The sequence below is a fragment of the Polynucleobacter nymphae genome (genome assembly GCF_018882155.1).
In the GTDB taxonomy this organism is placed as follows: domain Bacteria; phylum Pseudomonadota; class Gammaproteobacteria; order Burkholderiales; family Burkholderiaceae; genus Polynucleobacter; species Polynucleobacter nymphae.
Map to the genome: position 1 here is coordinate 343,092 of NZ_JACVPA010000002.1, position 56,594 is coordinate 399,685.

The window sequence follows — 56,594 nt, forward strand, 5'->3', positions numbered from 1 at the left end:
CCAGTGACTCCAAGTGGCCTGTACTTGCATCAGACTTTACTCAACCGACTCAAGAAAAAAACTGGTATTCAAACCCTAAGCCCTATTCATCGCATTGATCGTGATACTGCTGGGCTCGTGATCTTTTCTATTAAGCCAGACGAGAGAGCTTCATATCAGAATCTGTTTAGAGATAGAGTTGTCACGAAGATTTATGAAGCGATCGCTCCTTATTCCGAGGCACTCAATTCAAAGCTGCCAATGACCTATCAGAGTCGTCTTGAGGAATCAGAGCATTTCTTACAAATGATGGAGGTGGAGGGCGAGCCTAATACCGATACATTCATTGAGATCATTGCTCCAAGCAAGCCTTGGGCTAAATATCGACTCACACCAGGTAGCGGTAAGAAACATCAACTCCGTTGCCACCTCAATACCTTAGGCATACCAATTAAAGATGACCAGATTTATCCAATCCTTACGCCATATCAAGAATATGATTTAGATCTTTCAAAGCCTTTGCAGCTATTAGCAAAGGAAATATCTTTTTTAGATCCCATCACTAATGCTCAAAGAGTATTTGTAAGCAAGCGAGCCTTAGACTTCTAGTCCCTTAATCTTTTAAAGCTGAAAAGCTATTCGCTTGTGCTTTACTCCAGTACAACTCAAATACTCTTGGTAGGTTCAGAGAAGAGTCGATACTTCCTCCCTTGAGAAGAAGTCCAGTAGGCATTTCTGGGAGGAGGTAGGATAAGAGGCGTACTTCATGTGCATTAATCCGTCGAATAATATGGGGCGCATCAATTTCACCAGGGTGATGTAGGCCGGCCGCCTCTACTAATCCTTTGAGTGTTTTAAGAGTTTCATTGTGAAAATTAAAGACGCGCTCAGCCTTATTAGGTACCACTAAGGCTTTTTGGCGAAGTGGATCTTGGGTTGTGACGCCAGTAGGGCAAAAGCCAGTATTGCAGACTTGTGCTTGAATACAACCAATTGAGAACATGAAGCCACGTGCACTATTGCACCAATCAGCACCCAAGGCAAAAGCAACTGCCATATCAAAAGCGCTGATAATCTTTCCGGCACAGCCAATTTTAATTTGATCGCGCAGATTAGCGCCCAGTAAGGTGTTATGAACTAGACGAAGCCCTTCTTGAAGTGGTGTACCAACGTGGTTGGTAAATTCAACTGGGGATGCGCCTGTGCCACCCTCAGAGCCATCCACCACAATAAAGTCTGGGTAGATATTGGTTTCTAACATGGCTTTGACAATCCCAAACCATTCCCAGGGATGTCCGATACAAAGCTTAAATCCAACTGGCTTACCGCCAGAGAGATCACGTAATTTTTTAAGAAAATGCATCATCTCAAGTGGGCTTGAGAAAGCGCTATGGGATGCCGGAGAGATGCAGGCCTCGCCTACATTGACACCGCGTGCCTTGGCAATCTCTACAGTGACTTTGGAGCCCGGCAGAATTCCCCCGTGACCAGGCTTGGCACCTTGACTTAATTTAATCTCGATCATCTTGACTTGAGGATCAAGCGCATTTTCAGCATATTTCTTTTCATTAAAACTGCCATCTTCATTGCGGCAGCCGAAGTAGCCGGAGCCAATCTCCCAAATAAGGTCTCCGCCATGAACGCGGTGGTGGGTGGAGATAGAGCCTTCACCAGTGTCATGGGCAAAACCACCTTTTTTGGCTCCCAAATTTAAGGCCATCACCGCATTGGCGCTTAGTGAGCCAAAACTCATTGCTGAAATATTAAAGATGCTCGCAGAGTATTTTTGTTTACAGTCTTTACCACCAATCTCAATACGAAAATCATGGCTAGGTAAACGGGTAGGGGCTAATGACGGATTGATCCATTGATAGCCTGGCGCCATGACATCAAGACTAGTGCCAAAGGGTATTTGATCTGGTACCGCTTTAGCGCGTGAATAGACTAAAGTGCGTTGCGCTTTAGAGAAGGGAGCTTCATCGTTATCCCCCTCAATAAAGTACTGCCGAATTTCCGGGCGAATATATTCGAGTAAGAAGCGCAGATGACCAATAACAGGGTAGTTGCGTAATATGGCGATCTTTTTTTGGAAAAGATCGTAGAAACCTACGATAGTTAAAGTACCAAACAATATTAGAAAGTGGAGGGCTTGTTTATCTAACCCTAAAGAGACAAAATCTAAAGCGATAAAACTGGCAATACTTCCAATAATGCAAAGGATAAAAGGGGTGTATCGAATTGGAATCAATTTGCTCAAGTTAGCCATATGGAGATCAAATAGAGGAGGTCTTAGTATACGAATTTAATACTATTGTGCTCAGATTGATCTAAATCAAGCTTTAGGGTGTTGTCAGCTAGTGGTGGGAGTATCCTGAAAGAGTAGCTATATCAATCACAGGAAGAACTATGTCATTAAATCATGCAGTTATTTGGATCGATCACAAAGAAGCCCACGTCATGTTCTTAAGTCAGGATGCTAGTGAGGCAGAGATCATTAAAAGCAAATCGACACATTCTCATTTACACCATAAAGGTGGTGAAGTAGGTAGCGGTAAGCTGGCATTAGATTCAAAATATCTCCATTCAGTAATGCAGGCTGTAAATGAATCCAAAGAAATTCTGATTCTTGGCCCAGGTTCTGCCAAATTAGAACTCATCAAACATGCGCATCAGCATGATGCCAAGATTGCTGAAAAGATTGTTGGTGTAGAAACTGTTGACCATCCGACTGATAAAGAGATTCTGGCGCATGCCCGTAAGTTCTTTTATAAAGTAGATCAGATGCTGTAAAACCCAATCAGGAGGTGAGCGAATAATGAATGAAGGCAAAAAAGCTGAAGAAGAATTGGGCCCAGATGGTCTACCTGGTCATGACTATTTCTTGGATGCCGTCAATCATATTGACGAAGCAGTAGCCAATAAATCGATTGCCATTGGTGCAGCAAAAGGAATTGTCTATAGCCTAGTAGAGACACTGGGCACCATGGTGGGTGATCCTGATTTGCCGGCGCATCTCAAATCTGGTTATATGGGCGCTCTTGATCTAGCGGTAGAGTTAGAGGCTAAGCTGTCAAAGTAGGTAAGGCAATTAAAAACCTAGATTTGCTAAATGAATAAGGGTAGCTTGGGCTACCCTTATTCATTCAAAACGCCGATTAAATCTTGATATGAGGGTGCGTAATGCAGGTTGTGTAATTAATTAATATATGTACAATGTACATATGAATTCATTAAAATTTGAATGGGAGCTACGAAAAGCCTCCGCTAATCTAAAAAAACATGGCATTTCCTTTGAAGAAGCGAAATCTGTGTTTTATGATGAAAGCGCTAGATTAATTTCTGATCCCGATCATTCAGATGATGAGGAGCGATTTATTTTATTAGGCGTGAGTCATGCTCTTCGTGTAATTTTGGTTTGTCATTGTTATCGAAGTAAGGGAAATGTCATTCGAATTATTTCAGCTCGTAAGGCAACTCCTCAAGAGTCAAAAGTTTATAAAAGGTGATCAATATGCGTAATGAATACGATTTCTCAAAATCTCGAAAAAATCCATATGCTTCTATGCTAAAGAAGCCAATTACGATTCGCTTGGATGAAGACTCTGTGACCTATTTCAAATCAGTATCTGAAGAAGTAGGTATTCCCTATCAAAGTCTGATTAATCTATATTTGCGAGATTGCGCTGCTTCTCATAAGAAGTTAAATCTTAGCTGGAAGTAAGCTAAGGATAAGGTTTTTCCCTCAGCTTTAATGGATTAAGGCGTGGGCCACCAAGAAAAACAAAAACTACCCTTGGGCTGTTTATAAATAATTGATAAAAGTCTCTGTGGAAAATAAGCAAAATAAAAGATTAGCAGTTGCCCCCATGATGGAGTGGACGGATCGTCATTGCCGCTCTTTTCATCGGACGCTCACTAAGGAAGCGGTTCTCTATACAGAGATGGTGACAACAGGGGCATTGATGCATGGGGATCTCCCGCGCCATTTAGACTATTCCCAAGATCAACATCCAGTGGTATTGCAGTTAGGCGGCTCAGAGCCTAGCGACTTAGCAAAGTCTGCAGAGTTAGGGCAACAGTGGGGCTATAAGGAAGTTGATCTTAATTGTGGCTGCCCGTCTGAGCGTGTGCAGCGCGGTGCTTTTGGTGCTTGCCTGATGGCTGAACCTAATTTGGTGGCCGACTGTGTCAAGGCAATGAAGAGTGCTGTAGATATTCCGATCTCAGTAAAACATCGCTTGGGATTGGATTCGATGGATGCAGCTGCCTCTCCCAAGGATTATCAGTTTGCGCTCGATTTTATTCTTGCTGTTGCTGATGCAGGCGCAAGCCAAGTAACCATTCATGCGCGTAATGCTGTGCTTAAAGGGCTGTCACCAAAAGAGAACCGCAGTAAACCGCCGCTACGTTATGAAGTAGCAGCCAAGCTGAGGCTAGATGCACAAAAACAATTTCCCAATCTCAAAGTATTACTCAATGGTGGTCTAGAAACGAATGAACAGATCGCGGGCCATTGGGATGACTTTGATGGCTTCATGATTGGTAGGGCGGCATATCATTTTCCAGCCATGCTCTTAGGCTGGGATGATTTGATTAATACCAACGGTGATGCGGCTGGCTATCTTTTTAGTGAAACCGAGTGGCATCGAATTCAGATTGGATTAGTTAAGCAAGTAGAAGCTTGGTTTGATGAATGCAAAGCTAAAGGTAAGCCCTTTTATATCGGCGCATTTACAAGACACATACTTGGCTTAGCACATGGTAGGGCAGGATCAAGATATTGGCGCCAGCGCCTCTCAGATCACCATGCTCTCGCTAAGGTACAGAGCAAAGCGGCGATAGTGGATTTTTTCATCGATGCCAGTCTAACCCTTGGGGATTGGGCGGCTTTTGAGTATGAAAGTGCTTAAGCGTGAGGCTAGAAGCACTGGTTTTGACAGGTTTTTGAGCAAAAAGCTATAATGTGAGCTCTACAACGGCGGACGTAGCTCAGTTGGTAGAGTCCCAGATTGTGATTCTGGTTGTCGCGGGTTCGAGCCCCGTCGTTCGCCCCACCAAATTCTGTAAAGCTCCCAAAATTGATTGAGGAGCTTTTTTATTAGGAATTTTTCTTTCTAGTGCTACGAGCGGACTCAGCGGCAGCATATTGCTGGTTTAAGGTGACATAGCCCTGCTGTAAGCTATGAACCTCGGATTCTAGGCTCGTAATTTTTGCGTAAATCTTGTCTATCCCGTTTTTCATAGAGTTTGATGATCTACCTCATATCCCTGAATATCAAGCATTACCCGTAATGTGCCAATTTACTATTTTCTTTAGAATAGAGATTGCTTAATTTAGCCTCTGGAGCTTGCTACATCATGAAAAAGTTTGATTTCACCGCCATTCTGTTTGGTCTATTGCTATCGGCTATTGCAGCGTATTTCATGCTTAGGCCATTGCCTAGCCAAAGCGCTCCTGCATCATCTATCCCAACCGTACAAATCGGTAATCTCATTTGGGATCAAACGGAGATGAATATTGGAGATGTCAAAGGCTTTGCGGCTACTGGTTTTGTAAGTGCTGCTGAAAAGAAGGGCGGCGGCCTCTCGTATGAAGCAGGTTTTGTGCAAAAGCCTGGTTGGACTTGGAAGACACCCTATGGAGTTTCTGCTGGTGATCTAGAACCTGCGGTGCACCTGAATCAAAAAGAAGCAGAATCTATTTGTCGTTATTACGGCAAAAGATTGCCAACAGATATTGAATGGAATTTGGCAGCATTTTTAGAACAAAGATCTAATCCTCCAGCGGGCTTTGTTAAAGGACAGCGTTACCCATTTCCCGGTGGCAGCACTCCAGCCGTTTCGCATTGCTTAAGTGGCTGTGGTGATTACAAGGGTTTAGCTCCAGTTGGAGCTCTCAATCGTGGCACGGGACATGTCACTACAAAAACTACCAAGCCTGGTGTTAATGGCATGTATGACATGGGCGGCAATGTTTGGGAGTGGACGGCTACAGAGCGTAACGGTGGCTACATGACACGAGGTGCTTCATGGTGGTATGGCCCAGAGAGGCAGCAAGAATCGGATTTGGAATCTAAACCTGGAGATATCGCAGTGGTTTATATCGGATTTCGGTGTGTAGCCGATGCCGTGAAACAATAAGGAATGACTAGTTCCGTAATCGATTCAACCGAGATTGAAATCACGCCTGATTACCAGGCTGTCATTGCGGCCATTGAGCGTCATGATCCATATATCTTTGTTAGTGGTAAAGCCGGTACCGGCAAAACAACGCTCATTGGTTACCTTCGAGAAACGATTCCTGGCAATGTCGTTGTTGTCGCACCAACTGGAGTAGCTGCATTGCAAGTGAAGGGCGTCACTATTCACTCTTTCTTCAGATTGCCGCCGCGTTTAATTTTTCCTGAAGAAGATATCAAGCCATTACGTGATAAGCGCCTTTATAAAGATATCCATTTACTTATCATTGATGAGATTTCGATGGTGCGCGCTGACGTAGTCGATGCCATGGATTTATTCTTGCGCGAGAACGGACCACAAAAAGGCAAACCTTTTGGCGGTATACAGGTAATGTTTGTGGGAGACTTATTTCAGTTGCCGCCAGTTGTCTCGAGTAGTGATATGCAGGTACTCGCTGATCGTGGTTACGAAGGCCCATACTTCTTCTGTGCGATAGCCTTGCATCGCAAAGATGTCACTATGGTGGAGCTTTCAAAGATCTTCCGCCAAAAAGATGAGCACTTTGCCGATCTTCTCAATCGCATACGCATCAATCAAGACGTAGATGAAGTAATTGATACCCTCAATGCCCAGTGCTATCAAGCCAATCAAGAAGTTGATGAAGAAACTATTACGCTCACCACTACCAATGCGAGAGCAGACCAAATCAATGGTGCGGGATTGCGAGCCATTACTAATGAAGTGAAGGTCTATGCAGGTAAAACGACTGGTAAGTTCAATATTGATGAGCGTAACCTACCTTCAGCCAATAATCTGGCCTTAAAGGTGGGTGCCAAAGTGATGTTTACAGCAACTGACCCCGGCTTTCCGAAGCGCTGGGTGAATGGCACGATTGGTATCGTTCGTGAATTACTCGCCGATAAAGTAAAAGTAATAGTTAAAAATGGACAGTACTCCAATACTGTTGAAGTTACTGGCCACCAATGGGAATCATATCGATACGACCATGACATGATGTCTGGCAAGATCTCTCCCAGCATTATTGGTACTTATGTGCAAATTCCCCTAATGCTTGCTTGGGCAGTCACTATTCATAAGAGCCAGGGTAAGACGCTGGACAAGGTCAAAGTAGATTTATCCTCTGGCGCATTTGCATCGGGCCAAGTCTATGTAGCCCTCAGCAGATGTAAAACGATTGAAGGCATTTCTTTACAAAGGCCGATCGAAGCAAGAGATGTCAGCTGTGATCCAGAAATCAAAGCCTTCTATTTGAACTGCCTGCCTCATAAGGCTGCGTAACAACAGAGTTATTTAAAGTTTTGCAAATTAATGACTTATTCTTTATATTAGAAGCTCAATAAGCTCACTCAGGAAAGACCTTATGAAGCTCGCCAAATTTATTTTGCTCTTTGCCGCATTCGGTATTTGTATTAACGCTAACGCTCAGGCCGTTAATCCAATTCCGGTGGTAAACGACAACTGGCGTTTTTCTGGAACAATTTCTGCATGGGTACCAGCAAGCTGGGCAACCTCAACAGTAGACAATCTCTCTAAATCAGCAGACTCTTCGATTAGCGATAATTTGAATAGTGCAGGAGCCATTGCTTTTTTTACTGCTGAGGCACATAAAGGTAATTGGGGCGTAATGGCAGATCTTGTGTACTGGCAAATGAGCGGAAGTAGTGATATTAATAAATCAAAAGTGGTCTTAGGTAGAGATCACAATTTATATGCTGGTACCAGCGGGCAACAGACGCAGACTATGCTTACCTTAGCCGGTACCTATACGGCTTACAGATCAAATAATTTATATTTAGATGGATTGGTTGGAGTTCGTTACATCAGCTCAACTGAGACTCTGGTGGCTACTGAGCAGTACACTGTTAATGGAAAAGTAAAGTCAGATGTCACCAGAAACCCTTCGTATACCAATCAAACCACGGATCCAGTAATTGGATTTAAGGGTAGAGCCAGAATTTACGATTCCTCATGGTTTGTTCCATTCTATGTAGATGCGGGTAAAGGACCTGGTTCAAATAATACAACCTGGCAAGCCCTGCTTGGAGTAGGTAATGCATTCTCATGGGGTGATATGACCTTGGCCTATAGAGCCATGGGTTTTGACCTTAAATCAAATATCGGTGTAACTAAATATACCAACGCTGGCCCACAGCTATCGGCAACAGTTAATTTTTAATTTAGTGCACTTTGAAAAATAAAGCCACCTTAAGGGTGGCTTTATTTTGTCCCGTAATTCGAGCTAGATTAAAATCCAGCTGCTAATCCATCTCGGCGATGATCGCTACCAGCAATATAAGCGGAGTCAGTTGTATCAGTAATTTTAGCAATGGCTTGTGCGCTACCAAAATCTAAACTATTCGCGGGCATCACGATTACCTCGTGCCCCATCTTTTTAAGACCCTCAACAATACTTGTTGGCATCGCTGCTTCAACAGTGAGTTTGCCTAAGTCATCAATTCGCCAGCGGGGGGCATCAGAACAGGCTTGAGGATTGAGATACTCATCAATAAAGTGCATTGCAAATTGAATATGACCTTGCGGTTGCATATTGCCACCCATCACACCAAAGGCCATAGTAGGTTTGCCACCCTTTGATAAGAAGGCAGGCAGGATGGTGTGAAAAGGGCGTTTGCCCGGAGCTACTTGATTGGGATGTCCTGCTTTAAGACTAAAGCTCATGCCACGGTTATGCAAAGCAATGCCACCAGGGGCAACCACACCAGAACCAAAGCCTTTAAAGTTTGATTGAATATACGAAATCATCATGCCGGATTCATCTGCGGCACAAAGATAGACTGTGCCACCAGTATGGGGATCACCAGGACCATAAGAGCCCACTTTATGGTGATCAATCAGAGCAGCACGACTCGCTAAATACTCTCTATCAAGTAATGCGCTCACTGGCATTGTCATTGAGCGTGCATCAGATACAAACTCATATGCATCGGCAAAAGCCATCCGCATTGCCTCTACCTGCAAATGAATATGCTGCGTGGAGTTTGCTGGATATTGTTTAACATTTGCAGCTTCCAAAATACCCAAAGCCATTTGTGCAGCAATACCAGAGCCATTCGGAGGAATCTCATGAAGAGTGTAGCCACCATAATCAAAGGCAAGCGGCTCAACCCACTCCGGTTTGTTATCTGCGAAGTCTTGCATGGTGAAGCAACCACCAGAAGTTTTTGCAAAGTCGACCATACTTTTAGCAAGCGGCCCTGTATAAAAAGACTCGCCTTGCGTCGCTGCAATCTCTTTTAAGGTTTTAGCTTGCTCAGGAAATTTCCAGATCTGTCCAGCCTGAGGAGCTTTACCGTCAATCAGGAATGCTTGTGCAAAACCGGGTTGATCTTTCAGAATCGGAATGGCTTCACGCCATTGACGGGCAATGACAGGAGAGACTGGAAAACCATTCTCGGCATAATCAATTGCACGCTTAAATAATTGCGCAAAAGGCAGCTTGCCAAATTTTTTGGATAGCTCAATCCAGCCAGCAACTACACCCGGAACAGTTACGGTCTTCCAGCCGATGGGATCCATTACCGATTTACCAGCAAAATATTCTGGTGTCCAAGCGGCAGGGGCGCGCCCCGAAGCATTTAAGCCATGCAGTTTCTTGCCATCCCATAGAATCGCAAAGCTATCTCCACCAATGCCATTCATAGTTGGTTCTACAACCGTTAAGGTGATGGCAGTAGCCAGTGCGGCATCGACTGCATTACCGCCATTCTGCAGTGCCTCAATACCTGCTTGTGTCGCAAGCGGTTGAGAGCTGGCAACAGTATTTCTGGCTAGTACGGGGGCGCGAGCACCGCCATAGGGTGGGGCAATCAACATAGGAAATTCTTTAAGCAATGAAATACGGTTGTAAATTAGTCAATCTTAATATTGGCAGCTTTGACAGCTTTTGACCACTTGACGTGTTCGGCGGTGGTGATTTCTGTCAATTTTTCTGAGTTAGCAAATTGGGTTTGGAGGCCTTGGTTGGCTAACTTATTTTTGAAGTCAGGATTGGTCAGTATTTTACGAATTTCTTTTTCAAGTCGAGCAATCACGGCAGGAGAGGTTCCCTTTGGCGCATAAATAGCAAAGAAATTCTCAACATCAAACTTCTTCATACCATCTTGCTCAAAGGTTGGAACGTTTGGTATCAAAGGTGAGCGCTCGTTTGAGGCAATTGCAATGGGTCTTAACTTGCCGCTTTGAATGTGGGGAAGAGATGCCGTCAGGCTATCAAACATCATCAAGGTGTTACCAGCAATTAAATCAGGTAAGGCAAAGCTGCTACCTTTATAAGGAATATGAGTTCCAGTAGCGCCAATGCGCTGCATAAATAAAGTAGATTCCAAGTGTGAGAGGCTGCCATTACCCTGAGAAGCGTAATTAAAGTTGCCATTCTTTGACTTAATAAAGGCGATCAGCTCAGTCAAATTTTTTGCTGGGACACTGGGGTTCACTTCTAGAATATGAGGAACAGAGCCTACTAGAGCAACGGAGGCAAAATCTTTTTGGAGATCAACTGGGGGATTATTAAAGAGTGCCTGAGCAATGGCTTGATTCGTGAGAGCACTAAAGTGAATGGTATAGCCATCGGGATTAGCTTTGGCTGCAGCAGTCATGCCAATCATTCCGCCTGCGCCTGGTTTATTTTCAACTACTACTGCTTGACCTAATGCTTCACCTAATGGGACTGCAATACTGCGTGCAAAAACATCAGTTGAGCCTCCTGCAGGAAAGGAGAGAATCATTTGGATTGGTTTTTTTGGCCAATCCGTATCTGGCGCTGCGTAACTGTAGCTTACAGCTCCACATAGAATGACCAGTGTCAAAATTCGTTTAATGTTATTCATATAGACTCTCTTAGAGAAAGATCGTAGCGTTTAATTTGAATGATTTATTTCTCATCTTTAAACCAATACCATTTATAGAGAAAACTTTGCCCCAATCGTCTAAAAGGAGCTAGTTTTTCTGACCGAAACTTGCCGAATGCATTAGGAAACTCGAGTGGCGAGTGATAGATTGGCAACTTTAACACGTCTGAATCAACCTTTTTCCCAGCTACAAGTTCCGCTAAGCGTTTACCAGCCCAGGTAGAAAAAGAAACGCCGTTTCCGCCATAGCCGAGTGCATACCAAACTGCTTGTGCTGGATCTGGTTGGGTGATGCGCGGCATCATATCGTGGCTTACGTCCACCCAGCCCCACCAAGAGTAATCAATCTCAATACCCGCTAAAGGTGGAAACTTTCTAGCAATAGCATCCGTTAATAGCTTCAAATGTTTAGGTGAGCTGGCATCAGCACCGCCAATAGAACTTCGACTGCCCATTTGCAGACGCCCATCTTTTAATAGGCGATAGTAAAAGCGTAGCGTACGAGTGTCAGTTAAAAAGGTATGCGAACGAAAGTTGCAGGCTTTTATTTCACTCGCGGTAAGGGGTCTAGTCACCAGCGAATTAGACAAAATAGGTAGGATCTTATTTTTGATGGGCTTTAATCCCTGTACACCGTAGCCACCGGTGCAAATGGCAATTCGTTTGGCTCGGACAACTCCGCCTGGAGTCTGTATATGGTGCACTCCATCAATCGTCCCCCATCCCAGTGCAGGGCTAGCAGTGTGAATTTTGACTCCTAGGCTCTGGGCTTTCTTGAGAAGACCAAAAGTAAATTTGAGTGGATGAATACCAACACCTTCACGCTCTAGTAGGGCGCCAGATGCATCATGATCATCGCAATATTGCTCGCGAACTTCCTGCGCGCTCAGTAATAGTGGATCGTATCCAAAGATATCTTTGCGGACTTTTGCCTCATTCTCTAGGTAGATCATTTTTTCTGGGCGGTGTGCAATGTAGAGGTGACCGCCATCAAAAGCATCACAGTCAATTTGACTTACTAGCTCTTTGAAATTTTCAAAGCCCGTATAAATTTCTCGATCTAATTTCTTGGCAGTATCTAAGCCCCAACGTTCAATCCATTGAGATCGTGATAGCCTACCGCTGGCATTTTGGCCTTGGCCACCACTGCGACTAGAGCACCCCCAAGCGGTTTGATTGGCCTCCAAGATAGTTGCTTGGATACCATGCTCTTGTGCTAAATAAAGAGCAGTTGACACTCCTGTTGAGCCTGACCCAATAATGACGACATCTGTATCGATATCTTGTGTGACAGGCCCATCTGTTTGCGGCGGGTTATTAGCAGTTGCAGCCCAATAGCTCGGCGCATAATCAGTTCCACTACCTGGATGAAGCGAGGTGAGCGGGTCATAGAGCGGATCGTATGCTACTGGTGGCATGTTCAACATAAGCCTATTGGGTTGCTGGTAAATTAGGGCGATTTTTACGAAAGGCATTTTTCATTTGAATCTTGCCATCCTTAAAAGTAAAAATATCGACACCATCAGTTTCAATCCGACTTCCATCAGCTGCGGTACCGACAAAGGTCCATTCCGATACTCCAAAATCACCGTCAACAAAATGCCGATCATTGATCCACTGCGCATCAGGCACATTTATCCAGGCACTTTCAAAAGCAGCCCTAACTGCATCCATGCCTTCATGACGAGTGCCGCATGCATCAGGGCCTGCTGCAGTCTGAAAAACACAGTCATTACACATCAAGCTCATTAAGCCATCGATGTCATGTCGATTCCATGCCGCGCTAAATTGAGCTAAGTGAGCGATAGTCATTTGTTTTTTACTATTTTGCATTGTGAGGTGAGGGTTTACTTTAACTATCGGAGGGTGAGTGAAAATACTATAGTATTGGATGATTATTTTCAAAAATTTGAGACAGCAATCTAATGTGCTTAATAGCAATAACCTCTATTTTGGCTTGATCCTGAGATTTGTGCCTACTTTCATTTCTTATTTTCCAGATAAGGACTTCAGATGAAGCCATATCATCACTGGCCTTCGCTCCGCGCAATCGCCGCGGAGGTTAAGAGCGGGGTACGCTCTGCGCGTGCCCAGGTTGCGCTTGCTTTAGATTTGGCTAAGAAAGAAACTTTAGATTCGGCTATCTCGCCTACATTTATTAGTCTTCATGCTGAAATTGCTCTGGCCTTGGCGGACCAACTTGACGCCAAGATTGCTAGAGGCGAGGACTGTGGTGATCTATGTGGAATTCCATTTGCAGTTAAAGATAATATCGATTGGCAGGGCTTAAATACTAGCGCTGGAAGTCCGAAGGCATATCTTCAGAAGGCATCATCAACTGCTCCTGTCTTACAAGGGTTAATCGATCGTGGCGCAATTCCGATTGGTAAAACCAATCTGAATGAGTGGGCGGTAGGTTTAACAGGTGAGAATGCTCACTTTGGTAATGTGATGAACCCCCATTTAATCGGTTGCCTTTCAGGAGGTTCATCGAGTGGTAGCGCAAGGGCAGTAGCGATGGGAATTGTGCCAATGGCCCTAGGCTCTGACACTGGGGGCTCTATCCGCATGCCTGCTGCTTGGTGTGGCATCGTAGGCCTTCGACCTTCGAGCGATTCTTTTTCTTTGGATGGCGTGGTACCACGTTCCCGAGCCTTGGATGTTGTTGGCCCTCTTGTAAATTCAATTGAGGATTGCGATTATTTTCTTGGCAGCTCTTTTTTGCCAAAATCTAAACCAAGTGATTTGGTTAATACAACGAGCATCAAAATAGGCTGGGATCCTCATCTCCTAGATGGTGTAGATGCTCCAGTGCGTTTGGCTTTTATGCAGTTTATGCACAATGCTAAACAAAATCACTCAGTCATATTTGTAGAGCAGTCATGGCCCAATTTTGAAAATGCCACTAGCTGCGCACTAACCGTCCTGCAAATGGAGTTTTTCGAGGACTTTACTCGCCTATGTGGGCCAATCGAAAGCTATGCTGACCGATTAGGAAAACCGGTATTAAACGAGCTTCGTCACTCAGCTTCACTGGAGCCCAAAGAGCTGATTAATGCCTATGCTCAATTAGCAGAATTTCGACAGGCTATGGCAACTGCTATTAGCTCTGTAGAGATGCTGGCGCTCCCTTTAACGCCTTGCGGCCCCGTATTAGAGGCTGGTCTTCCCCAGGCTGCTAAGCCATTAAGGGAGCTAAGCCTGCCAATGGGCGCCTCTGGACTACCGATCCTAGGAATGCCCTTGTTAGCTAAAAAAGACCCCTTAGGTTTAGCAGCATCGAGTTTGGCAGGGGTCCAGTTGGTGGGGAAAAAATATCAGGAACACAAACTTTTAAATATGGTACAAACATACTTAGATGCACCAAATTGAGGCTTAAGGCTTGCCACTTTGAACAGCAACCTTATACAGTTCAAGAGTGAAGCATTGATAAAACTAAAAATAGTTATGTAGTGCGTTTCATTACGGAGGCAATATGATTAATACCTTAAGACGTTCAGTATTTTTGGCAATGATTCCCGCGGCTATAGCGCTTGGAGTGACTAGTTTCTCACTGCCGGCTGCCGCTCAGCAACAAAAAACTCTCAGGTTTATTGCGCAGGCTGATCTCAAGATCTTAGATCCGATCACTACTACTGCTTACATTACGCGTAACCATGGCTATATGGTGTATGACACCTTGTTCGCCATGGACAGCAAGTTTGAAATCAAACCACAGATGGTGGATAAGTTCACCGTGAGTCCCGATAAAAAAACGTATACATTTACTCTACGTAATGGCCTCATGTTCCATGATGGCGCACCTGTTCGATCTGCCGACGTCATTGCTTCTATTGATCGCTGGTCAAAGCGTGATGGACTTGGACAAAAATTAGCGGAGTCGACAGATTCATGGACTGCCACTAACGACAAAACCTTTGTTCTGAAGCTTAAAAAGCCTTTTGCTTTCGTATTAGATGCTTTAGGAAAGCCTTCCTCCAACGTGCCATTTATCATGCCTGAGCGCGTTGCGAAGACTGATGCGTTTACGAATATCACAGATCCTACTGGTTCTGGTCCATTCAAAATGATCAAAGACGAATGGGTTCCTGGCAGCAAAGTTATTTACGTCAAAAATAAAGAGTACGTACCCCGCAAGGAAGCGCCATCTTGGGCTTCAGGTGGTAAGGTTGTTAAAGTTGACCGCGTTGAGTGGCTCTATATTCCTGATGCAGCAACTGCAGCCAATGCTCTAGGTAATGGCGAGGCTGATTGGTGGGAGCAGATGCCTCCAGATCTCATTCCACTGCTTGCTAAAAATAGTAGTGTGAAGGTAGAAAATATTGACCCATTAGGTTCAATGGGCCTCATTCGCTTTAACTTCCTATACCCTCCGTTTAATAACGAGAAGATGCGCCGTGCAGTAGCCATGGTTGTTAATCAACAAGATTACGTATTGGGTATTGCTGGTAACGCAGACAATGGTAAGCCTTGTGCTTCCTACTTTACTTGCGGCACACCCTTGGCTAGCAATGTTGGCTCAAGCTTAATAACCGGCAAACGTGATTTTGAGGCTGCCAAAGCATTGATTAAGGAATCGGGCTACAAGGGCGAGAAGATCGTCATTATTTCTGCAGCTGATCAGCCTATCGTTCAGTCTCAATCTCTTTTGACTACCGAGCTATTACGCAAATTAGGTTTGAATGTGGAATTACAAGCGGGTGACTGGGGTAGCTTGATTACTCGCCGCACATCAAAAGAGCCACTTGATAAAGGCGGCTGGTCTATTTTCCATACCTGGTTAGTGGGACCAGACTTGCTTAATCCAGGCGTGAACTTCGCACTGCGTGGCAATGGTGATAAGGCTTGGTTTGGTTGGCCTACTGATCCAAAGTTAGAGTCATTGCGTGAGGCTTATTTTGAGGCACCTAATGCAGCTGGAGCCAAGAAAGCAGCAGAAGCAGTTCAGGGCCGCGCATTTGAGTTCTTGCCTTATATTCCAACTGCTCAGTTTATTTTGCCGACCGCATACCGCACTAATCTTTCTGGGATTATTGTGGCGCCAATGGCATTTCTTTGGAATGTGGAGAAAAAATAATTCCTTTTCTTGTTAAGTCTTTAGGAGTTATTTTTTGCTTTCATACATAGTAAGGCGCTTGGGCGCAACGGTGGTCGTCATGGCCGTCGTTGCGTTTGTTGTTTTCTCCCTCTTGTATCTCACGCCTGGTGATCCTGCTGCAGTTATTGCAGGAGATGTGGCCACTACCGAGGACATAGAGCGCATACGTCAGTCTTTAGGTTTAGATCAGCCATTTTTAGTTCGCTTTGGAACTTGGGTATGGGCTTTACTTCACGGTGATCTGGGAACATCCATCTTCAACAATCTGCCCGTCGCCAAGCTCATTGGTCAAAGAGTTGAGCCCACACTATCGCTGACTATTTGCACTCTCATTATTGCTATTTTGACCTCTGTACCGCTAGGCGCAATTGCAGCAGCCCGTGCTGAAAGCAAGTTAGACCACACCATTATGGGATTTTCTGTACTGGGATTTTCTATCCCAGTCTTTGTTTTAGCTTACTTATTAATACTCCTTTTTTCTTTGCAATTGCATTGGTTGCCAGTTCAGGGTTATCGACCTATTAGCGAAGGTATTTGGCCTTGGTTTAAGCATTTGATTCTGCCTAGCATAGCTTTAGGTACGGTATATGCAGCCTTAATTGCGCGTATTACACGTGCCAGTGTTTTGGATGTCTTGTCGCAAGACTACATTCGGACAGCGCAGGCCAAAGGCTTAAAAGAGCGCGACATCATGATTCACCATGCACTTAAAAATGCTGCTGTGCCGATTATTACTGTTATCGGTATTGGTATCGGGCTGTTGATCTCAGGCGCTGTTGTGACGGAAACGGTTTTTGCAATTCCGGGAATAGGGCGTTTGACAGTAGATGCCATTTTGCGTCGAGACTATCCGATTATTCAAGGGGTGATACTCATTTTTTCAGCGACCTACGTGATGATTAATTTAATGATTGATTTGTCATACGTCTTTTTTGATCCTCGCATCCGTTACTAGGCTCTATGATCAATAGCAACACTCTGAACGCAGTAGATTGGTCAGCACAGATCTCGAAAGCACGCTTATTTATGAGCGTACAGTTGCCCGCTTTATACAAGCGCTATCCATTTGCAGTGATTGGTGCAGCAACATTATTGCTCATGACCTTTATCGCTATTTTCGCGCCACTCTTAGCTACGGTGGATCCGCAGGCAGTCGCGCCATTAAATCGCTTGAAGCCGCCAAGCTGGGAGTATTGGTTTGGTACTGATGCTCTAGGGCGCGATGTGTATAGCCGTGTGATGTACGGCACTCGTGTTTCTCTGACCGTTGGAATTTCAGTAGCTTTGTTAAGCACTGTGATTGGTTTGGCCATCGGTTTGATTACTGGTTTTGTGCGCTGGCTAGATGCGATTGTGATGCGGATTATGGATGGATTGATGTCTATCCCCTCGATCTTGCTAGCGATTGCCTTAATGGCTTTAACTAAGGCCAGTATTGAAAACGTGATTATCGCCATTACCTTGGCAGAAGTGCCGCGAGTAGTGCGCCTGGTCCGTAGCTTAGTCTTAGGCTTACGTGAGCAGCCCTATGTTGAGGCAGCGGCAGCATCTGGTACGCCTTTGGTAAAAACATTGCTACGTCACATTCTGCCCAATATTGCTGCGCCCTTATTGGTTCAAGCGACTTATATCTGTGCTTCTGCAATGATCACAGAAGCCATTTTGTCCTTTATTGGCGCAGGCACTCCACCCAATATTCCTAGCTGGGGCAACATCATGGCGGAATCAAGAAGCCTGTTCCAAATTGCTGGCTACCTGATCTTATTCCCGTCTATTTTTCTATCGGCAACGGTGCTTGCAGTCAATTACCTGGGTGATGGTTTGCGGGATGCCTTAGATCCTCGTCTTTCGAGGAGAATGTAATTCATGAGTCAGGCTACTGGAAAGACGATATTAGAAGTTAAAGATTTACGAACGTATTTCTATACGCGCGATGGCGTGGTTCGTTCTGTAGATGGGGTTTCCTTTTCAGTATCAGAGGGTGAAACCTTAGCGATTGTCGGAGAGTCGGGCTGCGGTAAGAGCGTGACCTCTTTATCATTATTGCGACTCATACCGACTCCCCCAGGAAAAATTGTTTCTGGATCCGTTTTGTATCACGGCAAGGACTTGCTAAAGCTCTCAGAAGATGAAATGCGTGATATTCGTGGAGATAAGATCTCGATGATCTTCCAAGAGCCGATGACTTCCTTAAATCCAGTCATCACAGTCGGCAGACAAATTGGCGAAGTTTTAGAGTTACATCGTCAGTGCAGCAAAGAGGAAGTAAGTGATCGAATTCTAGAACTACTCAAGTTGGTTAACATTCCAGAGCCTGAAAGAAGAATGAATGAGTACCCGCATCAGCTTTCAGGAGGTATGCGACAACGCATTATGATTGCCATGGCTTTGGCTTGTGACCCTGAGATCTTGATTGCTGATGAACCAACAACAGCCTTGGACGTTACTATTCAGGCACAAATATTAAATCTGATGCGTGAGCTAAGGGATCGCACTCGTGCCGCAATTATTTTGATTACGCACGATCTTGGCGTTGTAGCAGAAATGGCGCAACGGGTAGTGGTGATGTATGCCGGACGTAAAGTAGAGGAGGCTAGCGTTTATGATTTATTCGCTAAGCCAATGCACCCTTACACATTGGGCCTCTTAAATTCAATGCCGCGCCTTGACGATACAAGCTCTAAACGTTTGGTGGAAATTCCGGGCATGGTTCCATCTATGAGAACTGAGATTGTTGGTTGCGCATTTGCCCCTCGTTGCCCAGAAGTCAGTGAGCGCTGCTTGCTCGAATCTCCGATTCTGAAGGATTATGGTAACGAACACTCAGTAGCGTGCTGGAATCCAGTAGCGGTATCAAAGGATATTGCATGAGTAAGCAACAAAAACAGCTTTTAGAGCTCAAAAATCTGACGAAGCACTATCCCATTCGCAAGGGCTTGCTCAGCCGGATTGCAGGTTATGTCTATGCTGTTGATGGCGTTAGCTTTTCTATTTATGAAGGCGAAACATTAGGCCTAGTGGGCGAGAGTGGCTGCGGTAAGTCTACCGTTGGCAGAACTATTCTCAGATTGATTGATCCTACTGCCGGTGAAATTCTTTGGCGTGGCGAGAGAATTGACGAGCTGTCTCGGAATGAAATGAGACCCTTTCGTAAAGAAATTCAGGCAGTTTTTCAGGATCCGTATTCTTCACTCAATCCACGCATGCGTGCCGCTGATATTGTCTCCGAGCCTTTACGCAACTTTGAAAAACTTACTCAAGCTGAGGGCCGGGATAGGGTGAGTGAGTTATTTGCATTAGTAGGCTTGCGCCCTGATCAGATGTTGCGCTATCCCCATGAGTTTTCTGGTGGCCAACGCCAACGCTTGGGCATTGCCCGAGCTTTGTCAGTAAAGCCCAAGCTCATCATGTGCGATGAACCTGTCTCAGCATTAGATGTTTCGGTTCAGGCGCAAGTTATTAATTTATTAGGTGATTTACAGCAAGAATTTGGCGTATCTTACTTATTTATCGCGCATGATTTAGCAGTTGTAAAACACATTAGCCATCGAATTGCAGTGATGTACTTAGGACGTGTAGTTGAGCTTGCAGCAACAGACGAGTTATTTAAGCGACCATCTCATCCTTATACCGAAGCATTGCTCTCTGCTGTGCCAATTCCTGACCCAACAAAACAGCGCAAACAAATAGTACTTGGCGGTGATGTTCCAAGCCCCATTAATCGCCCTAGTGGTTGTCACTTCCATACTCGCTGCATCTATGCTCAAGCACGTTGTAAGGTGGAAGAGCCTGTTCTAGAGGAGATTTCTCCAGGACATTTTGTTGCTTGCCACTTCAAGCTCAATACATAAAGTCTAGACGTTGCCACGCTGATTGGTGATGAATCTTCTAATCTAGTGGATAGATTGGGCGTCTAATATGTTTAAAGTCAAACCAATCGTAATTTGAGCTAGTTGGGCCACCTTGATCAGAATCGCATTCAACAAAACCCTTGCTGAGAGGAAAGAAGACTGGTCGACAATACATGCGTGATTTCAGCAGCACATAGGTCTTAGATTTCAGATCAATACCCAGATCCGTCATGACAGCAACATCATAGGGCTCCACACGATTGGAGCTGATGACAATTTGTAGATCCGCAGTTTCAAATAAAACAGTCGGACCCATCGACAATGTAGATCCCTTAAAGATAGGCCCAGTAACCTGAATCTGACCATCGCTAATGGCTCTCACAATTCCTGTGAGTTTCAGTGGAGATTTACTAGTACCACGATAAGTCCAACCTGACTTATTGCCTAATTCAATATTGGCTTTTTCTCCAACGCCTACTTTAATCAGCATTTGGACAGTTTCGGGATCTGTAAATGGCCCACAAGCAATATTGCTTAAGTCAAATTGGAGGGCGGACTCTAAAATATCTGTGGTGTCACATGGTCCGCCTGACATGACATTGTCGCTGTGATCAAGCAGCAGTACAGGACCTATTCCTGGTGATTGCGCAAGTTCGCTGGCTTTTTGTAGTGCTGCACTGATTGGAGAGCTGTCATAAATAAATCCATCAGACTGTGCCAGAATCATGTTTTGCAATTGATCTGCACATTGATTTGCTAATTCATTAGAGGATGAGCTCAGTTCATCAACAATGACAATCACAGACATGCCAGCATCTTTAAAATCTGCCAGACTAAATCCTGCCAAAATGGAAGCTGCTAAGACACCCGGTTTTTTTTCTAATTCAATCGCTGCTTCTACTGCAAGCTTCATGGCACCTTCATTCGTATTGCTGCGAAGAGTGTGCGATAACAGGGGAATTTGACGATAAGCCATCGTAGGGCGTATTTTTCCTTTGAGCATATCGCGCAATAGCCTGCCTGCATGAATACCGGTTTCATACATATCGATGTGAGGGTAGGTTTTAAAGCTCAGCATCACATCACTATGCTCAATCATCATTGATGTCACGTTTGCATGCAAATCTAAGGCTACAGCAATCGGAATATTGGGCGCAATTGATTTAATTCTTTTAAGGAGTGCTCCTTCTCCATCGACCGCATCCTCTGAAACCATGGCACCATGCAGATCTAAGAGTACGGCATCACAGCCTTGCTGGACTGCTTCTACGATGCTATTGCAGATACGTTCGTATGCTTTTGCACAGACCGTACCACTGGGATTGGAAAATGCGCAAACTGGCGTGACGATTTCTACCTGTTCTTGTTTGGCAATCTGAATAAAAGCACCCATCGCTGTCTGGGCATTCTCTTGATCCTGGTAAGCATCTTGATTCCAGAACGGATTAAAGGCTGCTAGTGGCGTGGGAATAGGCGAGAAGGTATTGGTCTCATGTTGAAAACGTGCGATGACCCACTTACCCAAACCTTTTTTCTCAATCATTATTTTTTATAAGCCGGATGGATTGATAAATTATGGATGCTGCCCAGCAAATGCCAGCATAGAATGAAGGAGTACATTAGCACCAGCCTCTAAATGCTCAGCTTTTGCATCCTCAATTTCATTATGACTAACACCATCTTTGCAGGGGATGAAGATCATTCCGGTTGGAGCTAAGCGCTTCATATAAATAGCATCATGGCCAGCTCCCGAGACAACATCCATATTGGAATATCCCAGATCGTTAGCAGCTTTCCGAATAGTTTCAACACACTTCGCGTCAAAATTACATGGTGGAAAGTGCGACACTTCTTTTAAATCAATGGCGATGGACTTTCCTGATGCAACTTGTGCAATATATTCTTTAAGTTTTGATGTCATCAAGTCCAAAGTTGCAGAGTCTGGATGACGAATATCGATCGAAAACTGTACTTGCCCCGGGATGACGTTTCTACTATTGGGAAAGACTTGAACCATTCCTACCGTACCTCTGCCATGTGGGGCATGCTGTCGGGCTAGCTCTACAACGTATTGCATGATGCCTAAGGCATTTTGCAGGGCATCTATGCGAATATCCATTGGCGTTGGTCCAGCATGCGCCTCAAAACCGTGAACCGTGCAGTCAAACCAGCGAAGTCCCATGACTGCTGGTACTACCCCAATCACGATATTTTCCTTTTCAAGGACGGGCCCTTGTTCTATATGTGCTTCAAAGTAAGCACCGCAAGGGTGATCACCTGGTTTCTCGCTTCCCAAGAAACCAATGCGGAGTAATTCTTCTTTGACGTTTTTGCCTTCAATATCTTTGGCTGCATAGGCATGATCAATACTCACTGCGCCAGAGAAAACGCCTGAGCCCATCATGACTGGTGTAAATCGAGAGCCTTCCTCATTGGTCCAGAATACGACCTCAATAGGAGCATCAGTCTTAATCTGATAGTCATTCAGTGTTTCAATGACTTCTAAACCCGCTAGCACACCATAGTTGCCGTCATATTTTCCACCAGTTGGCTGAGTATCAATATGACTACCAGTCATGATGGGTGCTAAGTCGGGATTGCTGCCTGGACGGCGCATAAACGTATTGCCAATTTGGTCGGTAGTAATTGTGAGGCCTAGCGCAAGTGCTTTATTGATGACCCATTGACGACCTTGTTTATCTAGGTCGGTGAGTGCGAGGCGACAGACGCCTCCCTTTGCGGTCTTACCAATCTGAGCCAAACTTAAAAGGGAGTCACAGAGCCTATCGCCGCGTACACGAATATCGCCCACAATTAAAAAGCTTTCTGAAGAACCTTAGCAAAGGTCTCTAAGAACGATTCGAGTTCAGATGGTGTTGCAACAAATGGAGGGCCCATCGCAATCGTATCGCCAGTAATGCGAACTAGAATGCCGTTCTCAATACAGCTCTCCAGAACTTGCATACCGCGTAATCCTGGCTTACCAGCAATTGGCTCTAGATCTATACCTGCTGATACACCACAGTTACGGATATCCATCACGCCATGCATTCCCTTATAGGAGTGAACACCTTCCTCTAGAACCTTTTCTAAAACTTTGGTTTTTTCCATGATGCCATCGGACTCAAAAATATCGAGAGAGGCATGCGCTGCAGCTGCAGCAATCGGGTGTCCGGAGTAAGTGAAGCCGTGGAAGAATTCAATTACCTGCTCTTGGCCGCCAACATTGACGATCGTGTCATAAATATCTTGACGCACAATGACGCCACCCATCGGAATGACGCCATTTGTGATGGCCTTGGCAAAGGTAATCATGTCGGGTTTAACGCCGAAACGATCCGCTCCAAAATTGGCAGCTAAGCGTCCAAAACCAGTAATGACTTCATCAAAAATCAGCAAGATGCCGTGCTTGTCACAAATTTCTCGAATTTTTTGTAAGTAGCCAACAGGAGGAACGATCACGCCAGTTGAACCTTGAACTGGTTCCAGAATAACTGCCGCAATATTGCTAGCATCATGCAACAAAACAATGCGCTCTAAGTCATCAGCTAAGTGAGCTCCCCAAGTTGGCATTCCTTTGGAAAAAGCCATTTGAGATAAATTCAATGTGTGGGGAAGATGATCTACTCCTGGCATCATCATTGAGCCAAATGATTTGCGATTGGTTGGTATTCCGCCTACCGAGATTCCACCCACGCATCCGCCATGATAGGCACGCTCTCTGCCGATAAAACGAATTCGACTCGCTTCGCCTTTTGCACGGTGATAGGCGAGGGCAATCTTCAGTGATGTATCCACCGCTTCGGATCCCGAGTTCACAAAAAATACTTTATTTAATCCAGGGGGAGCGTATTGAACAATTCTTTCTGCGAGACGAAATGTTTCTGGTCCTGCCATCTGAAAGGCTGGAACATAATCCATTTTTTGGTATTGTTTTTGAATCGCCTCAATGATGCGTGGATCACCATGTCCTAACGGGGAAGTCCAGAGCCCAGACGCGCCATCAAACAACTTGCGACCATGGTCATCGGTGTAATAAACCCCTTTGGCGGCAACCATGATTTTGGGTTTATTTTTAAAATAACGGTTAGGTGTATAGGGAAGCCAATAGGCATCCATATTTGCCACATAGCTATCTGGGTCTACTTCTTTAAATGGGGAGCTCTCGATTTTCATCTTGCATGTACCTCTTCATGGGATCCGTTGTTCTGCCAATCTATGATAAGCCTTTCAAACAAGGTCGTCGCCTGTGTAATTTTCTCGGTATAGCAAAATTCATCGGTCTGATGGGCCATTTCAGGTTGCCCCGGTCCCAGCACTACGGTTGGAGGGTCCCCAATCTGGCCCTTCAGTGCAGAGGCATCGGTAAAGTAAGAAATGGATTTGGGGGCAGTCTTCACACCGTTGATTTCTTGGCAATGAGCATAGACAGTTTGTATCCATGGATGATCTGGCGGGGTGTAAATGCCCTCAACATCCATAATCGTTTCAAGCTTAATGTTAGGGCCTAGTGTTTTGCATAGGCAACCATAGATATGACTGTGACTTTGCCCTGGTACAGAGCGAATATCTAAGGTCATCTCAGCTGCATCTGGCACAGAATTAATATTCAAACCTGCTCTAGCAGTTCCTACGTTGAGGGTCCCTTGACCCATTAATGAGTGGGGCGGGGTATCAAATTGAAATTGTTCCAGTAAAAGTGCGCCCTTTGCTATTTTGTAGAAGGCGTTATCGCCTCTTTCAGGCATGGAGCCATGAGCAGTGATGCCTTCAGCTTTAGCGCGTAACCAATATGCCCCTTTATGACCAATGATGGGCTCATTCGCAGTGGGCTCTGCCACTACAAAACAACCTACATTACCAATAAAGTCGATTACTTTTTTCTGTGCGGCAATATAGAAGGCACCTTCACAACCCGTTTCTTCACCGGCAGTAATGATGAGACTAATGCCACCTTGATTCTTGGCAATGTGAGCAGCTTTCATCGCCGCCACAACAAAAGCGGCAATACCACTTTTCATATCACTAGAGCCACGCCCAAATAATTTGCCATCCTGTATCTCGCCAGAGAAGGGTTCATGATCCCACGGACGATCTCCTAATGGAACAACATCGACATGCCCTGTAAAGCAAATATTGGACTTGTTAGCTGCGCCAGATATGCGCGCAATAATACTGCGACGTCTGGGAGCGAAATCTACGTTCATGCATTCAAAGCCTGCTGACTCTAGTAACTCAGTTAAATAGTTACAAAGCTCATCTTCATTACCAGGAGGGTTGATCGTATTAAAACGTATCAAATCTTGCGTTAACTTGATTGGATCTGGAATATTCATGGAGCCCTTCTGCGCTATGGCCTGACATCATAAAGATGTTACCATGGTCGAGTTCTCTAATAGCTTACTTCAGGGTGCTTGGCAATGCCATAGATGCTGTGAAGAAAATGAGTTCATAGTCAATATATATTGTTAGGACAGTGATGACTTCCCACAGAACATTATTTAACCAGCGACTTTCCCAGCCAGGTTTAATTGTTGCTCCTGGCGTATATGAGATGGTGTCATTACGCCTAGCAGATCGCATGAACTTTGATGCCCTCTATATGACTGGTTATGGCACAGTCGCTTCCTTGTTAGGTCTGCCAGATGCTGGTTTAGCAACTTATACCGAGATGATTGGCAGAGTGAGTGCAATGGCCGGCATGGCAAAGACACCCTTGATTGCTGATGGTGATACTGGATATGGTGGCTTACTAAATGTAAGGCACACAGTTCGTGGATATGAAGCTGCGGGAGCTGTTGCAATTCAGCTTGAAGATCAGGAGTTTCCAAAAAAATGTGGGCACACTCCTGGCCGCAGAGTAATTCCAATGAAAGACATGGTTAAAAAAATCGAGGTGGCGGTTGCATCACGCACAGACCCTCATTTCAAGATTATTGCTAGAACGGATGCAAGGACTACTTTAGGATTGGATGAAGCACTTAAGCGCGGAGAAGCCTATGCTCGTGCTGGAGCTGATATTTTATTTATTGAATCTCCAGAGACTCAGGAAGAGATGATGCAGATTGGTAAAGCCTTTCCGAATCATCCTTTGATAGCTAATATGGTTGAAAAAGGTCGCACCCCTGTACTTACAAAAACAGAGCTAGAACAGTTAGGATACAAAATTGCGATCTTTCCTGTGACAGCATTACTGGCTTCTGTTCAGGCGATGACTCAGGTGTATGAGCATTTCAAAAGCTCGGGTTCTTCAGTTCAGAATCCAGTGGAGTTATATGATTTTGGAGAGTTATCTAAATTGATGGGTTTTGAAGATGTATGGGAGTTTGAAAAGCGTTTCGTAGAAACTAATTAAAGGGGTTGATATGAGAGTATTTCATCATGTGTTGCAGAGCCTGCTGATGGGTTTGATCTTATTAGCACCGCTAAGTCATGCGCAAACCAATTACCCCAATCGACCAATTCGTTTAATCATTCCATTTACACCAGGCGGTGTCACTGATACCTCAGGGCGATTTATTGCAGAGCAGTTGACCTTGAAGTTGGGTCAACAGGTGATTTCTGATAACAAGCCAGGAGCTTCTGGAAATATTGGCTCTCAAATGGTTGCTACGGCAGAGCCTGATGGATATACCTTGTTATTAGGTTATGCAGGCACCTTATCCATTAATCCATCACTTTCAGAAAAAGTTCCTTTTGATAGCGTGAAAGACTTTGCGCCTATCGGAAAAATTGGTGATGCTATTTTGATCATCGTAGCCAATAATGATTTTCAAGGTAAGACTCTGGCGGATTTGATTGCGATCTCCAAAAAAGATCCTAATGGCCTGTCTTATGGAACCTCTGGCTCTGGCGGAACGCCTCATATTGCTGGTGAGTTGTTAAAGCAAAAAACGGGCGCCAATCTGGTTCACGTTCCCTATAAAGGGGGAGGCCAAGCCTTGCTTGATTTATTGGGCGGCAATATCCCCTTGGTTTACACAGCAGTTGCTGGAGCAAATCAATATGTGAATTCTGGGCGGATTAAAGCGATTGCGGTATCAAGCGCAAAAAGAAGCTCAAGCATGCCAGACGTCCCAACCTTTATTGAAAGTGGCGTTAAAGACTTTGTGATTGATGATTGGGTTGGTTTGTTGGCTCCAGCAAAAACACCCAAACCGATCATTGCTAAATTAAACCAAGCCTTAAATGAGATTTTGAATTCACCAGAAGGTAAGGCCAAGCTTTTAGCGATGGGTATCACCCCATCTCCTGGCACCCCTGAAAAATTTGGTGAACAAATACAAGGCGACTTGATTCGATTCGCACCGATTGTGAAAGCTGCTATCGGCAAAGCGGAGTAATACCCCTAGTGAATCACTAATTAAATAAGTGATAGATCACTGGTATTGCCACAGCGCTAATGACGCCGTTCATACCCATCGCTAGGCTTGCGTATGTTCCCGCTTCAGGATGAATGCTAAATGCCCGTGAGGTGCCAATTCCGTGAGCGGCAATACCAATCGCAAAACCTCTTTGCCACCAAGCCTTCATACCCAATACGTTTAAAACAAAGGGCGCTAAGATTGCCCCCAGAACTCCAGTGCTGACTGCAAAGATTGCAGTCAGGGTTGGCGATACTCCAATCCGCTCTGCAATTCCCATAGCGATTGGTGCTGTCACAGATTTTGGGTACAGTGCCCCGGTGATGTTAGAGTCGGCGCCGAACAAACTAGCGATGCCAACCGCGCTGACGATGGAAACTAGAATTCCAGTAGCCAAAGAAAAAATCAGCGGAATAGAGCGACCTTTTAAGCTAGCAAGCCCGCGATAGATTGGAATAGCCAAAGAAACGGTTGCTGAGCCCAGTAAAAAGTGAATGAACTGCGCACCTTCAAAGTAGGTTGAGTAGGGCATCTCTATCAATTGAATAGTGCTGGCAACTAGGATGATGGCAATAGCAACCGGATTGGCTAATGGATTTTGCTTGGCATACTTATAAATATTGAGTCCAAGCTGATAGGCGGCCAAAGTAATAAAGAGAGCAAAGAGAGGGCTGCCGGATAAATAGACCCAAATTTCTACAATGGAATGCTTTTCATTCATGAGTATCTTTTTTGCTCAAAAAGCGCACCACTAAAGCGCTAGACCCAATGGTCAAAATAACGCTTCCCACGAGAGCGCTGACGATTGCCAATGCATTGGCCTGGAGTTGTGGAACAAAAAGTACTACACCAACAGCGGCAGGGACAAAGAGCAGGCCTAAGTATTGGCTAAAGCCGTCGGCAACTAGCGCCAGCTCAGCATTAAGCTCCTTACGCAGGACAAGCCATAGAACGAGAAGAACTAGGCCTATCACTGGGCCAGGCAAGGTTGGCAAGAGAAATTTAGAAACAAGTTCACCAATACTTTGGAAGAGCAGTATTTGAACAAGGCCAGAGATCATGGCTTGATCTTACAGGGCAAGTTTTTTGTTGCATAGCAATAAATTGATTCTTGTTTTAATATAGGCACTACATAAACAGGGGCTTTGCAAAAAGCCCTCAATACAAGAAAAACTAGAGGAGAACACTCATGGCTGAGTTAAATGTCAATGGCAAGAAATATCAGGTGGACGTTGATCCAAGTACCCCATTGCTGTGGGTGATTCGTGAACAGATTGGCTTGACCGGCACCAAATATGGTTGCGGTATTGGCGTCTGTGGGGCTTGTACTGTTCTATTTGATGGTCAGGCGATCCGGAGTTGTTCCTTGCCAGTTTCTGCAGCTTTAGGTAAAAAAATTGAGACCATTGAAAGTTTGGAAAAGAACGGCCAACTCTCTAAAGTACAAAAAGCATGGGTTGATAACCAAGTGCCTCAGTGCGGCTACTGCCAATCTGGCATGGTGATGGCAACCACTGCGCTGCTTCGCAATAATCCTAAACCAAGCGATGCACAAATTGATGCGGCTGTTACCAATATCTGCCGCTGTGGCACCTTCCAAGAAGTTCGTGCAGCGATTCATGCTGTAAGCAAGGCATAAGGGGATACAAATGACTACAAATACAAATACTTCCCGTCGCCACTTTATCGTTGGCTCTAGCGCAATTGCTACTGGCCTAGCTATTGGCTTTGATTTTTCACTGATGTCTGAAGCCAAGGCTGCGATGGGCACTGGCACAACAGCAATGACGCCACTTGCCTCACCAGAAATTGGTGTGTGGGTAGTAATTAAACCAAATGATGATGTCGTGGTTCGCATTGTTCGCTCAGAAATGGGTCAAGGGACGATTACTGGTTTGGCACAAATGGTTGCCGAAGAATTAGAGTGTGATTGGACGAAGGTTTCCTATGACTATCCATCGCCAGCAGAAAATCTTAAACGGAATAAAGTTTGGGGAAGTTACTCTACTGGCGGTAGTCGCGGCATTCGGACTTCCGAGCAATATGTTCGTAAGGGCGGTGCAGCTGCACGCATGATGCTAGTACAAGCAGCAGCAAACCAATGGAAGGTGCCAGCTTCTGAGTGTGTAGCAAAAAATAGCATCATTACGCATACACCGTCTGGTCGCAAAACTAGCTTCGGTAAGGTATCTGTTGCCGCATCCCAGTTAGAAGTACCCAAAGATGCTCCGTTGAAAGATCCTAAAGATTGGCAGCTCATTGGAAAATCGGTTAATCGAATTGATGGTGTTGCTGACAAAGTTACTGGTAAGCAGATCTACGCAATTGATCTGAAGTTCCCCGGCATGCTGGTTGCAACTATTAATGAGTCTCCCGTATTTGGTGGCAAGGTGAAGAGTTATGACGCCACCAAAGCCCTCAGCATGAAGGGTGTTAAGAAAGTAGTTCAGGTAGGCGATACGGCAGTAGCTGTAGTAGCAGATACTTTCTGGCAGGCCAAAATGGGAATGGAGCAAGTCAATATCACTTGGGATAACGGCGCAAATATAAATGTTTCAAGCGCTTCTATTAAAAAGATGTTGGAAGAGGGTCTTGAGCATCCAGATTCATTTGTTCACAACACAAGTGGTGATTCTAAAGCTGGTATTTCAGGCGCATCTAAAAAAATTGAGGCTACTTACTTCTATCCATTCTTAAACCACGCTACCTTAGAGCCCCAAACTGCTACTGCAAAGTGGACGGCAGACTCTTGTGATGCATGGGTACCAACTCAAGATGGTGAAGCTTCCTTAGCTGCGGTGATTGCGGCTTCTGGTTTGCCTGCTGAAAAATGCAATGTCTTTAAAGTCAATCTTGGCGGTGGCTTTGGTCGTCGTGGCGCATTCCAGGACTACACCACTCAAGCGGTGAATATTGCTAAGCAGATACCAGGCACTCATATCAAATTGATCTGGACTCGCGAAGAGGATATGACGCAAGGTCGTTACCATCCCGTCATGATGTGTAAGTTAACAGCAGGCATTGATAGCAATAAGAAGATTACTGGCATCAATATGCGTTTATCTGGCCAATCTATTTTGGCTGCAGTTCGCCCTGCGGTAGTTGCAGCAAACAAAGGTAAAGATCCTCTGAGCTTCCAAGGTCTTGAGGACAGCGGTGAGCATGGCTTTACCTATAACTTCCCACATATCACGATAGATCATGCAATGCGGAATACTCATGTCCCACCAGGATTTTGGCGGGGCGTGAACGTGAACCAAAACGCGGTTTTCATCGAAACCTTTATGGATGAGATGGCTGAGGCAACTGGTATGGATGCGGTAGAGTTCCGCCGCCAACATATGGGCAAACACCCACGCGCCATTGCAGTTCTCAATGCGGTAGCGGATGGTATTGGCTGGACTAAGCCTGCTGCACCTGGCGTATTCCGTGGCGTGGCGCAAATGCGCTCTTTCGGTAGCTATGTGGCAGCAGCTTGCGAGCTATCAGTCAAGAATGGCAATGAAGTGAAGATTCATCGCTTTGTTGCAGCTACCGATCCGGGTTATGTTGTCAATCCAGCCCAAGTAGCTCGTCAGGTATCTGGCTCATTTGTTTATGGCCTATCTGCACTATTCGAGGAAGAGATCACCATCGAAAAAGGTGCAGTAGTACAAAAGAACTTTGATACCTTTGGCTCAATTCGCCTGTATCAAATGCCTCCGGTTGAAACCATTGTTATCCAAGGCGGCGGTAAAGAGTGGGGCGGTGTAGGTGAGCCAACGATTGCGGTTGCAGCGCCAGCGGTACTCAATGCGTTTTATCGAGCAACTGGTAAACGTTTGCGCACAGTGCCATTGAAAAACAGTGGCATTAAGCTGGTTTAAAGCGCTTTTGTGAAATTGCACCGATGAGAATGAGGTATGTACTAGCGACTCTATTGCTAGTCTTCCTCAACCTCAGCCTTGCAAGCGCCCAAACGATTGTAGGGGATTCGATTTTTGAATCCCTTTCTTCTACGCCAGGTGATCCAACCCGAGGTAGGGCAATTGTTGCCAGTCGTCAAACGGGTTTGTGCCTCTTGTGCCACAACGGCCCATTTCCAGAAGAGCGGTTTCAGGGAAACCTAGCGCCCGAACTCAGTGTCAGCGTTGCTCGTCTGTCAGCACCGCAGTTAAGGGCGCGGATTGTGGATGCCAGTTACTTTAATCCCAGCACGATCATGCCGGCCTATTACAAAACTGGACATCTCAATCGGGTTGCACCAAAATTTGCAGGACAAACGATACTTAATGGTCAAGAAATCGAAGATGTTGTGGCCTTTCTAGTAAGTTTGAATAAGTAAAATTGATTATGAACATGAAATTTGATAGCCCTCAAAAAATGCGTCGCCGTACATGGATGCAACAACTACAAAAGCTTACCCTGTTAGCCTTGGGCGCTTACTTCATACCTTCAATAGCGCTGGCTAAAAAGGAAGAGGCAGACGAGCTTATTAAACAAATTACTGATGGTGCAAAAATTCAGGAAGGGCGAGTTACTTTAACCATCCCACCTTTGGTCGAAAACGGCAATCTCGTAGTTTTAAAGGTGAGTGTAGACAGCCCTATGACTGCTGCTGATTATGTGAAGGCCATTCATGTGATTGCAGAAGGCAACCCATTGCCGAATATTTTTACTGCTTACCTAACGCCACGTTCTGGTACTGCCAACATCACTACCCGAGTGCGTTTAGCAGATAGTCAGCGAGTTTGGGCTATTGTGCAAATGAGTAATGGCAGCTTTTGGCAAGGCTCAGCAGAAACTTTAGTAACCTTATCTGCTTGTACGGAGATGGTATGAGTAAGACATCACGCACCCAAGTTACAGTACCAGCTACTGCAAAGAAGAATTCCATTATTGAGATCCGAGCGATTGTTCAGCATGATATGGAATCAGGATTTCGTTATACCGAATCCGGTAAATTAATACCAAGGGATATTATTCGTGTCTTTACTTGTAGCTATAACGAAGTTGAGGTATTCAAGGCTGACTTCTATCCTGGTATAGGAGCTAATCCATTAATCATCTTCACTACTATTGCAACGGAATCAGGAACTCTGGAGTTCAAATGGCTTGGTGATGATGGTTATGCAGCTGTTCATCAAGCACGTATTACAGTTTCATAAGAGTTCTGTGCGCAAAGGAACTTCTTTTCATCTTGCAATTTTCTGTTGCTCTATATTATTCGCAGCGTCAACTTCTACGGCTGCTTCTGAAGTAGCTATCAATAAAAAACAATCCAGTTACGAGCTCATGACTTCTGAAAATAAAGCCATGCAGGATGACCCATCTCTCAACCCGGCAATGTTTTGGGTTGCAGAGGGCGAAAGCTTATGGCAAACCAAATCAGGCCCAAAAAATATTGCCTGCGCTAGCTGTCATGGCGAGGCCAAAAAATCAATGCGCGGTGTGGCGACACAATTTCCGAAGATGATCAAAGGCAAGCTGCAAACTCTGGAAGGACAAATTAACCAATGTCGATCTACTACGCAAGGCGAACCAGCACTTGCTTATGAGAGTAAAGAGTTATTGGCGTTAACTGCTTATATTGCCATTCAGTCTAAAGGAATGCCGATTGCCGTTAAAGAAACGCCAGCCAATCAAGGGGAATTGAAGAAGGGCCAACAGTGGTTTCAGGAGCGAATGGGGCACCTCAATTTATCTTGTGCGCAATGCCACGAAGATAGGGCGGGCCTAAAGTTGGGCGGCAGTCTGATACCGCAAGGCCACCCAAATGCTTATCCCATCTATCGCTTGGAATGGCAAACCTTGGGATCTGTGCAGCGTCGCTTACGCAATTGCATGAGTGGAGTAAGAGCGCAGCAGTTTGAGTACGGTTCCCCTGAAATGGCTCAGCTAGAACTCTTTTTAATGTGGCGAGCCAGAGGAATGCCCCTGGAGGCCCCTGGGGTTAGGCCTTAGTCGTTTAATGAGTCTGATATTTACTGCTTGACCACATCAGTGACTTGATCTGCTGGACCTAATAGTGGTGCGCTGTTATCGGTCACAGTCGGGATGGGAATGTCGATGCAGATTGGCTTAGCTAAAAGCGGATTGAAAAAGCTACAATCTTTTTTGGTCGCAGCTGAGGCTGCATGCTCGACAGGTGACTTACCAGTAGCTGCAGTAGATGCCAAGCTCGCAGCAGTAACTGGGTTGGCAACGGCAGCAGTTGCTACAGCGCCACCAGCAGAGCTAGCAGCAGCAGAGCCCGAGGCGCCAACTGCTGCAATTGGGGCAATGCAGCTCTGCAAGCCTAAACAATAGATCATCAAGAATGAATACCCCAGCAGTCCATGATCAAAAACCCAGGGATAGTTCTGCAGCAGTCTATTGGTCTTATTTGTTGCCAAGCTCGAGCTGACGTTTAGTGTTCTCGGGCTTCATCTGCAATGGCAGATATTCGCTCTTGGCCCAGAGAGGATTCATATTGCGATAGAGTTTGCTTTGTACCCAGCCTGACTGGCCAGACTGATAGATAAAGAGAGATTTTTCTAAATCAGATAAGTCATAGATAGTGCGCAGGCTAGGAGCCTGCATCGTCTCATAGGGGTTCTCAGATTTTAGGAGTTCAGATCTTGCCACATTGACGGTATAGCTATCACCTGGAAAGGGTGTTGCAATATTGAAGAGCTTACCGAGTAAAGGAATTTTGCTAAGTGGGCGATGCTCTGATACAGCGATATGGGCTTTACCCCAACTCCAATTTTTTGGATCATTGCCATATTGACTACTCAGATAATCTAAAGCCTTATCAAAAGCATTGTTAGACGACTCTAGGCATGATTCCACTTGTTTTGTTTTAGGGTCATCACACCAAGGGCTATTGGGGTCTTGTAATGCAAGTAGTAATGGGTATCGAAAACTTCGTGCACCGTAGTTGTCCGTAAAAAGATAGCTTAAACGAGAGAACGTGTTACGAGTCAGTTGATCTGCCCAAGCATTAAAGATCAGAGCACCAGCGCTATCAACCTTCATGTCACCATTAAAGTTTTGAATCATTTCTTGGACCTGAGAGGCAAGCTTATGGCTTGGCTTACTCGCTTTAAATAAGCCTAATAGTGGGGTGGATCCTAGTGATAGCGTATCTGCTTGCATGGTTTTCATGTAATCTAGGTCATAGCTATTTCTGGATTTAATGAGCTCAACAATACGGTCGTAGCGCGTTGGCAGATCCCAATCACCAGTTAAAGGATTTGGATCATTGGCAGCAATAATTTTTTGATTAGCAGTAGCAATCCACCCTTGCTCTGGGTTACTGCTTGCTGGTAATTGCTCAAAAGGAACATAGCCGTTCCAGTCAAATTGCTTCTCCCATCCTGGGGCGGGAGCAATACCATATAGGCCTTGATGCAAAATACGTTTAGGTGCAACACCTGCTGCCTGATAAGTAATATTACCCTCAGTATCTGCCATCACAACGTTTTGCATTGGCGCATAGTTTTTGCGTAGCGCTTGTTTGAATGAATCTATATCTTTGGCACGATTCATGTCTAAAAGGCCATCCACAGATTGATTTTCAACATCTAATGCCGTCCAGCGCAGTGCCAAAGCAAATCGTTTGGTATCAAGACTTCGCTGAGCACGTGAGTAAGAGTCGGAGACCACAGGTCCATGGCGGGTTTCTTTTACTAAGAAAGTAATGGATGGCGAGCCTTTGACATCAATAATCTCTTGATGCACTTTAAAAGGTAGGGGGCCATCAGGACCACGATACATCCCAGGATTGCTGGGATCAATCTGCTCAATGTATAAATCTTGGACATCAGGATTGGTATTGGTAAAGCTCCAGGCAAATTTATCTGTCCTTCCAAGGACAACCGCTGGTATGCCCGGCAGGCTACCGCCAATGACATTCATACCTGGTGCTTCGAGATGGGCAAAATACCAAACGGCAGGAGTTGATAGCCCTAAATGGGGGTCGTTCGCTAATAGGGGCTTGCCACTAGAGGTGAGTTTGCCGCTCAAGGCCCAGTTATTTGACCCAATACCCTCTTTTCCACCGGGAAGATCAATCGAGCCTTGTTCAGTAGAGGGAAGATTTTTATAGTTGTCTTCAGTAGGGCCTGCCGCAGGATTAAATACCTTGAGATCTTTATACATCTTGGCAAAATCCATATTACTGACTTGTTTACCGGGTTCATATGGTGGCAAGACTTCCCAAATTTGCTTCGTGGTGAGAAATTGGGATAGCTCAAGCCGTTGTAATTCTTTATCCCAGTTGCCGCCAAGATCGAGCGCCATCATCAGCATCCAAGCAACACTATCTGTTGGAGACCAATGACCAGGTTTAGATCCTGTTAAAAAGTATTCAAGAGGAAGTGCCCATCCTAATTGAGCATTGCCTGTATTCACGCCATCAGCGTAAGCTTGTAGCAAGCGCTTTGTAGCAACCGGGTAGCGATCAAATTGGCGCTCTGCAGCCCGCTTAATACCAAGCGTCCGAAGGAAGCGATCAATTTTGACGCTCTCACTACCTAAAATTTCGGAGAGGCGACCGCTAGCAAGGCGGCGATTGATTTCCATTTGCCATGAGCGCTCTGTAGCGTGTAAATAACCTAAAGCAAATAATGCATCTGCCTGTGAGTTTGTCTTGATATGTGGGATATCAGCCCCATCGAAAGTAATGACTACTGAGTCTCCAATGCCTTTAATAATCCTTTTACCTGAAGGCGAGTTCTGCGTTGAATATAAATAGGCAGTGATGGTGACTAGGCAGAGCACTAGGGCGCCAGTAATAAACCAAAAAATCAGACGGAAGAGCTTGCCAAGTCCGGTTGATTTACTGTTCAATTTCATAGCAATATTTTAGTGGTTTTTGGCTACCCAAGCCCCAAGTCTGCCCAAGGCTTGATTCCTGAGGCTTTCTGGGCTTGCGTGCTAAAATTTCGCTTGTCTTGATTTATTTAGCGCAGCAGTTTCTGTTTGTGCGAGCCCGAGTGGTGAAATCGGTAGACACAGCAGATTTAAAATCTGCCGACTCAAAAAAGTCGTGCCGGTTCGATTCCGGCCTCGGGCACCATCAATTCAATCTCTTCTTCATGTAGATCTTGAGAAAAATTTACTTCATATTCCTGTTATTGCTTTATTACACAATCACTCCAGTGATGGGACAATCTATTTTCTTTGATTGCAAAAGAGCTGAGAAGGATTATGTTGAGGAATACGAGATGCAACTGACGCTTGCATCAAAAACTCAAAAGGCAAAAATGTTTTTAGATGGTCGTGATTTAGATCAATCTGATGCTTATGGAAAACAGGAAGTTAAAAGTGTCACTCTTGCCAGGCCAAATATTTTTATAGTCATAGAGGCAAGCTTTGCGCCTGAGGACATTATGGGTGTTACTTATTCTGCTGGTAGCGTATCTACCCACATTACTCTTGATCCGGTGACGGGTAAGCTAAAGAAAATAGAAAAAATTCAGGGGGGTATTTTGGGAGCATCCTTGGGGAATGGCACTCACGTCAGCGAAGAAAGCTGCTTGCCTGCCAAAATACCTTTTAAACCCCAGTAATATTTGGTATTGCTTAATCAGGCTCAGTTACGAAACCTAACTTAGTCAGCCCAGCGCGCCTAGACGCTGCAAGGACTTGCGCAACATACTCATACTTCACTGATTTATCAGCCCGCAAATTAATTTCTGGCTGAGGCTCTTTTTGAGCTGCTTTCTCTGCATAGCCATCAAAAGTTTTTAAATCAATTGCAGTACTGTTCCAAAAGATTTGTCCTTTGCCATCAATCGTCAGTTGCACTGATTCTGGTTTAATCTCATTGCGCACACTATTCGCTTTGGGGAGTTCAATTTTGACTGCCTGCTGAATGACGGGGAGGGTGATCATGAAGATAATTAATAAGACCAACATGACATCGACCATTGGTGTCATATTGATCTCAGACATGATGCTGTCATCGCTTTGATCGTCTTGGATGTGAAAAGCCATGCTTATTCTCCAGATTTAATACGGGCACCAGTGGCAAAGTAAGCCAGCAAGTCATTACCAAAGCGATTGAGATCAGCGACCATGAGTTTATTCGCCCGATTAATGGCGTTGAAAGCTAGCACCGCAGGAATCGCTACTGCCAAACCTAGGGCGGTCATGATGAGTGCCTCACCAATTGGGCCCGCAACTTGATCTAGCTGCGCGCTACCTGAGCTACTAATGGCGATCAGGGCATGATAGATGCCCCACACTGTGCCAAACAAACCAATAAATGGTGAGATTGCACCGGTAGAGCCAAGGAAGGTAAGCCCTTTCTGAAAGCCTGCAGCAATACCATCAATACTGTTCTTTAAACTTCTAGCCATCCACTCGGAGTAATTGAGTGTTTGCAATAGTTCACGATGATCGTGTGCTTGATTTTGGTGATGTGCAGAAGCGCTAGCTGCCGATTTAGCAAGTTGATAGAAGGGATTGAGACCTTGGTTGCTAAATGACTGCAGACCTTGATCATAAGATGTGGCTCGCCAGAATTGATCTAACTCAGGCTTGAGTTTGCGAAGATTGCGTAACTCCCAAAAGCGAGTAAGTAAAATTACCCAGGTGATGATCGAACAGGTGAGTAGCGCGAGAGCCACAAAGCGGGTAATGAAGTCGCCTTCAAGCCAGAGATTTGCTATGCCAAATGGTGTATTCATAATGATTTTTACTTAAGATTAAATTTAATTAAAAGATTGGTGGAAATTCTTTGTGGTGAACCATTTACTACAAAAGGTTTGAAGCGATAGCGTCTCCCGATTTCACTTGCTGCACGATCAAGCCTTGGGAAGGTGCTTGATTGCAAAAGGGCAACATCTTCAACGTTACCAGTTTGATCAATAATTAAACGCACTACGACCGTACCTTGTTCTCCAGATCGTTTTGAGAATGATGGGTAGTAGGCGTCTGCATCAGGTTGGTAGAGCACTTCCAGTTTACCAATGTCGGTCTGAATCGGCGTGCCACTCATTCCACCAGCGCTTGAGGGTGGTGCCACAGTAGCATTTTGGGCTTGGGCATCACTCTTGGCCTCTGAAGGCTTGGGGGCTGTGTCTGATTGCTTTGGTTGAGGAGTGGGCGGCTTTTCTTCAACCTTCTTTTTGGGTTCTTCTTTTGGTTTGGGTGGTGGCGCTTTAGGAGCGGCAGGTGCCTCTTGGCTTTGGGCGGGTGAAGGGCTCACTAAATTTGCCATGACCCGATCATCATCTATCTTGGTCGGGCGTGCGCTCATATGAATGAATTCCAGAGCTGGCAAGATATGTAAAGCCACAACGATCGCAATAATGATACGTTCTGATTTAGTGAACGGCAGGCGAGAATCTATTCTTTGCAAGAGGGCGCTCATGACACTTCGCCTAAGAATGCGCAATCAATCGAATGTAAATTTAAATCAATAGATAGCAGATCTTTTGCCATCGCTAGAAGTGATGCTTCATCCTTACTGCTGATCAATAGCACAGACCCACGCTCCCCAGAATCAAACCTGTGATCTAAGGCTTCTAATTGTCGCTTGAGTTGTCTCACAACTGCATCACTAGTATCGATTAAGGTGATAGTGTCACCCAACAGCTTGCGGATTGATTTTCTCAAAAAAGGGTAGTGTGTACAACCCAGCACTAAAGTATCTGAACCAGCATCCAAAATCGGTTCAAGATGCTTACTTAATAGATCTAGCGTTTCTTCGCTATCTGCCTTACCAGCTTCAATGAGGGGTACAAGACCTGCGCCAGCTTGTTTAATGAAGCGACATTGATCGGGCAGGGTAGCTAATAGGGCATTGAACTTATCACTCTTCAGGGTTGCCTCTGTAGCCAAGACACCCACGATGCCATTTTGCGATTGCATTGCTGCTGGTTTGATTCCTGGCTCTACTCCAATGATTGGAATGCTGAGCTCAGCACGAATCTGTGCAATGGCTTCAGCTGTAGCAGTATTACAAGCAATCACAATCGCATCACAGCCTTGGGTTGTTAGATGTTTACATAATGCAAGGCTACGGGCGGCAATCCAGTTACTTGATTTTTCTCCATAGGGAGCATTGGCTGAGTCTGCAAGATAAATATAGTCATGCTGGGGAAGCTGGCGCAAAGCTTCATCCAATATGGATAAGCCCCCGACGCCAGAATCAAAAACCCCGATGAGTGCCAATGTGGTGCTAGCTTAGATAATCTTGACTGGAATACCAGCAATTTTGGATTGCCATTCTTTCGGGCCAGTATCGTGCATCGAGATACCCTCAGAGTTCACGGCAACAGTGACCGGCATGTCTTTGACATCAAATTCATAAATCGCTTCCATTCCTAAGTCAGCAAAGCCAACGACTTTGGCAGACTGAATTGCCTTAGATACTAAGTAAGCAGCGCCACCTACGGCCATCAGATAAGCCGATTTATGTTTCTTGATGGCTGCGATCGCTTCTGGGCCACGCTCAGCTTTACCAATCATCGAAATCAAACCCGTCTTGGCTAGCATCATCTCGGTGAACTTATCCATCCGAGTAGAGGTAGTGGGGCCCGCAGGACCAACTGCTTCATCACGCACAGGATCAACCGGACCAACGTAATAAATGATGCGATTCTTAAAACTCACTGGTAATTCTTCGCCTTTAGCTAGCATATCTTGTATACGTTTATGAGCAGCATCACGGCCGGTCAAAATCTTGCCGTTCAATAACAAGGTATCGCCTGGTTTCCAGCTCGCCACTTCTTCAGGGGTGAGTGTATTAACGTTGACGTGCTTCGATTTTTTAGTATCAGGAGTCCAAGTGACATCTGGCCAATCCGATAACGAAGGTTTTTCTAACTTGGCAGGGCCATCACCATGCAAGTGGAAATGAATGTGACGGGTAGCTGCACAGTTCGGAATCATAGCTACTGGCAGGGATGCAGCATGAGTTGGGTATTCCATGATCTTGACATCAAGTACCGTGGTCAAGCCACCAAGACCTTGTGCACCGACACCTAATTTATTTACCTTTTCATAAATCTCAAGACGTAGCTCTTCAGCGCGAGTCTTGGCACCACGCGCAATGAGTTCTTGAATATCTACAGGACCCATCAAAGATTCTTTTGCCATCAACATGGCTTTTTCAGGAGTGCCGCCAATACCAATACCTAAAATGCCAGGAGGGCACCAACCCGCACCCATGGTTGGAACCGTTTTCACTACCCAATCTACGATTGAGTCCGAGGGATTAAGCATTACCATCTTGGCTTTATTTTCTGAGCCACCACCTTTGGCTGCGCAAATCACTTCAACATCATCACCTGGAACAATTTCGTAATGGATTACAGCAGGAGTGTTATCGCCTGTATTTTTGCGCTTGCCAGCCGGATCAGCTAAGACCGAAGCGCGCAGCATATTTTCTGGATTGAGATAGGCGCGACGAACACCTTCATTCACCATATCGGAAACGCTCATCGTGGCATCAGACCATTGAACGTTCATACCAATTTTCAGGAAGACAACAGCAATGCCAGTGTCTTGGCACATTGGGCGATGGCCTTCAGCGCACATCCGGCTATTAGTCAAGATTTGAGCTAAGGCATCTTTAGCTGCAGCACCTTGTTCAAGTTCGTAAGCTCTGCCCATAGCGCTAATAAAGTCTTTGGGGTGGTAGTAGGAGATGAACTGAAAGGCATCCGCAACGCTTTGAATCAGGTCGTTTTGCTTGATATTTGTCATAATTTTCTGCTTAATTTGTCAGGTTTGACCTATTTTAAGGGTTTGCCATAGAGCAAATCCGGGGTGTTTTCCCTTATCTTCTAAGGTCTTGAGGATCTAATCCCACCATTTTGCGACATTATGGCAAAAATAGATTATTGATTATTTAATTGAGGGTAGTGAAGTATGGAACCAATAAAGCAAGAAAGCCGCGTTTTTCACCCACCTGCAGACTTTGTAAAGGGTGCCGCTATTCCAGGTATGGATGCCTATAACAAGCTTTGTTCAGAAGCAAATGCTGATTATGACGGTTTTTGGAGTCGTCTTGCTAAAGAGAATATCCACTGGAAAAAGGCTTTTACAAAAGTATTAGACGAATCCCAGGCGCCTTTCTATAAATGGTTTGAAGATGGCACCACCAATGCCTCTTATAACTGCTTAGATCGTCAAGTTGAAAATGGCTTGGGTGATAAAAAAGCCATTATTTTTGAAGCTGATGACGGCACAGTTACTAACGTTAGTTACAAAGACCTACTCGATCGCGTTTGCAAAATGGCAAACGCCTTGCGCAAAATGGGCATCAAGTCCGGTGACCGCGTCATTATTTATATGTCAATGTCGATTGAAGGCATTGTGGCGATGCAAGCTTGTGCACGTATTGGTGCAATTCACTCGGTAGTGTTTGGTGGATTCTCAGCCAAGTCATTGCAAGAACGTATTGTTGATGTAGGCGCATGCGCAGTGATTACTGCTGATGAACAATTGCGCGGCGGTAAAGCTTTGCCACTCAAAGTGATTGTGGATGAGGCGCTTGCGCTAGGCGGATGCGAAAAAATTAAAAACGTGATTGTCTACAAACGAACGGGCGGTAATATTCCGATGGTTGCTGGTCGCGACTCCTGGATGCATGAAGTGACTGCCAATGAGTCCACTACTTCTGAGCCAGAGTGGGTGAGTGCTGAGCATCCATTGTTCATTCTTTACACATCGGGTTCAACTGGTAAACCAAAAGGCGTACAACACTCCACTGGTGGCTATCTCCTGTGGGCGATTCTGACGATGAAGTGGACTTTTGATATCAAGCCAGATGATGTGTTCTGGTGCACGGCAGATATCGGTTGGGTCACTGGTCACTCTTATATTACGTATGGCCCACTTGCTGTTGGCGCTACTGAGATTGTGTTTGAAGGTGTGCCAACTTACCCTAATGCGGGCCGTTTCTGGCAGATGATTGAAAAGCATAATGCAACGATTTTCTATACTGCACCAACAGCGATTCGTTCTTTGATCAAAGCATCCAGCAATGATGAGTCTGTGCATCCGAAGAGTTATAACTTATCTTCCTTGCGACTCTTGGGTTCTGTAGGTGAGCCAATTAATCCAGAAGCATGGATGTGGTACTACGAGAATGTGGGCGGCTCACGTTGCCCAATCACAGATACCTTCTGGCAAACCGAAACTGGTGGTCATATGATTTCACCATTGCCGGGTGCAACGCCAATGATTCCAGGTTCCTGCACATTGCCATTGCCAGGGATTCAGGCAGCGATTGTGGACGAGGTGGGCGCAGATGTACCAAATGGTCAAGGCGGCATTTTGGTTGTCAAGCGTCCATGGCCTTCCATGATTCGTAATATTTGGGGTGATCCAGATCGTTTTGTGAAGTCTTATTTCCCAGAAGAATTGGGTGGCACTTTGTATCTTGCTGGTGATGGCGCAATTCGGAATAAAGATACTGGTTACTTCACCATTACGGGTCGTATCGATGACGTCTTGAACGTTTCTGGTCACCGCATGGGAACGATGGAAATTGAATCTTGCTTAGTTGCTAATCCATTAGTTGCTGAGGCGGCAGTGGTTGGTCGTCCAGATGAGTTGACTGGTGAGGCGATTTGCGTGTTTGTCGTTCTGAAGGGCGGTCGCCCCACTGGAGATGCAGCTAAAAAGATTGCGACTGAATTGCGTAATTGGGTCGGTAAAGAAATTGGGCCAATCGCTAAGCCAAAAGATGTGCGCTTTGGTGATAACTTGCCCAAGACCCGTTCAGGCAAGATCATGCGTCGTCTCTTGCGTGTAATCGCTAAGGGCGAGGAAATTACTCAAGACACCTCTACCCTTGAGAATCCAGCGATTTTGGACCAACTCAAAGAGGCTCTTTAAGCGCTTCTGAGGAAAACCCTTTCGGCAAACGTATAATCATTCCTTTCCGGAAGGGTGGATGAGCGGTTTAAGTCACACGCCTGGAAAGCGTGCGTAGGTTAATAGCCTACCGCGGGTTCGAATCCCGCCCCTTCCGCCAAGTAGTATCGAAACCACCTTCGGGTGGTTTTTCTTTTTCAAGTTCCCGTAAGATGTTAGTTAGAAATTCTTTAAACTAAATCAACACGGAGTCACTATGATTTTTGCAATCTTGTTAATGGATAGACTTGGCACAGCTCAATTGCGTATAGAGGTAAGACCGGAGCACCGCGCCTATCTTGCAAAGCAGGCAGAACGGATGGCCTTTGCTGGGCCGCTCACTTCAGAGGATGGCAAGACAGTTGTAGGTAGCTTGTTGGGAATGGATTTTCCAAGTAGGGCAGATGTCGATGCCTGGCTAAAAGACGAGCCATTTACTAAAGCAGGTGTTTATGAAAAACCCATCATCCATGTCTTTAATAATATGTGGCAACAAAAGGCGGGGTTTCCACCGGCTCAATAAAGCCTTTAGTTAAGCAGGGATGTTACTTTTGATATATCATTAGATGATATATTAGGAGTGATGCAAAAACGTGGGATTACTACTCTTTTAGATCTTCATCAAGAGGTCATAGATCAGGATGATGGTTACTGGGTGAAGATTGAGGCTTGGGAAGTGCAGGTGAGTGAAGCAGTGCCACACGGGGTGCGGTATTCATTAACTTTACATAACCCAAAGGGTTTGAGAATTCTGGGCTATGACAATGCTCATGCTGTAAAGATGAGATCGGGTTTCTCTGGTAGAAAGCTGGCATACGATCACAAGCATCGCAGCGCAAAGGATTCAGGTATTCGTTATGAGTTTAGGGATGCGCACCAACTATTAAAAGATTTTTTTGCAGATGTTGATAGAGTCTTAAAAACGGACAAAGAAATATGAAAGTAATCAAAATAGGGATTGCATCACAAAAAGATATTCGAGCCCGCATTTTAGCTATTGCTAGAGGTGATTTAAAGCCGAAGGCTAGTGATCCAAAAATATGGTTTACCTCGATGCGCTCTTTGGCTCAAGTCTTAAGTGATGAAAACAGAGCTTTGTTGCACGTCATTAGAGCATCGAAGCCAGTGTCAATTTCTGAGTTAGCAGAACTTACCGGAAGAAAGCAGGGGAACCTATCTCGCACATTAAAAACAATGTCGAATTATGGTTTAGTCAAAATGCTACAGGAGGCTAAGGCCCTAAGGCCTATCGTTTGTGGTGATCGTTACGAGATAACACTTCACTAGCTTAAATCGGTTTGATTTGTAGCTTCCTAAACTTCACTACACCACCAGCTGATTGAATGGCAATTAAACCCTCAGCAAATTTACTGTCTTGTCCATTAGCGACAGTAACGACACCATTCATAACCACTTTAAAATTGGATCCATTTGCTGTGATTTCCATCGTATTCCAGCGACCACCTGCTTTGGGCACAGGATCGACTTTAGCAACATCTACGATCGCGCCTGTAGCATAAGATTGCTCTGGGCGCGTATCCCAAATATTAATTTCATATGAATTGCTCGATGAAACTTTGCTTGGGTCTTGGCATCGAATGAAGATGCCACTATTAGTATTGGACTCAGCCCAAAATTCTGCTTTGATAATGAAATTTTTATAGGTCTTATTACCCACCAAAAAGCCGGATGGTTTATTGCCGACAATCAGGCCATTACCAATAGTCCAGCTAGCAGTGCCAATAATGTTCCAGCCATTTAAGCTCACTCCATCAATGAGATCTACAAACCCATCTGCATTTTGAGCTACAGCCCAATTTCCACAGAAGAGGGTAGATAGGCAAACGGCAAGTGTTGCTAGGTATTGATTTAAGCGTTTCATGAAATCTCCCTGATGTAGATTGAATGTTGCTGATATTTAGTCAATTACACAAGTCGAGACTTTCCCTTAACCTGCAATCAATAATCCAGTAGACTTCAGGTATGAATTTAAGAAAACTACCAACCCTCGTATCAGTCGCCATGATTGCCATGCTCTCAGGCTGTGGTTCTATTGAATCTGCAGCCCAAGATGACTGCACCTCGATTGGCTGGCAGATTGGTAGTAAAGGCTATGAAGACTGCTTTAGGGCCCGCGTATACGAGCGTAAGTTGGATTACTCTAATCCTCCAGGCGATAAGCCATCCCCATCCTTGATATAAGGGTAAACCCTTAATTCATTCCCTTGAGCGCCGTCAAGGACATAGAGGGCGAAATAACCCAAAATCAAGTGATTATTTGCATATCTAGTAGGGCTAGTTCACTCTCGCTTCACTTTGGGATGCTCAATCACTTTTGGCAATGCCAGTATAAAAATTAGAGATTAATTATGAATCACCCCAAGCCTACCAAGGAAGTCAAAGCAGTTGCGCTAGCTACTGCTGATGATTTAAGGGAGACCATTCGTCGTAAGAGCAAACTCAAAGGTCGTCAAGCTGACGATGCTTCATTGGCAGAAGTGCGACAACTGATTGGTAAGGTGGCTGACCGTCGAGATTTATTAATTGAAAACTTGCATAAGCTTAATGATGAGTACCGCGCTTTGCATGATCGTCATTTAGTAGCTTTGGCAAAAGAAATGAATTTGCCAATGGCTGAAGTATATGAAGTAGCTACTTTCTATCACCACTTTGAAGTAGTGCGTGGTAATGATCCTGTTGCTGATATCACTATCCGTGTTTGTGACGGCATTGCTTGTGAGTTGGCTGGTGCACAAAACCTACTAGCAAAACTCCCGGCAATTTTAGGCAATCCTAATGTTAAAGTCATTGCAGCTCCATGCATTGGACGCTGTGAGCAAGCCCCAGTAGCAGTGGTGCACCAATATCCTGTGCTGTTTGCAACGACAGATAAAGTTCAAGCTGCAGTAAAGAATAATTTAACTACCCAGCCCATGGCAAAGGATGATGCCAATTTTGAGCCAGCAGCTTTAGCAGAGCAGGGTGTTTCTCCGCAGGGTGAGAATCAAGCAGTGTCTCCTGACTATGTTGGCTACGAAGCTTATCGCGCTCAAGGCGGATACGCTCTTGCAAAAGAAATTGTCGATGGCAAGCGTGATGCTGAAAGCATCATCAAAGCCATGGAAAGTTCTGGCTTGCGTGGTCTTGGTGGTGCAGGTTTCCCAGCAGGTCGCAAGTGGCGTATTGTGAAAGATCAAGTAGCGCCAAAACTCATGGCTGTGAATATTGACGAAGGTGAGCCAGGAACTTTTAAAGATCGTACGTATTTAGAACGTGACCCCCATCGTTTCCTAGAAGGCCTACTCATTGCGGCAAGCGTAGTAGGTATTGATGCTTGTTATATCTATTTACGTGATGAGTACCATGGTTGTCGTGAGTTACTTGAAGCCGAATTAGCTAAGCTCATAGCAAATCCCCCATTTAAATTGCCAACGATTGAATTGCGTCGTGGTGCAGGTGCGTATATTTGCGGTGAAGAATCCGCCATGATTGAGAGTATCGAAGGTAAACGTGGCGAGCCGCGGATGCGTCCTCCTTACATCGCTCAAGTGGGTTTGTTTGGTCGTCCAACACTGGAACACAATTTTGAGACCCTGTATTGGGTGCGCGATATTGTGCAGCGTGGACCAGAGTGGTTTAGCTCCTTTGGTAGACATGATCGCAAAGGCTTGCGTAGTTTTAGCGTCAGTGGTCGCGTGAAAAAGCCTGGCGTGAAGTTGGCACCAGCAGGCATTACGATTCAAGAGCTGATTGATGAGTACTGTGGCGGCATGCAAGATGGCCATCAGTTCTACGGTTATCTGCCGGGCGGTGCATCAGGCGGCATTTTGCCAGCTACGATGAATGACATTCCATTGGACTTCGATACTTTACAACCATATGGTTGCTTTATCGGCTCTGCAGCGGTGATGGTATTTAGTGACAAAGACAAGGCGCGCGATATGGCGCTCAATGTAATGCACTTCTTTGAGCATGAGAGCTGTGGTCAATGTACCCCGTGCCGGGTTGGCACTGGTAAGGCTGCAAAACTCATGCAAGCCAAATCTTGGGATCAAGATACCTTAGAAGACTTAGCAACTGTCATGATTGATGCTTCTATTTGTGGATTAGGTCAGGCGGCACCCAATCCGATTCGTTGTATTGCTAAATATTTCCCGAACGAAATAGCCTAATATGAACGCACCAACTAATCCAAAAGAACTCGAATTACCAACCGTAGAGTTCAAGCTAGACGGCAAGACAATCGTTTCCTATGAAGGCGAAACCATTCTCAAGGCCGCTAAACGCCACGGCATTGATATTCCCCATTTGTGCTTTAAAGATGGTTATCGCGCTGACGGTAATTGCCGTGCATGCGTAGTCGAAATCAATGGCGAGCGCACCTTAGCTCCGAGCTGCTGCAGAAGCGCCACCCCAGGCATGGAAGTCAAAGCCAATAGTGAGCGTGCTGTAAAGAGCCAGAAGCTAGTACTAGAAATGCTGCTTTCTGATATGCCCGATGAAGGCTTTAAGTGGGTAGGCGATAGCAAAGCAGAAGAACAAAAAAATCAACATGGTGAGCTCAGCACCTGGGCGACTCGTATGGACGTCACAGTGCGTCCTGAACTTAAGGCATTGCGTCGCGAGAAGGTGGCGCATGATATTTCTCATCCAGCGATGGCTGTCAACCTAGACGCATGTATTCAGTGCAATCGTTGTGTACGCGCTTGTCGTGAAGAGCAGGTCAATGATGTGATCGGCTACGCGATGCGTGGCTCTCATAGCGAAATCGTCTTTGATCTAAATGACCCAATGGGTGATAGCACCTGCGTTGCCTGCGGTGAGTGTGTTCAAGCTTGCCCAACTGGCGCATTAATGCCTAAGGGCTTAATTGGTTCACAAATGGTTGATCGTAAGGTTGATTCTGTTTGCCCATTTTGTGGCGTCGGTTGTCAGATCACTTACAACGTCAAAGATGAAAAGATTGTGAGTGTAGAAGGTCGTGATGGCCCTGCTAACCATAATCGTCTTTGCGTAAAAGGTCGCTTTGGTATGGATTACATCCACAACCCACAGCGTCTCACTAAGCCATTAATTCGTAAGGTTGGCGTTCCTAAAGATGAGACTGCAGGCCAAAATCCTCAGGATTGGTCCAGCATCTTCCGGGAAGCCACTTGGGAAGAGGCTTTAGAAGTCGCTGGTGGAGGCCTCAAAAAACTCAAAGATAAACATGGCTTAAAAGTGTTGGCTGGTTTTGGTTCTGCTAAGGGTAGTAATGAAGAGGCCTACTTATTTCAAAAACTAGTACGTACTGGTTTTGGTAGTAATAACGTTGACCATTGCACGCGTCTTTGCCATGCCTCTTCTGTGGCTGCATTACTCGAGGGTGTTGGCTCTGGCGCAGTAAGCAATCAAGTGAATGATGTTGAGCACTCGAGCATGATTTTCTTAATTGGATCAAACCCGACTGCCAACCACCCAGTAGCCGCTACCTGGTTTAAGAATGCTGCTAAACGGGGCGCCAAAATTGTCTTGTGTGATCCACGCATGACTGATATCAGTAAGCATGCCTGGCGTACGATGCAGTTCAAGCCCGATACCGATGTGGCGATGCTCAATGCCATGATCTACACGATCATTGAAGAAGGTTTGGCCGATCAAGAGTTCATCAAGAACCGTGCTAATAACTTTGAAGCTCTAAAAGAAAATATCAAGGGCTATAGCCCTGAAGCCATGGCACCGATCTGCGGCATTCCAGCGGAGACTTTACGTGAAGTGGCTAGGGAGTTCGCAACTACTAAATCAGCGATGATTTTGTGGGGTATGGGCATTAGCCAACACGTTCATGGCACTGATAACGCCCGTTGCTTAATTGCGCTTGTCAGTATCACTGGTCAAATTGGTAAGCCCGGTTCTGGTTTACATCCATTACGCGGTCAGAACAATGTCCAAGGCGCTAGTGATGCTGGATTAATCCCAATGATGTTCCCAAACTATCAGCGGGTTGATAACCCTGTAGCACATGCTTGGTTTGAGAAATTCTGGGGCATGCCTCTAGATAAAAAGCCGGGCTATACCGTTGTTGAAATCATGCACAAGATCACTGCACCTGATAGTGATCCCGATAAGATTCGCGGCATGTATGTTGAAGGTGAAAACCCAGCAATGAGTGACCCAGATTTAAATCATGCCCGTCATGCACTCGCTTCTTTAGAGCATTTGGTTGTACAAGATATCTTTATGACAGAAACAGCTTTACTTGCAGACGTTGTTCTGCCAGCAAGCGCTTGGCCAGAGAAGGTGGGTACAGCAAGCAATACTGACCGCATGGTACAGATGGGTAAAAAAGCCATTGAGCCACCGGGCGAGGCCAAGCCAGACCTGTGGATCATTCAAGAGATTGCCAAACGCATGGGCCTCAATTGGAATTACCAAGGTCCTGATGCTGGTGTAGCAGCGGTCTATGACGAAATGCGTCAAGCGATGCATGGCGCGATTAACGGTATTACCTGGGAGCGCCTCGAAAAAGAATCGAGCGTCACTTATCCATGCCTCTCGGCTGAAGACCCAGGGCGCCCCATCGTATTTGATGATTCCTTTGCTACTCCTGATGGCAAGGTGAAGTTAGTGCCGGCCGATATCATTCCTGCAAATGAAAGACCGGACGTAGAGTATCCGTTTGTATTAATTACAGGACGTCAGCTAGAGCATTGGCATACCGGCAGTATGACGCGCAGAGCAACGATCTTGGATGCTATTGAACCTATGGCAACTGTCTCGATGCATGGTGAAGACATGACACAGTTAGGTGTTAGCGCCGGTGATGTCATTACGGTGCAATCTCGTCGTGGTGAGGTGAGTATTCATGTACGTAGAGATGATGGCACACCAAGAGGTGTGATCTTTATTCCGTTTGCTTACTATGAAGCTGCAGCAAACTTAATTACCAATTCTGCTTTAGATCCATTTGGCAAGATTCCGGAATTTAAGTATTGCGCAGTTAAGCTTGCCAAAGGTGGACAGGCTGCTAAGGTGATGGGTTATGGAACTAATGATCCAGCTAGGCAGGAAGTTGCAGCTACATCTTAGTTTTGCCACAATTTAAATAAAAACCCCGCCTCAGTTGCGGGGTTTTTATTTGATCCTTGCTTGCATGAAATAATGTAGATACAATGTAGATACATCCAAGAAGGAGGTTTATATGCAAACCATTATTAAAAAGTGGGGTAATAGCCCAGCTCTGCGCTTAAATGCTGCCGTTATGAAGTCTGCCCATTTAAATATTGACCAACTTGTATCTGTAAAAGTTCAAAAAGGTCGAATTGTGATTGAGCCAATGGTAAAGCAGGAATATCAGCTTGAAGATTTATTGGCAGGAATCACCACCAAAAATCTGCATGGCGAAGTGGACTTTGGTAAACCTGTTGGCAAAGAACTCCTTTAATGGTGAGATCTTATGTCCCAGAGACGGGTGATATTGTATGGCTAGAGTTTGATCCTCAGGCTGGCAGGGAGCAGGCTGGGCGCCGGCCTGCAGTCGTACTGACACCAGGGGGTTATAACAAAAAGACCAGCCTCATGATTTGCTGTCCATTAACAACCCAAATCAAGGGTTACCCTTTTGAGGTCATGGTTGAGATAGATGGAGTTCAATCTGTGATTTTGTCTGACCAGGTCAAATCGATGGATTGGAAAATTAGAAAAGCAAAATATAAAAATAAAGTCAAGCCAGAGGTTGTTGCTGAGGTGAAGGCTAAAGCCAAGTCTTTACTCTCTATTTCTTGAAAGATCCATGGCCAGTTCAAAACCTTCCTCTACGCAAGCTCAAGAAGACTTACCGGTACTCATCATTGGGGCAGGCCTTGCTGGCTTGACCGTTGCATTACATATGGCTGAGTCTCAGCCAGTGATTCTGATGGCTAAGCGGGGCTTAGGTGAGGCTGCTACTGCATGGGCCCAAGGTGGGATCGTTGGGGTAGTAGATAAAGAGCATGACAGTATTGATTCTCATGTGGCAGACACCATCGATGCAGGTGCAGGACTTGTAGTGGAATCAACTGCACGCTATATCGCTGAAGAAAGTGCTGACGCCATTAAGTGGTTAGTTGATCAGGGCGTGCCTTTTACTGCCGATGAGTCTGGCCCAATGGGTTTGCATTTAACAAGAGAGGGTGGGCATAGTCACCGTCGGATTGCGCACGCTGCTGATGCAACAGGCAAGGCAATTCATGAAGTGCTATTGGATAAAGCTAGAGCGCATCAAAATATTCAGATCCTAGAGCATTGGATTGCACTGGATCTCATTACCAATCGTCATCTTGATCGCAAGACCCAGCGCACTAAACCAAATCGTTGTTATGGAGTGTATGCGCTAGATATTAAAAATAATCGGGTGGAGACTATTCAGGCAAAGTCAGTAGTTCTAGCTACTGGTGGGGTAGGCAAGGTATACCGCTACACCAGCAATCCTGATACTGCCACTGGGGACGGTATTGCAATGGCTTGGCGTGCGGGTTGCCGGGTTGGCAATATGGAGTTTATTCAGTTTCATCCAACCTGCCTGTATCACCCTAGTGATCGCACCTTCTTAATTACTGAAGCAATGCGAGGTGAGGGTGGCTTACTCAAGTTGCCTGACGGTACCCGCTTCATGCCAGCCCATGATGAGCGTAAAGAATTAGCGCCACGTGACATCGTTGCGCGTGCAATTGACTTTGAAATGAAAAAGCACGGCTTAGATTATGTTCATCTTGATGCTACTCATTTAGGTGAGGCATTTATCAAAGAACATTTTCCGATGATCTATGCCCGTTGCTTAACCCTTGGTTTAGACATCACCAAAGAGCCAATCCCAGTAGTGCCTGCTGCTCACTATGCCTGTGGTGGCGTCGTCACGGACTTAAAAGGTAGAACAGATCTGCCAGGTTTATATGCAGTAGGTGAAGCAACCTACACGGGATTACATGGCGCTAATCGCTTAGCGAGTAACTCACTCTTAGAGTGCGTCGTTATCGGTAAGGCAGCTGCAGAAGATATCTCTGAACTCAAAACACCCGTGATGCCGACTTTACCCCTTTGGGATGAGAGTCAGGTAGAGGATGCTGATGAGCAAGTGGTTATTGCCCATAACTGGGATGAGTTGCGATCCTTGATGTGGAACTATGTTGGTATCGTGAGAACGAACCGAAGGTTAGAGCGCGCATTACACCGTATTAAGCTACTGAGATATGAAGTACAAGAGTATTACGCTAACTTTAAAGTCACACGAGATCTAATTGAGTTGCGTAACTTACTCGAGTGCGCTGAGTTGATTGTGAAATCAGCGCTCATGCGCCGAGAAAGTAGGGGGCTGCACTACAGTCGTGATTACCCGGGTACCTGGGCAGTCTCTTATCCGACGATTCTGACGCCTCAGGCTGAGGGTAGTGAAAGCTCTCAAGAGGTCTAACGATTAGCTCAATTTAGACAATTTGGTGATAAGCTAAACCATCTAGACGGAGAACCCCATGCCTGGTTTTAAAGAGGACGTATTCGAACATCTTGCTGCGGTTTATCAAACCATAGCTGATGAAATGAAGGGCTGGATCAGCTTATTAAAAGAGATTTGGCCACTCTTACTCCTTTTGTTTTTGGGGTTGCTACTACTTCTTTGGTTTGCAGAACCCGCTCCTCCTAAAAAAGTCATGGTCGCAACTGGTGAAGGCTCTTATCGTGTTTTGGCTGAGAAATATAAAACTTTCTTTGAGAAAAAAGGCATTGAGTTAGAGCTCATTACTACTAAAGGCTCGGACGATAATCTCAAGCATCTTTTAGATCGAAGTGACCCCATTCAGGTGGGCTTTGTGCAAAGCGGGATGGTCGACCCCAACAACATCAAAGGTATTGAAACTTTAGGAAGTATCGATTACGAGCCGATTTGGCTGTTCTACCGTAATCATATTTTTGATAAAGGTACTCATGTTGAGAGTAATGCGCTTGCAAAGGTACGCGTGAGTATTGACCCTACAACCCAGGCCCTAAAGATTTTTAAATTAAATCATTTGCCCATTAATGGTCGTAACTTGCTGCCGATGACTAATACCGAGGGTCTTAAGGAGCTACAAGCAGGAAGGGTGGATGCTCTAGTCTTGGTTGATGGAATCGAGTCCCAGATTGTTCAAAAGTTAATCGCTGATCCCAACATCCAGTTAGCTTCTTTTGCGCGCGCTGATGCTTATACGCGTTTATTGCCCTATCTTGAAAAGGTAACTGTTCCCATAGGGGGATTTAACCTAGCAACAAATACGCCCGATCATCCGATTGATCTCATCTCCACAACAACAAACCTAGTGATTGACAACCGTTTACACCCAGCTATTCAATCACTATTTTTAGAGGCTGCCAGAGAAATCAACGGGGGTAGAAGTTATTTTGCAAAAACAAATCAATTCCCTGCTTATTTAGATTCTGAGCTGCCATTGAGTAATGAGGCTAGCTTCTTTTATCAAAAAGGTCCTCCAGTGCTGATGAAGTATTTACCATTTTGGCTGGCAGAATTTATTGAGCGCATGTTTTTCTTGCTACTACCATTTGCCGCTTTTGCTTACCCCATTCTTAAATCTATTCCCACTTATCGCACTAATTTGGCAAAAAAACAGATTAATTCTATCTATAAAGAGTTAGAAAGATTTGAGCAGACAACCATCGCTAATTTTGATCCAAGCCGTCGTGGTGAATATCTTGAAATACTCAATGAGATGGAGCGTAGGGTTTTGAGCTCAAAGGCATCAAAAATTGCTACTGCAGAATGCTACAGTCTACGAAACAATATTGAATTTATTCGTAATGCTTTGGAAAAGCAGTTAATTTATAAGGGTAGGGAAGCTTAAGCCAGGATTCTCATCGAAAAATCTACTGCATAGACATCCTTAGTTAACTTACCCAGTGAGATGCGATCAACACCCGTAGCAGCAATCGCACGCATCTGATCTAAGTTAATTCCGCCGGAAGCTTCTAGCAATGCACGACCTGCAGTTAGACTTACCGCTTGCTTCATTTGATCGGTCGTGAAGTTATCAATCAAAATACTTTTAGCACCTGCCGCTAAAGCTTCTTCTAGTTCAGAAAAACTTTCCACTTCAATCTGAATATCCACACCAGCATTAAGTGCAGTAGCATTTTGAAGCGCTGCAGTGATGCTGCCTGCCGCAGCAATATGGTTTTCTTTAATCAGAATGCCGTGCCATAAAGCAAGCCGCTGGTTCTGGCCACTACCGATACGCACAGCATATTTTTGTGCCTGACGAAGGCCCGGGATGGTCTTGCGAGTATCTAGTACAGCACAACCTTTGGGATTGGGACTTACTCCTGCAATCGCCTCAACATGTTGGCGGGTAATGCTTGCAGTCCAAGACAGAGTCTGTAGAAAATTAATACAAGTGCGCTCAGCAGAAAGCAGAGCTTGTGAGTCAGCCTCAATATCACATACTCTAGTATTGGCTTTCATGAGGTCGCCCTCGGCATAGTGCCAAGTTACTTTAGCCTTGGGATCTAACTTTTTCAAAGTACCTTCGAACCAATCAACACCACATAGCACTGCTTCTTGGCGAACAAGTAACTGCGCATGCACGGTTTTTCTGGGAACAAGCTTGGCAGTCCAATCACCGGTACCAATATCCTCCATGAGGGCATCCGCAATATTGCGTTGACGCGCTTGTTCTAGAGATTCGTTGTAATCAAACATGGGTATTCAATCAAAATAATTCAATTAGGCTGCACCGATATTTTTCACAAAGCCATGCTGTGCTTTAGCAATAAGCTCTGGATGATTCTTGGTGAAGTTAAGCATACGATCAATACAGGTTAATGCTTTAACCCGCACAGGCTCATCAATGAAGATTTCACCGGAGGCATTCTCAAGGCAACCTAAGATTCCTTGCAGTCCATTCATAGCCATCCAAGGACAGTGTGCACAGCTCTTACAAGTTGCGCTGTTACCAGCGGTTGGTGCTTCAATCAGTTTCTTATTGGGTGCCAACTGGCGCATGCGATGCAAGATGCCTTTATCAGTAGCGACGATATATTCAGAAGCAGTGCCATCGACTACTGCCTTGATCATGGCGGATGTAGAGCCCACCACATCTGCTAAATCGACTACTGCTTGCGGAGACTCAGGATGAACCAAAATCATGGCATGAGGATGAGCTGCTTTCAAGATCTCTAGCTCAGCAGCTTTAAATTCATCATGAACAATGCAAGCACCATTCCAGAGCAACATATCAGCACCAGTCTGCTCCTGTATATATCTACCAAGGTGGCGATCCGGAGCCCACAATATTTTCTTACCTTCTACTTTGAGTTGATGCACGATGGCCAGAGCGCAGGAACTGGTGACCATCCAATCTGCTTGCGCTTTGACAGCGGCGCTCGTATTGGCATAGACCACCACGACACGATCAGGATGCAAAGCTCTAAAAGTAGCAAAGTCAGATGCATCGCATCCCAAATCTAAAGAGCAGGTTGCCTCTAAGTCTGGCATGAAGACGCGTTTTTCAGGACTGAGAATTTTTGCTGACTCACCCATAAAGCGCACACCCGCAACAATCAGGTTCTTGGCAGGATGATTCTTACCAAAGCGAGCCATCTCTAAAGAGTCGGCAACCATGCCACCGGTCTCTAATGCCAGATCTTGAATATCACCATCGACGTAGTAGTGGGCAACCAAAGCAGCATCTTTTTCCACTAACAACTGCTTGATGTGGGCAATCACAGCTGCTTTTTCGGGGGGCGCTAAATAGGGTGGAACTTTTGCCCATGCTTGGGCAGTGCAGGTCACTCCGGCAGCATCTTGCTGAGGGTAATCAAAGGAAATGGGGGTGCTAACTGTTGAATTCATACGAAATCTTAACCTTCAGCAGGGGGTGTGTGTGACTAAGTTTGTTTGTAACGTCAGACAATTTGGATCTCAATACCTATTTATGAATAAGGCTAATATGCGCACTGCACATCCTAAGTGCTTGTTTTATAGCAGAAAATCGGAGTAAAAGTCTAATTTATTAGCCCTTGGGCGTATATAATCCTACAAATTCTTATAACTTAAAGCCTATTAATTTCCCCGCCCTTGAAAAACTTCGCCCCAGAATCTTCAACTAGCGGTATTCGTCTTTCTGGAATTTTGGGGTGTTGAAGAAGTAGAGTGTTTCACCAAGGCTAGCCTTAGAAGGTGGTCCGTGGTGCCCCTGCAACATTCGGCCGCATGGCTTTTTTTTAGTGGCATAAGGCAAATTTTTCTATAAAATCAAACGTTTATTGATTCACTTAGATTCCTTACCCCATTTCATGAATAACTTGCGAAAGATGGTTTTTAAGCAAATTGGCTTAATAGCCATTCTTACAACCGTAATTGGTGTTTTCCCATCAGTTGTATTTGCACAGG

Annotated in this window: 57 protein-coding genes and 3 tRNA genes (2 of these 60 cut by a window edge); 39 read left to right on the forward strand and 21 right to left on the reverse strand. The window is 45.2% G+C overall.

Annotated features, from left to right (window positions below; translation table 11 throughout):
• Positions 1 to 588, forward strand: the 3' portion of a protein-coding gene (locus tag ICN29_RS10195) for a pseudouridine synthase (protein WP_216132852.1). Its footprint begins 309 nt before the window's first position; 588 of the gene's 897 nt are visible here — the last part of the coding sequence; the start codon falls outside the window, past its left edge; the stop codon is at positions 586 to 588.
• Positions 589 to 592: 4 nt separating this feature from the next.
• Here the strand turns inward: ICN29_RS10195 and ICN29_RS10200 are convergent, their stop codons facing one another.
• Entirely contained in the window at positions 593 to 2,245 is a 1,653-nt protein-coding gene (locus tag ICN29_RS10200; RefSeq protein WP_216132854.1) for an FMN-binding glutamate synthase family protein, read from the reverse strand.
• 140 nt (positions 2,246 to 2,385) lie between these two features.
• Between ICN29_RS10200 and ICN29_RS10205 the strand changes: the two genes are divergently transcribed.
• From ICN29_RS10205 to ICN29_RS10245, 9 genes are all read left to right on the forward strand, one after another.
• Positions 2,386 to 2,769 carry a translational machinery protein gene (locus ICN29_RS10205; RefSeq protein WP_216132856.1) on the forward strand — a complete coding sequence of 128 codons (384 nt, stop codon included), beginning with the start codon at positions 2,386 to 2,388 and terminating at the stop codon, positions 2,767 to 2,769.
• Positions 2,770 to 2,794: 25 nt separating this feature from the next.
• Positions 2,795 to 3,058 carry a hypothetical protein gene (locus ICN29_RS10210; RefSeq protein WP_216132858.1) on the forward strand — a complete coding sequence of 88 codons (264 nt, stop codon included), beginning with the start codon at positions 2,795 to 2,797 and terminating at the stop codon, positions 3,056 to 3,058.
• Between the two features lie 142 nt (positions 3,059 to 3,200).
• On the forward strand, positions 3,201 to 3,485 hold the full coding sequence (locus ICN29_RS10215; RefSeq protein WP_216132860.1) for a BrnT family toxin: 285 nt from the start codon (positions 3,201 to 3,203) through the stop codon (positions 3,483 to 3,485).
• Positions 3,486 to 3,490: 5 nt separating this feature from the next.
• Positions 3,491 to 3,700 carry a BrnA antitoxin family protein gene (locus ICN29_RS10220; RefSeq protein ID WP_216132862.1) on the forward strand — a complete coding sequence of 70 codons (210 nt, stop codon included), beginning with the start codon at positions 3,491 to 3,493 and terminating at the stop codon, positions 3,698 to 3,700.
• 106 nt (positions 3,701 to 3,806) lie between these two features.
• Positions 3,807 to 4,889, forward strand: coding sequence for a tRNA dihydrouridine(20/20a) synthase DusA (dusA, locus tag ICN29_RS10225; protein ID WP_369411669.1), 1,083 nt, complete (start codon positions 3,807 to 3,809; stop codon positions 4,887 to 4,889).
• A 68-nt stretch (positions 4,890 to 4,957) separates the two neighbouring features.
• Positions 4,958 to 5,033, forward strand: a tRNA-His gene (locus ICN29_RS10230).
• Positions 5,034 to 5,337: 304 nt separating this feature from the next.
• A complete protein-coding gene (locus ICN29_RS10235) occupies positions 5,338 to 6,120 on the forward strand; it encodes a formylglycine-generating enzyme family protein (protein ID WP_216132863.1) in 783 nt (260 codons plus the stop codon).
• Between the two features lie 3 nt (positions 6,121 to 6,123).
• The gene (locus tag ICN29_RS10750) at positions 6,124 to 7,458 is read left to right on the forward strand and encodes an ATP-dependent DNA helicase (protein ID WP_216132864.1); all 1,335 of its coding nucleotides are present in this window, start codon (positions 6,124 to 6,126) and stop codon (positions 7,456 to 7,458) included.
• Between the two features lie 82 nt (positions 7,459 to 7,540).
• Entirely contained in the window at positions 7,541 to 8,356 is an 816-nt protein-coding gene (locus tag ICN29_RS10245) for a hypothetical protein (RefSeq protein ID WP_216132865.1), read from the forward strand.
• A gap of 68 nt (positions 8,357 to 8,424) precedes the next feature.
• Here ICN29_RS10245 and ICN29_RS10250 read toward each other — a convergent pair whose 3' ends face one another.
• Genes ICN29_RS10250 through ICN29_RS10265 form a run of 4 tightly spaced genes read right to left on the reverse strand, consistent with a single transcriptional unit; the run spans position 8,425 to position 12,860 of the window.
• Positions 8,425 to 10,014 (reverse strand): gamma-glutamyltransferase family protein, encoded by a 1,590-nt coding sequence (locus ICN29_RS10250; protein ID WP_216132866.1) that lies wholly within the window; start codon positions 10,012 to 10,014, stop codon positions 8,425 to 8,427.
• 35 nt (positions 10,015 to 10,049) lie between these two features.
• Entirely contained in the window at positions 10,050 to 11,027 is a 978-nt protein-coding gene (locus tag ICN29_RS10255) for a Bug family tripartite tricarboxylate transporter substrate binding protein (RefSeq protein WP_216132867.1), read from the reverse strand.
• 44 nt (positions 11,028 to 11,071) lie between these two features.
• On the reverse strand, positions 11,072 to 12,475 hold the full coding sequence (locus ICN29_RS10260; RefSeq protein WP_216132868.1) for an NAD(P)/FAD-dependent oxidoreductase: 1,404 nt from the start codon (positions 12,473 to 12,475) through the stop codon (positions 11,072 to 11,074).
• A gap of 4 nt (positions 12,476 to 12,479) precedes the next feature.
• Positions 12,480 to 12,860, reverse strand: a complete 381-nt coding sequence (locus ICN29_RS10265; RefSeq protein WP_255538173.1) for a nuclear transport factor 2 family protein — start codon at positions 12,858 to 12,860, stop codon at positions 12,480 to 12,482.
• Between the two features lie 201 nt (positions 12,861 to 13,061).
• Here ICN29_RS10265 and ICN29_RS10270 point away from each other — a divergent pair, with 201 nt between their 5' ends.
• The 6 genes from ICN29_RS10270 (at position 13,062) to ICN29_RS10295 (ending at position 19,997) form a co-directional block, all read left to right on the forward strand.
• Complete coding sequence (locus ICN29_RS10270) at positions 13,062 to 14,420, forward strand: amidase (protein WP_216132870.1); 1,359 nt, start codon at positions 13,062 to 13,064, stop codon at positions 14,418 to 14,420.
• A gap of 103 nt (positions 14,421 to 14,523) precedes the next feature.
• Complete coding sequence (locus ICN29_RS10275) at positions 14,524 to 16,125, forward strand: ABC transporter substrate-binding protein (RefSeq protein ID WP_216132872.1); 1,602 nt, start codon at positions 14,524 to 14,526, stop codon at positions 16,123 to 16,125.
• 34 nt (positions 16,126 to 16,159) lie between these two features.
• The gene (locus ICN29_RS10280) at positions 16,160 to 17,101 is read left to right on the forward strand and encodes an ABC transporter permease (RefSeq protein ID WP_216132873.1); all 942 of its coding nucleotides are present in this window, start codon (positions 16,160 to 16,162) and stop codon (positions 17,099 to 17,101) included.
• Positions 17,102 to 17,172: 71 nt separating this feature from the next.
• Positions 17,173 to 18,009 (forward strand): ABC transporter permease, encoded by an 837-nt coding sequence (locus ICN29_RS10285; protein ID WP_216132986.1) that lies wholly within the window; start codon positions 17,173 to 17,175, stop codon positions 18,007 to 18,009.
• A gap of 3 nt (positions 18,010 to 18,012) precedes the next feature.
• A complete protein-coding gene (locus tag ICN29_RS10290) occupies positions 18,013 to 19,017 on the forward strand; it encodes an ABC transporter ATP-binding protein (protein ID WP_216132875.1) in 1,005 nt (334 codons plus the stop codon).
• On the forward strand, positions 19,014 to 19,997 hold the full coding sequence (locus ICN29_RS10295; RefSeq protein WP_216132877.1) for an ABC transporter ATP-binding protein: 984 nt from the start codon (positions 19,014 to 19,016) through the stop codon (positions 19,995 to 19,997). The genes ICN29_RS10290 and ICN29_RS10295 overlap by 4 nt, the downstream gene beginning before the upstream one ends.
• Before the next feature lie 37 nt (positions 19,998 to 20,034).
• Here the strand turns inward: ICN29_RS10295 and ICN29_RS10300 are convergent, their stop codons facing one another.
• From ICN29_RS10300 to ICN29_RS10315, 4 genes are read right to left on the reverse strand one after another with little or no spacing between them, the layout of a single operon-like run.
• A complete protein-coding gene (locus tag ICN29_RS10300) occupies positions 20,035 to 21,540 on the reverse strand; it encodes a M81 family metallopeptidase (protein ID WP_216132879.1) in 1,506 nt (501 codons plus the stop codon).
• A gap of 30 nt (positions 21,541 to 21,570) precedes the next feature.
• Positions 21,571 to 22,809 (reverse strand): Zn-dependent hydrolase, encoded by a 1,239-nt coding sequence (locus ICN29_RS10305; RefSeq protein ID WP_216132881.1) that lies wholly within the window; start codon positions 22,807 to 22,809, stop codon positions 21,571 to 21,573.
• A gap of 2 nt (positions 22,810 to 22,811) precedes the next feature.
• Positions 22,812 to 24,173 (reverse strand): omega-aminotransferase AptA, encoded by a 1,362-nt coding sequence (gene aptA, locus ICN29_RS10310; RefSeq protein ID WP_223146596.1) that lies wholly within the window; start codon positions 24,171 to 24,173, stop codon positions 22,812 to 22,814.
• Positions 24,170 to 25,333 (reverse strand): M20 family metallopeptidase, encoded by a 1,164-nt coding sequence (locus ICN29_RS10315; protein ID WP_216132883.1) that lies wholly within the window; start codon positions 25,331 to 25,333, stop codon positions 24,170 to 24,172. Before ICN29_RS10315 ends, aptA begins: the two co-directional genes overlap by 4 nt.
• 143 nt (positions 25,334 to 25,476) lie before the next feature.
• Here ICN29_RS10315 and ICN29_RS10320 point away from each other — a divergent pair, with 143 nt between their 5' ends.
• Complete coding sequence (locus ICN29_RS10320; RefSeq protein ID WP_216132885.1) at positions 25,477 to 26,352, forward strand: isocitrate lyase/PEP mutase family protein; 876 nt, start codon at positions 25,477 to 25,479, stop codon at positions 26,350 to 26,352.
• Positions 26,353 to 26,362: 10 nt separating this feature from the next.
• Entirely contained in the window at positions 26,363 to 27,340 is a 978-nt protein-coding gene (locus ICN29_RS10325; RefSeq protein ID WP_216132887.1) for a Bug family tripartite tricarboxylate transporter substrate binding protein, read from the forward strand.
• A gap of 16 nt (positions 27,341 to 27,356) precedes the next feature.
• Here the strand turns inward: ICN29_RS10325 and ICN29_RS10330 are convergent, their stop codons facing one another.
• Together ICN29_RS10330 and ICN29_RS10335 are read right to left on the reverse strand one after the other, a co-directional pair.
• Positions 27,357 to 28,082 carry an LrgB family protein gene (locus ICN29_RS10330; protein WP_216132888.1) on the reverse strand — a complete coding sequence of 242 codons (726 nt, stop codon included), beginning with the start codon at positions 28,080 to 28,082 and terminating at the stop codon, positions 27,357 to 27,359.
• Positions 28,075 to 28,422 (reverse strand): CidA/LrgA family protein, encoded by a 348-nt coding sequence (locus ICN29_RS10335; RefSeq protein WP_216132890.1) that lies wholly within the window; start codon positions 28,420 to 28,422, stop codon positions 28,075 to 28,077. Before ICN29_RS10335 ends, ICN29_RS10330 begins: the two co-directional genes overlap by 8 nt.
• Positions 28,423 to 28,550: 128 nt before the next feature.
• Between ICN29_RS10335 and ICN29_RS10340 the strand changes: the two genes are divergently transcribed.
• From ICN29_RS10340 to soxA, 6 genes are read left to right on the forward strand one after another with little or no spacing between them, the layout of a single operon-like run.
• On the forward strand, positions 28,551 to 29,000 hold the full coding sequence (locus tag ICN29_RS10340; protein WP_216132892.1) for a (2Fe-2S)-binding protein: 450 nt from the start codon (positions 28,551 to 28,553) through the stop codon (positions 28,998 to 29,000).
• 10 nt (positions 29,001 to 29,010) lie between these two features.
• A complete protein-coding gene (locus tag ICN29_RS10345; RefSeq protein WP_216132894.1) occupies positions 29,011 to 31,227 on the forward strand; it encodes a xanthine dehydrogenase family protein molybdopterin-binding subunit in 2,217 nt (738 codons plus the stop codon).
• Between the two features lie 29 nt (positions 31,228 to 31,256).
• Entirely contained in the window at positions 31,257 to 31,685 is a 429-nt protein-coding gene (soxX, locus tag ICN29_RS10350; RefSeq protein ID WP_255538174.1) for a sulfur oxidation c-type cytochrome SoxX, read from the forward strand.
• 14 nt (positions 31,686 to 31,699) lie between these two features.
• Positions 31,700 to 32,182: a SoxY-related AACIE arm protein gene (locus tag ICN29_RS10355; RefSeq protein WP_216132898.1), complete on the forward strand. Its 483-nt coding sequence runs from the start codon at positions 31,700 to 31,702 to the stop codon at positions 32,180 to 32,182.
• Complete coding sequence (locus ICN29_RS10360) at positions 32,179 to 32,508, forward strand: thiosulfate oxidation carrier complex protein SoxZ (protein WP_216132900.1); 330 nt, start codon at positions 32,179 to 32,181, stop codon at positions 32,506 to 32,508. The genes ICN29_RS10355 and ICN29_RS10360 overlap by 4 nt, the downstream gene beginning before the upstream one ends.
• On the forward strand, positions 32,471 to 33,304 hold the full coding sequence (soxA, locus tag ICN29_RS10365; RefSeq protein ID WP_216132902.1) for a sulfur oxidation c-type cytochrome SoxA: 834 nt from the start codon (positions 32,471 to 32,473) through the stop codon (positions 33,302 to 33,304). The genes ICN29_RS10360 and soxA overlap by 38 nt, the downstream gene beginning before the upstream one ends.
• Before the next feature lie 20 nt (positions 33,305 to 33,324).
• Here the strand turns inward: soxA and ICN29_RS10370 are convergent, their stop codons facing one another.
• The gene (locus tag ICN29_RS10370) at positions 33,325 to 33,654 is read right to left on the reverse strand and encodes a hypothetical protein (RefSeq protein ID WP_216132904.1); all 330 of its coding nucleotides are present in this window, start codon (positions 33,652 to 33,654) and stop codon (positions 33,325 to 33,327) included.
• A gap of 67 nt (positions 33,655 to 33,721) precedes the next feature.
• Positions 33,722 to 36,181: a penicillin acylase family protein gene (locus ICN29_RS10375; RefSeq protein WP_216132906.1), complete on the reverse strand. Its 2,460-nt coding sequence runs from the start codon at positions 36,179 to 36,181 to the stop codon at positions 33,722 to 33,724.
• Between the two features lie 134 nt (positions 36,182 to 36,315).
• Here ICN29_RS10375 and ICN29_RS10380 point away from each other — a divergent pair.
• Together ICN29_RS10380 and ICN29_RS10385 are read left to right on the forward strand one after the other, a co-directional pair.
• Positions 36,316 to 36,404: transfer RNA gene (locus ICN29_RS10380), tRNA-Leu, on the forward strand.
• Positions 36,405 to 36,489: 85 nt separating this feature from the next.
• Positions 36,490 to 36,897 (forward strand): hypothetical protein, encoded by a 408-nt coding sequence (locus ICN29_RS10385; protein ID WP_216861529.1) that lies wholly within the window; start codon positions 36,490 to 36,492, stop codon positions 36,895 to 36,897.
• Between the two features lie 13 nt (positions 36,898 to 36,910).
• Here the strand turns inward: ICN29_RS10385 and ICN29_RS10390 are convergent, their stop codons facing one another.
• Genes ICN29_RS10390 through ICN29_RS10410 form a run of 5 tightly spaced genes read right to left on the reverse strand, consistent with a single transcriptional unit; the run spans position 36,911 to position 41,044 of the window.
• Positions 36,911 to 37,324, reverse strand: a complete 414-nt coding sequence (locus ICN29_RS10390; protein ID WP_216132908.1) for an ExbD/TolR family protein — start codon at positions 37,322 to 37,324, stop codon at positions 36,911 to 36,913.
• 2 nt (positions 37,325 to 37,326) lie between these two features.
• The gene (locus tag ICN29_RS10395; RefSeq protein ID WP_216132910.1) at positions 37,327 to 38,019 is read right to left on the reverse strand and encodes a MotA/TolQ/ExbB proton channel family protein; all 693 of its coding nucleotides are present in this window, start codon (positions 38,017 to 38,019) and stop codon (positions 37,327 to 37,329) included.
• Positions 38,020 to 38,027: 8 nt separating this feature from the next.
• Complete coding sequence (locus ICN29_RS10400; RefSeq protein ID WP_216132912.1) at positions 38,028 to 38,705, reverse strand: energy transducer TonB; 678 nt, start codon at positions 38,703 to 38,705, stop codon at positions 38,028 to 38,030.
• Positions 38,702 to 39,508 (reverse strand): glutamate racemase, encoded by an 807-nt coding sequence (gene murI, locus ICN29_RS10405; protein ID WP_216132914.1) that lies wholly within the window; start codon positions 39,506 to 39,508, stop codon positions 38,702 to 38,704. The genes ICN29_RS10400 and murI overlap by 4 nt, the downstream gene beginning before the upstream one ends.
• A gap of 12 nt (positions 39,509 to 39,520) precedes the next feature.
• Positions 39,521 to 41,044, reverse strand: coding sequence for a fumarate hydratase (locus ICN29_RS10410; RefSeq protein WP_216132916.1), 1,524 nt, complete (start codon positions 41,042 to 41,044; stop codon positions 39,521 to 39,523).
• A gap of 165 nt (positions 41,045 to 41,209) precedes the next feature.
• Here ICN29_RS10410 and acs point away from each other — a divergent pair, with 165 nt between their 5' ends.
• The 5 genes from acs to ICN29_RS10435 all read left to right on the forward strand — a co-directional run bounded on the left by acs (position 41,210) and on the right by ICN29_RS10435 (position 44,488).
• On the forward strand, positions 41,210 to 43,183 hold the full coding sequence (acs, locus tag ICN29_RS10415; protein ID WP_216132918.1) for an acetate--CoA ligase: 1,974 nt from the start codon (positions 41,210 to 41,212) through the stop codon (positions 43,181 to 43,183).
• 48 nt (positions 43,184 to 43,231) lie between these two features.
• Positions 43,232 to 43,322, forward strand: a tRNA-Ser gene (locus ICN29_RS10420).
• Between the two features lie 96 nt (positions 43,323 to 43,418).
• Positions 43,419 to 43,724, forward strand: coding sequence for a YciI family protein (locus ICN29_RS10425; protein ID WP_216132920.1), 306 nt, complete (start codon positions 43,419 to 43,421; stop codon positions 43,722 to 43,724).
• A gap of 60 nt (positions 43,725 to 43,784) precedes the next feature.
• A complete protein-coding gene (locus ICN29_RS10430; RefSeq protein ID WP_216132922.1) occupies positions 43,785 to 44,141 on the forward strand; it encodes a toxin-antitoxin system TumE family protein in 357 nt (118 codons plus the stop codon).
• Positions 44,138 to 44,488, forward strand: a complete 351-nt coding sequence (locus tag ICN29_RS10435; RefSeq protein ID WP_216132923.1) for an HVO_A0114 family putative DNA-binding protein — start codon at positions 44,138 to 44,140, stop codon at positions 44,486 to 44,488. The genes ICN29_RS10430 and ICN29_RS10435 overlap by 4 nt, the downstream gene beginning before the upstream one ends.
• Position 44,489: 1 nt before the next feature.
• Here the strand turns inward: ICN29_RS10435 and ICN29_RS10440 are convergent, their stop codons facing one another.
• Positions 44,490 to 45,083: a 3-keto-disaccharide hydrolase gene (locus ICN29_RS10440; RefSeq protein WP_216132925.1), complete on the reverse strand. Its 594-nt coding sequence runs from the start codon at positions 45,081 to 45,083 to the stop codon at positions 44,490 to 44,492.
• 101 nt (positions 45,084 to 45,184) lie between these two features.
• Here ICN29_RS10440 and ICN29_RS10445 point away from each other — a divergent pair, with 101 nt between their 5' ends.
• From ICN29_RS10445 to ICN29_RS10475, 7 genes are all read left to right on the forward strand, one after another.
• Positions 45,185 to 45,403 carry a hypothetical protein gene (locus tag ICN29_RS10445; protein ID WP_216132927.1) on the forward strand — a complete coding sequence of 73 codons (219 nt, stop codon included), beginning with the start codon at positions 45,185 to 45,187 and terminating at the stop codon, positions 45,401 to 45,403.
• Between the two features lie 167 nt (positions 45,404 to 45,570).
• Complete coding sequence (locus ICN29_RS10450; protein ID WP_216132928.1) at positions 45,571 to 47,373, forward strand: NAD(P)H-dependent oxidoreductase subunit E; 1,803 nt, start codon at positions 45,571 to 45,573, stop codon at positions 47,371 to 47,373.
• A gap of 1 nt (position 47,374) precedes the next feature.
• Entirely contained in the window at positions 47,375 to 50,269 is a 2,895-nt protein-coding gene (fdhF, locus tag ICN29_RS10455) for a formate dehydrogenase subunit alpha (protein ID WP_216132930.1), read from the forward strand.
• Between the two features lie 112 nt (positions 50,270 to 50,381).
• On the forward strand, positions 50,382 to 50,624 hold the full coding sequence (locus tag ICN29_RS10460) for an AbrB/MazE/SpoVT family DNA-binding domain-containing protein (RefSeq protein ID WP_216132932.1): 243 nt from the start codon (positions 50,382 to 50,384) through the stop codon (positions 50,622 to 50,624).
• Positions 50,624 to 50,965 (forward strand): endoribonuclease MazF, encoded by a 342-nt coding sequence (gene mazF, locus ICN29_RS10465; RefSeq protein WP_216132934.1) that lies wholly within the window; start codon positions 50,624 to 50,626, stop codon positions 50,963 to 50,965. Before ICN29_RS10460 ends, mazF begins: the two co-directional genes overlap by 1 nt.
• A gap of 7 nt (positions 50,966 to 50,972) precedes the next feature.
• Positions 50,973 to 52,628 (forward strand): L-aspartate oxidase, encoded by a 1,656-nt coding sequence (gene nadB / locus ICN29_RS10470; protein ID WP_216132936.1) that lies wholly within the window; start codon positions 50,973 to 50,975, stop codon positions 52,626 to 52,628.
• A gap of 58 nt (positions 52,629 to 52,686) precedes the next feature.
• Complete coding sequence (locus ICN29_RS10475) at positions 52,687 to 54,048, forward strand: TAXI family TRAP transporter solute-binding subunit (protein WP_216132938.1); 1,362 nt, start codon at positions 52,687 to 52,689, stop codon at positions 54,046 to 54,048.
• Here the strand turns inward: ICN29_RS10475 and nadC are convergent.
• On the reverse strand, positions 54,045 to 54,902 hold the full coding sequence (gene nadC, locus ICN29_RS10480) for a carboxylating nicotinate-nucleotide diphosphorylase (protein ID WP_216132940.1): 858 nt from the start codon (positions 54,900 to 54,902) through the stop codon (positions 54,045 to 54,047). The two genes, ICN29_RS10475 and nadC, sit on opposite strands and share 4 nt — an antisense overlap.
• A gap of 24 nt (positions 54,903 to 54,926) precedes the next feature.
• On the reverse strand, positions 54,927 to 56,054 hold the full coding sequence (gene nadA / locus ICN29_RS10485) for a quinolinate synthase NadA (RefSeq protein ID WP_216132942.1): 1,128 nt from the start codon (positions 56,052 to 56,054) through the stop codon (positions 54,927 to 54,929).
• A 443-nt stretch (positions 56,055 to 56,497) separates the two neighbouring features.
• Here nadA and ICN29_RS10490 point away from each other — a divergent pair, with 443 nt between their 5' ends.
• Positions 56,498 to 56,594 carry the beginning of a ShlB/FhaC/HecB family hemolysin secretion/activation protein gene (locus ICN29_RS10490; protein ID WP_216132944.1) on the forward strand. 1,646 nt of this gene lie beyond the right edge of the window, so the window shows 97 of its 1,743 coding nt (coding positions 1-97); the start codon lies at positions 56,498 to 56,500; its stop codon lies beyond the right edge, outside the window.

Excerpts from the sequence above, each read along its gene's own strand:
- ICN29_RS10200 (WP_216132854.1), bottom strand. The coding sequence starts at position 2,245 with ATGGCTAACTTGAGCAAATTGATTCCAATTCGATACACCCCTTTTATC.
- ICN29_RS10205 (WP_216132856.1), top strand. The coding sequence starts at position 2,386 with ATGTCATTAAATCATGCAGTTATTTGGATCGATCACAAAGAAGCCCAC.
- ICN29_RS10210 (WP_216132858.1), top strand. The coding sequence starts at position 2,795 with ATGAATGAAGGCAAAAAAGCTGAAGAAGAATTGGGCCCAGATGGTCTA.
- ICN29_RS10215 (WP_216132860.1), top strand. The coding sequence starts at position 3,201 with ATGAATTCATTAAAATTTGAATGGGAGCTACGAAAAGCCTCCGCTAAT.
- ICN29_RS10220 (WP_216132862.1), top strand. The coding sequence starts at position 3,491 with ATGCGTAATGAATACGATTTCTCAAAATCTCGAAAAAATCCATATGCT.
- ICN29_RS10235 (WP_216132863.1), top strand. The coding sequence starts at position 5,338 with ATGAAAAAGTTTGATTTCACCGCCATTCTGTTTGGTCTATTGCTATCG.
- ICN29_RS10750 (WP_216132864.1), top strand. The coding sequence starts at position 6,124 with ATGACTAGTTCCGTAATCGATTCAACCGAGATTGAAATCACGCCTGAT.
- ICN29_RS10245 (WP_216132865.1), top strand. The coding sequence starts at position 7,541 with ATGAAGCTCGCCAAATTTATTTTGCTCTTTGCCGCATTCGGTATTTGT.
- ICN29_RS10250 (WP_216132866.1), bottom strand. The coding sequence starts at position 10,014 with ATGTTGATTGCCCCACCCTATGGCGGTGCTCGCGCCCCCGTACTAGCC.
- ICN29_RS10255 (WP_216132867.1), bottom strand. The coding sequence starts at position 11,027 with ATGAATAACATTAAACGAATTTTGACACTGGTCATTCTATGTGGAGCT.
- ICN29_RS10260 (WP_216132868.1), bottom strand. The coding sequence starts at position 12,475 with ATGTTGAACATGCCACCAGTAGCATACGATCCGCTCTATGACCCGCTC.
- ICN29_RS10265 (WP_255538173.1), bottom strand. The coding sequence starts at position 12,860 with ATGACTATCGCTCACTTAGCTCAATTTAGCGCGGCATGGAATCGACAT.
- ICN29_RS10270 (WP_216132870.1), top strand. The coding sequence starts at position 13,062 with ATGAAGCCATATCATCACTGGCCTTCGCTCCGCGCAATCGCCGCGGAG.
- ICN29_RS10275 (WP_216132872.1), top strand. The coding sequence starts at position 14,524 with ATGATTAATACCTTAAGACGTTCAGTATTTTTGGCAATGATTCCCGCG.
- ICN29_RS10285 (WP_216132986.1), top strand. The coding sequence starts at position 17,173 with ATGAGCGTACAGTTGCCCGCTTTATACAAGCGCTATCCATTTGCAGTG.
- ICN29_RS10290 (WP_216132875.1), top strand. The coding sequence starts at position 18,013 with ATGAGTCAGGCTACTGGAAAGACGATATTAGAAGTTAAAGATTTACGA.
- ICN29_RS10295 (WP_216132877.1), top strand. The coding sequence starts at position 19,014 with ATGAGTAAGCAACAAAAACAGCTTTTAGAGCTCAAAAATCTGACGAAG.
- ICN29_RS10300 (WP_216132879.1), bottom strand. The coding sequence starts at position 21,540 with ATGATTGAGAAAAAAGGTTTGGGTAAGTGGGTCATCGCACGTTTTCAA.
- aptA (WP_223146596.1), bottom strand. The coding sequence starts at position 24,173 with ATGAAAATCGAGAGCTCCCCATTTAAAGAAGTAGACCCAGATAGCTAT.
- ICN29_RS10315 (WP_216132883.1), bottom strand. The coding sequence starts at position 25,333 with ATGAATATTCCAGATCCAATCAAGTTAACGCAAGATTTGATACGTTTT.
- ICN29_RS10320 (WP_216132885.1), top strand. The coding sequence starts at position 25,477 with ATGACTTCCCACAGAACATTATTTAACCAGCGACTTTCCCAGCCAGGT.
- ICN29_RS10325 (WP_216132887.1), top strand. The coding sequence starts at position 26,363 with ATGAGAGTATTTCATCATGTGTTGCAGAGCCTGCTGATGGGTTTGATC.
- ICN29_RS10330 (WP_216132888.1), bottom strand. The coding sequence starts at position 28,082 with ATGAATGAAAAGCATTCCATTGTAGAAATTTGGGTCTATTTATCCGGC.
- ICN29_RS10335 (WP_216132890.1), bottom strand. The coding sequence starts at position 28,422 with ATGATCTCTGGCCTTGTTCAAATACTGCTCTTCCAAAGTATTGGTGAA.
- ICN29_RS10340 (WP_216132892.1), top strand. The coding sequence starts at position 28,551 with ATGGCTGAGTTAAATGTCAATGGCAAGAAATATCAGGTGGACGTTGAT.
- ICN29_RS10345 (WP_216132894.1), top strand. The coding sequence starts at position 29,011 with ATGACTACAAATACAAATACTTCCCGTCGCCACTTTATCGTTGGCTCT.
- soxX (WP_255538174.1), top strand. The coding sequence starts at position 31,257 with ATGAGGTATGTACTAGCGACTCTATTGCTAGTCTTCCTCAACCTCAGC.
- ICN29_RS10355 (WP_216132898.1), top strand. The coding sequence starts at position 31,700 with ATGAAATTTGATAGCCCTCAAAAAATGCGTCGCCGTACATGGATGCAA.
- ICN29_RS10360 (WP_216132900.1), top strand. The coding sequence starts at position 32,179 with ATGAGTAAGACATCACGCACCCAAGTTACAGTACCAGCTACTGCAAAG.
- soxA (WP_216132902.1), top strand. The coding sequence starts at position 32,471 with ATGCAGCTGTTCATCAAGCACGTATTACAGTTTCATAAGAGTTCTGTG.
- ICN29_RS10370 (WP_216132904.1), bottom strand. The coding sequence starts at position 33,654 with ATGATCTATTGTTTAGGCTTGCAGAGCTGCATTGCCCCAATTGCAGCA.
- ICN29_RS10375 (WP_216132906.1), bottom strand. The coding sequence starts at position 36,181 with ATGAAATTGAACAGTAAATCAACCGGACTTGGCAAGCTCTTCCGTCTG.
- ICN29_RS10385 (WP_216861529.1), top strand. The coding sequence starts at position 36,490 with ATGGGACAATCTATTTTCTTTGATTGCAAAAGAGCTGAGAAGGATTAT.
- ICN29_RS10390 (WP_216132908.1), bottom strand. The coding sequence starts at position 37,324 with ATGGCTTTTCACATCCAAGACGATCAAAGCGATGACAGCATCATGTCT.
- ICN29_RS10395 (WP_216132910.1), bottom strand. The coding sequence starts at position 38,019 with ATGAATACACCATTTGGCATAGCAAATCTCTGGCTTGAAGGCGACTTC.
- ICN29_RS10400 (WP_216132912.1), bottom strand. The coding sequence starts at position 38,705 with ATGAGCGCCCTCTTGCAAAGAATAGATTCTCGCCTGCCGTTCACTAAA.
- ICN29_RS10410 (WP_216132916.1), bottom strand. The coding sequence starts at position 41,044 with ATGACAAATATCAAGCAAAACGACCTGATTCAAAGCGTTGCGGATGCC.
- acs (WP_216132918.1), top strand. The coding sequence starts at position 41,210 with ATGGAACCAATAAAGCAAGAAAGCCGCGTTTTTCACCCACCTGCAGAC.
- ICN29_RS10425 (WP_216132920.1), top strand. The coding sequence starts at position 43,419 with ATGATTTTTGCAATCTTGTTAATGGATAGACTTGGCACAGCTCAATTG.
- ICN29_RS10430 (WP_216132922.1), top strand. The coding sequence starts at position 43,785 with ATGCAAAAACGTGGGATTACTACTCTTTTAGATCTTCATCAAGAGGTC.
- ICN29_RS10435 (WP_216132923.1), top strand. The coding sequence starts at position 44,138 with ATGAAAGTAATCAAAATAGGGATTGCATCACAAAAAGATATTCGAGCC.
- ICN29_RS10440 (WP_216132925.1), bottom strand. The coding sequence starts at position 45,083 with ATGAAACGCTTAAATCAATACCTAGCAACACTTGCCGTTTGCCTATCT.
- ICN29_RS10445 (WP_216132927.1), top strand. The coding sequence starts at position 45,185 with ATGAATTTAAGAAAACTACCAACCCTCGTATCAGTCGCCATGATTGCC.
- ICN29_RS10450 (WP_216132928.1), top strand. The coding sequence starts at position 45,571 with ATGAATCACCCCAAGCCTACCAAGGAAGTCAAAGCAGTTGCGCTAGCT.
- fdhF (WP_216132930.1), top strand. The coding sequence starts at position 47,375 with ATGAACGCACCAACTAATCCAAAAGAACTCGAATTACCAACCGTAGAG.
- ICN29_RS10460 (WP_216132932.1), top strand. The coding sequence starts at position 50,382 with ATGCAAACCATTATTAAAAAGTGGGGTAATAGCCCAGCTCTGCGCTTA.
- mazF (WP_216132934.1), top strand. The coding sequence starts at position 50,624 with ATGGTGAGATCTTATGTCCCAGAGACGGGTGATATTGTATGGCTAGAG.
- nadB (WP_216132936.1), top strand. The coding sequence starts at position 50,973 with ATGGCCAGTTCAAAACCTTCCTCTACGCAAGCTCAAGAAGACTTACCG.
- ICN29_RS10475 (WP_216132938.1), top strand. The coding sequence starts at position 52,687 with ATGCCTGGTTTTAAAGAGGACGTATTCGAACATCTTGCTGCGGTTTAT.
- nadC (WP_216132940.1), bottom strand. The coding sequence starts at position 54,902 with ATGTTTGATTACAACGAATCTCTAGAACAAGCGCGTCAACGCAATATT.
- nadA (WP_216132942.1), bottom strand. The coding sequence starts at position 56,054 with ATGAATTCAACAGTTAGCACCCCCATTTCCTTTGATTACCCTCAGCAA.